Here is a 55,823-nt window from a genome sequence, read left to right on the forward strand (position 1 = left end):
GCAGCCATCACTGAAGTGACAGACTGTCGCAGAACATCGCCCATGGCACGCGGCATAAAATATCTCTTGAGGTTATTGCAGGGAACGGATCGGCGAAAACTCGCCCGACAACATGCGTTCACGGAGCGATTCGAGCAAGGCCTCGGCACCCTGTTCGCCCTGAAGGCGTATGGTTTCGCGCAAGGCATGGGCGATGGCAGCGCCGGCAATGATTTCCGGTTCGATACCGTCGGCTACACCGTCCGCCCAGGCTTCGTTCTGATATTCCAGAGCCGCCTGCATCTTCTCATGGACGATCATGTCGTCGATGTCGTTGAGGCTTGGTTCCATCATTTTCTTTAATCCTCGAGAACGCCCGGTGTACTTACTGCCCGGTTAACAAGTTTAACAGCCTTTTCCTAAAACGACACGGGTCGCTATGGAAAGAGGTTAATAAAGCGTCAATTTCCGAACCGCGCAGTTATTTCGCCAGCGAGTGTTGCACCTTCGTTACGGTACTGCTGTTCGGCGGTCATAGCCTGTGGCGTGCAATCCGTATAGACGGAAGCGAAAGATCTATAGCCACGGTTGAATGCAGCGGTCATTCGTTCCTTCCTTTTCGGCTCGTTCTTCGTCTCCGTGTCCAACAGTTTTTGCATGGCTTCGCGCCAATCTTGCGGCTCTGTTGGCGCACACAGGTGACGGAGATAGGTCACCGAGCCCAGAATTTCACCCAGCCGAAGTAGCTTATCGTCGTAGGGCGCCGGGGTCCCCGCATCTGCCGGCGGCGGATCCGGTACAGGCTCTGCCTTGGGCGACGCCGCCTCAGCCTGGATGGCGCACAGCGATAGCAACAGCGAGATGACGATGACAGGCCGGGGAATCATCGTGCCAGTTGACAGGCTGCGGAGGGTGCGAGCAAGTGGTCTGGCCGCTTCTCCCGCAATTAATGCGTTTGCGACAGCTTCTCGACGCATTCGAGAACGCTCTGTGGCACCGGCAGTGCCCTGATCTCGTCGAGCGTGAACCAGCCGACCTCAGCCGCATCGTCGGCGGCAGTGGCTACCGCATCCTCGTCGGCGCCTACCAGAAATACGGACAAAATGAAGTGGCTGTCCGCGCTGCCGTCCTTGCCAGGATGGCGAAGATCGTAGGTCGCAAAGGGCCGGGGATTGCTGACGGCAATACCGGTCTCCTCCTCGAACTCGCGCAAAGCCGTCTCGGCCGGTGTCTCGCCGGCCTCCGCCCGCCCGCCCGGAAAGGCATACATGTCCTTGGACGGAGGATTGCGGCGCAGCACGAGCAAAAACCGTCCGTCGCGCTCCAGGATCGCGGAGGATGCAGGCTGTGGGGTTGGGGTCATGGGGCACCCTGAACTGTTGACGCAATTGCTCTCAACATCGCATGCCGCAGATTATTCATCTAGCTTTGACGACACCTTCGCAGCAATGCCATATCCTAAGCCAAAAGATAATTGGCGGCATGGGTTGCGAATGATCACGTACGGGCTTTACGCATTGGCAGCGCTGGCGGAGATTGCCGGCTGCTTTGCCTTCTGGGGCTGGATGCGGCTGGGCACGCCGGTCTGGTGGCTGGCTCCCGGCATGCTGTCGCTGGCGATATTTGCCTGGCTTTTGACATTCGTGCCGAGCGAGGCGGCCGGTCGCACGTTTGCTGCCTACGGTGGCATATACATCGTTGCGTCGGTGCTGTGGCTCTGGCTGGTCGAGGGCCGGGCGCCTGACCGGTGGGATATTTCCGGTGCCGTGGTTTGCCTGGCGGGAACGTCGCTAATCCTGTTTGGCCCGCGCGGCTAGCGTGGCCTTGACCGGACCTGTGGTGAATGCAAGACAGATCTCATGTGCGGCCGATTTGCGTTGAAAGCGACGCCTGAAGAGGTGCGGGAATTGCTCGGGCTCCTTGAACTCGAGAGCTTTCCCGCGCGCTTCAATATTGCGCCGACACAGCCGATCCTCGTTGTCGTTTCCGGCGAACGCCAGGATGCCGGCAGCAACCTGCCGGATCGTCGAGCCCTGCTCGTGCGCTGGGGGCTGACGCCCTCCTGGGTCAAGGATCCCAAGGCTTTTCCCCTGCTGCTCAATGCCCGTGCCGAATCGGCAATCGAAAAGGCGTCGTTCCGTGCCGCCATGCGCCATCGCCGCGTGCTGATACCCGCCTCCGGCTTTTATGAGTGGCACAGGCCCGACAAGGAGAGTGGTGAGAAGTCGCAACCCTACTGGATACGCCCGCGCGATGGTGGCGTCGTGGTCTTTGCCGGATTGATGGAAACCTGGTCGTCTGCCGATGGCTCCGAAATCGATACCGGTGCCATCCTGACCACGGCCGCCAACCAAACGATTTCGCCGATCCATGACCGCATGCCTGTCGTCATCAAGCCTGAGGATTTCGCGCGATGGCTGGATTGCCGGACGCAGGAGGCGCGCGAGGTCGCAGAGCTGATGGTGCCGGCCGACGAAGACCTGTTCGAGGCCATCGCTGTCTCCGATCTCGTCAACAAGGTCTCCAACATGGGCCCGGAGTTGCAGATACCGATAGAAGTGCAGCCGCGCCTGAAGCCGGCGCGCAAACATGACCCGGGAGACGACCAGCTGCGCCTGTTCTGACGTACCTCTACTTCTGCTGTGGAAATCCCCCCATGCCAATTCTCTCTGCCGCTTTCTCCGGCGCTCTGCTCGGTGCCTCGCTGATCATCGCTATCGGGTCCCAGAACGCCTTCATCCTGCGCCAGGGGCTGTTGCGGTCGCATGTCTTCGTGCTTTGCCTGATCTGCGCGCTGTCCGACGCGGTGCTCATCGCCGCCGGCGTGGCAGGGTTAGGGACCGTAGTGGCCCAGTCGCCGCGGCTGATAGCCTTCGTTACCATCGGTGGCGCCGTGTTCCTGGGCACCTATGGCGTGCTGGCCTTTCGCCGTGCATGGCGGCCGCAGGCGATGCGCGCCGCCGGTGGCAACGGGTTGACGCTACCGGCAGCGATTGCGACCTGCCTGGCATTCACCTTTCTCAATCCGCACGTCTATCTGGATACGGTGCTGCTGCTGGGCAGCCTGTCGGCTGCCTATGAGGGAACGGCGAGGTTCGCCTATGGCGCAGGTGCTGCTGCGGCTTCGTTCGTCTGGTTCTTCGGGCTGGGCTATGGCGCGCGTTTGCTACAGCCGGTCTTTGCCAAACCCGCCGCCTGGCGGGTCCTCGATGCAATCATCGGTGTCGTGATGAGCCTGCTTGCCCTCAGCCTGCTCTATAAATTCTATGCCGGCGCTTAGGCGATCTTCTTGGAGGTGGCAGACTTGCCCTTCAGCATCAGATGGGCGGCAGTCACGGCCTTGAGGCCGATCGGGCGGTAGAGTGATGCGAGGTCTGTCTTGGCCGGTTGTGTCGTACTTGTGTTGACGGTGCTCATTAGGATCTCCTTCCCAGGTGGTTGTAATGCTTTCTCTTTCACGGCCAATCGTGACGAATCGGAGGCGGTGCCGATCAGCTTTTGTGAACGTGCAGCATAATCCGCGAGCCTGACGCGAGGCCTGATTCGCGAATGCCGGATCAATGAGGAGGGAGATGGCACGCCAATGCGGGCCGCCGGACAGGCTGAGCAGCCGTCAGTATCTTCAGGCGGCATCGCGAGAGAGGCGCCGATGCTGTCAGCTGGAGGTGTCAGATATGCCGGCCGATATCGTCGTTGGCGTCATCGACATCGGGGTCTGCGGGGCCGTTGATGGTGTAGGTGCCATATTTGCGCTGCCAGGAGCGGGCGCCAAGCGGTAGAGACAGGAGGTAGCCGGCCACGGTTACCACCATCACCTCCCAGGTGTAGCTCATCAGCAGTGCCACATAGACGACGACTCCGAGCATGATCGGAAGCACCAAGTCGCGGCGGATACGGCTGCCTTCGCTCTTGCCCGACCAGACGGGCAGGCGGCTCACCAGGAGGAAGCCGATGATGACGGTATAGGCTGAGGCAATGTAGCCGAATGTCTTGTCGGGCATGATGCCGAGGAAGCCGAGATAGACGGGTGCGAGCACCAGCATCGCACCCGCCGGTGCGGGAACGCCGACGAAGTATTCGGATTGCCACGGGGCCTTGTTTTCGCGTTCGGCCATGACATTGAAGCGCGCCAGCCGAAGCCCGGCAGCGATTGCATAGATGAGGGCCGCGATCCAGCCGAGAGAATGGGCCTGGTTCAGCACGTAGACATAAAGCACAAGAGCCGGCGCCACGCCGAAGTTGACGATATCGGCGAGCGAATCCATCTGCGCACCGAATTTGGACGTCGCCCGCATCATCCGCGCAACCCGGCCGTCGACTCCGTCGAGAAACGCTGCAACCAGAACCATCGCGACAGACAGTTCGAAGCGCTCCTCGAAGGCGAGCCGCACCCCGGTCAGGCCGGCGCAGATCGCCAGCACGGTAATGAGGTTGGGCACCATAAGCCGCAGCGGGATCTCCCGCAGGCGCGGGCCGCGTGCTTCTTCGTTTTCGCCGAGCGGTTCCAGCTGAGGAAATGGCGTCTTCATGTCGCGATCTCCCGGTGACGCTTAATCGCGTCGGCTGGTGGTCGGGCCTTTCAGCGACCCGAATTCGGCAATGACGGTTTCGCCGGCAATGGCCGTCTGACCAAGGGTCACACGTGGCGAAAATCCGGCCGGCAGGAACACGTCGAGGCGTGAGCCAAAACGAATGAGGCCGATGCGCTCGCCAGCCTCGATAGGCTCGTTTGGCTGGGCGAAGCAGAGGATACGACGCGCCACGAAGCCGGCAATCTGCACGACGCCGATCTGGCCGCGCACCGTATCGATGACCATGCCGTTGCGCTCGTTCTCGTCGCTGGCCTTGTCGAGTTCGGCGTTGAGGAAGTTGCCCTTGCGATAGGCGATGTTGCTGATGCGACCCCGCATCGGCGCGCGGTTCACATGGCAGTTGAAGACATTCATGAAGATCGAGATGCGCAGCATCGGCTCGACACCAAGGTTCAACTCGGCCGGCGGCGTGATCATCACAACGCTCGATACCTTGCCGTCAGCCGGCGAGATCACGAGGTCCTCATCCTGCGGCGTCAACCGCTCCGGATCGCGAAAGAAGTAGGCGCACCAGAGTGTCAGGATCAGGCCGATCCAGAATAGCGGCTTGAAAAACCACCCGAGGACCAGCGATGCCACGAAGAAAGCGGCAACGAAGACGTAGCCCTCCTTGTGAACAGGGACGATCGTATTGCGGATGGTGTTGTACAAGCTCATCGATGGCGGCCTTCCGTTGTTAGCCCTGACGCTGACTACAGGCAAAACGGGCGGCAAGCAATGCCGCCGCGACCGCCGCCCCCAGCTGATCGCGCTGGCGGCTGGCTGCTGATCAGGTCGCCGGAGAGAGACGCACGACGACGCCGAGGTCGTCGCTCTCGCGAACCTGCTTCAGATGCTCTTCCGCCTGGGTCGCTTCGCGCTGGCGGTTCCACATGGAGGCGTAGAGGCCATTCTGCTCCAGCAGGCCGGCATGGGTGCCGCGCTCGGCAATCTCGCCGCTCTTCAGGACGATGATCTCGTCGGCGCCGATGACGGTCGACAGCCGGTGGGCGATGACCAGCGTCGTGCGGTTCTTCGAGACGACGTCGAGCGCAGCCTGGATTTCTTGTTCGGTGGTCGTGTCGAGCGCCGAGGTCGCCTCGTCGAGGATCAGCACCGGCGGCGCCTTGAGAATGGTGCGGGCAATGGCCACGCGCTGCTTCTCGCCGCCGGAGAGCTTCAGGCCGCGTTCGCCGACCTTGGTCTCGAAGCCATCGGGCAGCTGGTCGATGAAATGGCCGATCTGCGCCACTTCGGCAGCAGCCAGAACAGCAGCGTCGTCGGCGTCCGGGCGGCCGTAGCGGATGTTGTAGGCAATCGTGTCGTTGAAAAGCACCGTGTCCTGCGGCACCATGCCGATTGCCTTGCGCAGGCTTTTTTGGGTGACGCTGCGCACATCCTGGCCGTCGATGGTGATTGTGCCGCTCTGGACGTCGTAGAAACGGTACAGCAGCCGCGACAGCGTCGACTTGCCGGCGCCGGAGGGCCCGACCACCGCCACGGTCTTGCCCGCCGGCACCTCGAAGGAGATGCCCTTGAGGATCGGTCGCGCCGCATCATAAGCAAAATGCACGTTGTTGAAGGCAATGGCGCCTTGGTGGATCGTCAGTTCGGTAGCCCCAGGCGCGTCGGTGACCTCGGCCTGAACCTCGAGCAGATCGAACATCTCCTCGATGTCGGTCAGACCCTGGCGAATTTCGCGGTAGACGAAACCGATGAAATTGAGCGGCACGGAGAGCTGCAGCAGCATCGAGTTGACGAAGACGAAATCGCCGACCGTCTGCGTGTGGTTGAGTACGGCGAAGGCCGAGAAGATCAGCATGACGGTGGTGCCAAGACCGAAGATCACGCCTTGGCCGAAATTGAGCCAGCCGAGCGACGTCCAGACGTCGGTCGCGGCCTTCTCGTAACGCGCCATCGACTTGTCGAAGCGCTTCGCCTCCATCTCCTCGTTGCCGAAATATTTGACAGTTTCGAAGTTCAGCAGCGAATCGATGGCCTTGGTGTTGGCGTCTGTGTCGCTGTCGTTCATCGTGCGGCGGATCGAGATGCGCCAGTCGCTGGCCCTCACCGTGAACCAGATGTAGATGGTGACGGTGACGGCTGTTATGGCGAGGTAGGAAAATCCGTAGCCCCACCAGAAGATCGCCGCCGTCAGCAGGAATTCGACAAAGGTCGGAACCGTGTTGAGGATCGTGAAGCGGACGATGGTCTCGATGCCCTTGGTGCCGCGCTCGATGACGCGCGAAAGGCCGCCGGTCTTGCGCTCCAGGTGAAACCGCAGCGACAGCTGGTGCATGTGCACGAAGGTGCGGAACGCCAGCTGGCGCACGGCATGCTGGCCGACGCTGGCAAACAGCGCGTCACGCAACTGGTTGAGGGCGAGCTGGATCAGCCGGGTGACATTATAGGCAATGACGAGGGCAACGGCGCCCATCATGAAGTTCGGTACGATGCCGTTCAGGTCCATCTTGCCGTTCAGCGCGTCTATCGACCACTTGAAGAAATAGGGGACGAGCAGGAGCACGAACTTGGAGATCAGCAGGAAGACCGAAGCCCAGACGACGCGCATCTTGAGATCGGTGCGGCCGGCTGGCCACATGTAGGGCCACAGATTGAGGATGGTGCGGAACGGATTGCTGGCATCCGCCGAAATCGTCTTCTTGCCGTCTGCCATGCAACTCTCCCGCATCACCGGGGATCTGGAGTGCCGGTCAGATCCGGTCGATCACGCGGTGTAAAAATGCCGCTGGTCTGCATGGCTTCACAAGCCATGCCGGCCGGGGCATCCGGCGCACGCATATACTATTCGATAGCCGTTCGAAAAGTTTTATGATCACTTTAACGCGAAGGAGCGGGCGAAAATTCTACCCGGCCCATTCCCGACGCAAAACCAAGGCGATCAGCCTAGAGATGCTTGCCCGACATACGCTGGCGATGCAGCTCTTCCGAATTCGGCAAGGCGTCTTTTGGCAGCCCGAACACCTGGCCAGGCAGGATGCGGTCGGGGTTGTGGATCTTGTCCTCGTTGGCAAGATAGATCGTGGTGTACCGCACACCCAGTCCATAGGTTCGCCTGGAGATCTGCCAGAGCGTATCGCCCTGGCGGATGATGACGGCATTCTTGTTGACGGCAAGCGGTGCCTGTTCGTAGGTTTTGACGCCGGAAGTATCTGTTCCGGCGGCCGGAGCAGGTGCTGCAGCGACCGATCCTGCTGCAGGTTTCAGCAGCGGCGAGATCAGCTGGTCGAGACGGGCGATTACCGCACCGACTGCCACGGGATCGCGCGGCAGCGGCTCCAGCAGGGCAAGTGCCTTGCCAGCGCCGTCGGATGCAATGGACGATGCCTGTTTCAGGGCCGCACTGGCATCGATGGCGGGGCGGAAATCGCGTAGCCCCTTCAGGGCGAACTCCGTGCCGGAGCGGGCTGCGGCGAGCTGTTCGTTGCCCGGCATCTGGCCACCCTGGAAAAGGCCCTTGAGCAGCGCAAAGGCGCGCCCGAGATCGCTGCGCAGCTTGCCGAGCTGCCCCTCGTCGAGCGCTCCGGCAGGGGCCGGGTTAACGGCGGCGGCGGCCGGCGACTGGGCGGCAACTGTCAGCTGGCTTCCTTCCGGACGGTTGAAATTGACTGCCGTGCGCACGATGACCTTGCCGTTGGCATCCAGGCCATCGACGCGGATCTTGTGATCGCCGACCGCCAATGGCATGGCGCCGTCGATGACGAAATGGCCGTCGCCGCCGGCCGTGCTCTCGCCGATCTGCTTTTCGTCGGCGTAGGCGCGAACCTTGAGGTTGGCGCGCGTGGCTCCGGCGACGAACAGATGGTCGTTCTCGACCTCGACAGCGCTGATGACCAGTCCTGCATGATCGGTGGTCGCCGATGGTGTGCCGGCATCGGCTGCCGTTGCGGCAGGATCGGCCTGCGCCGTTGCAGGTGAGGTGAGGGCATCAGGCGCTGCCGAAGGAGCCGGCGTCGCCGCCGACTTGGTGGCCGGTGCCGTGACACGCGGCTGCTTGGCTTCCGGAGCGGTCATGATGCGGCTTGCCTCGCCGGGCTTGGTGACCATCGCCAGCAGTTGCGAAGACCCATCCTTGGGAATGGATACGGTTGCAGTCTCCTCGGAGACGACGGATGTACCGTCCTTGCCAGTCGATTTCAGGGTGATCTCGTGGTCGCCGGCGGGAAGTGGACTGTCGAGCACGGCAGCGAAATCGCCTCCCGGCCCGACTTCGGTCGAGTTGATCACCTTGTCGCCGTCGATTATGTCGAGCTTGGTGCCTGGCGCGGCACGGCCGGCGATGACGGTCGAGCCATCGGGTTCGACGCGCAAAACGTCGAAGGCCGGCTTGATGGGCGCTGCTGGCGCCTGCGCCAGCGGTGTGGGATCGCCGAGCAGCACCGCGCGTGCGCGGTCGATTGCGGCAACGGCGTCGGCGATGTTTTCCGGAAGCGCCTTTATGACGGCCAAGGCCTTGTTTGCCCCCTGATGCGACTTGTCGATCAGAGTTGCGGTCGCCGGATCTGCATTGTCGGGTTTCGCGACATCGACGATTGCTTGCAGGCTATTGATTGTCTTGGTCTTTGCGGCATCGAACACATCCTCTGTCGGGCCCTTGCCATCGGCAAACAGCGCCTTCAGCTCGGCAAGCGAGGTGGTGGCCTTGTCCTTGAGGGCGCCGATCATGACGGCGATGTCAACGGGTGCCGGCGAAGGTGCCGTTGCCGGTGCGGCCGACTTGGCGGCTCCATCTGCAGCGGGCGGCGTCGCATCTGCCGTCTTCGCCGGAGTATCCGCCGGTTTCGCGGTGTTGTCGGCAATGATGTTGCCCACCTGCGAGCTTGCCTGGTTGATGGCATCACCGATCGGCTTCTTGTCGCTGCCGATGCGCGGCAGCACGAAGAAGACCATCAGGATGGTCGCAATTACCAGCACCAACAAGGCCAGCAATCCGGCGCGGTTCTTCATCATCAAGGTCTCCAGGCGGCATCGTCGTCGCAGTTATAAAAATTGCTAACGATTTCCGCTGCTTTTACAAGCTTGCTCAGCTATTTCCGGGGAATGAGGCACAGGTTTTCCGTTAAATTTCTTGACTGGGCATCTGCTGCATTGTTGTTTGCAGGCATGAATCAAGAATCTTTGCCAATTCAATCCATCTGCGTCTATTGCGGCTCCCGCCCCGGACGTGACCCTGCCCACATGGAAGCTGGCCGTGCGCTGGGCAAGGCGATTGCCGAAAGCGGCCTTCGCCTCGTCTATGGTGGCGGTACAAAAGGCATCATGGGTGCCGTTGCCTCCGGCGTGCTATCCAACGGCGGACAGGTGACCGGTATCATCCCGGAATTCCTCGTCGACATGGAAGCGACGCGCCATTCGCTTGGCCAGCTCGACGAGTTGATCATCACTCCCGACATGCACACCCGCAAGCACCGGATGTTCGAGCGGGCGGACGCCTTCGTGGCATTACCGGGCGGCATCGGGACACTTGAGGAAATCGTCGAGATCATGACCTGGGCGCAGCTCGGCCAGCACGAAAAGCCGATGGTCTTTGCCAATATCAACGGGTTCTGGGATCCGATGATGGAGCTGATCCGTCACATGACCGGCGAGGGCTTCGTCCACACCGCCCACAGGGTCCAGCCGATGGTCATCGATTCCGTCGCCGATATCGTCCCCGCGGTTCTCGCCCACGCTGCCGAGACGAAGGCCGGTCGGGCCGGCGACGAGAACGTGATTTCCAAGATGTAGACCGGTGGCGGGCTCAGCGCCCGCGGTTGTTTTTCAGCATCGACCACGTGTAGAGCACGAGCCCGGTCCAGATCAGCGGGAACGCAATCATGCGGGCCGTGCCGAGCGGCTCATGGAAAACGAACACGGCCAGCAGGAAAACCATGGTCGGCACGATGTACTGCAGGATGCCGATCGTCGATAGGCGTAGCAACTTTGCGCCGTTGGCATAGATCATCAAGGGCAGGGCGGTGACGAGGCCGCAGCCGGCCAGCAACATCGTATCGTTCATGCCAGTAGCATAGAGATGGCCCTGGCCGATGCTTTCGAGATAGATGATGTAGCCGAGTGCCGGCAGGCTGAGCAGCAGCACTTCCAGGAAAAATCCCTGGTTCGGCCCGACCGGCAGCGTCTTTCGGAAAAAGGCGTACAGCCCCCATGACAGCGTCAGCAGCAGCGCCACCCAGGGTGGGCGCCCGGCATCCACCGCGAGGATGACTACGGCGATAGCGGCGAGCAGGATCGCGACCAGCTGCGGCACCGAGATCTTCTCCTTCAGCAGCAGCGCCCCAAGCGCGATGCTGAACAGCGGATTGATGAAATAGCCGAGTGCCGCATCCAGCGAGTGGCCATTGCCGATCGCCCAGACATAGGTCCCCCAGTTGATCGTCACCAGCAATGCCGTCATCGAGGCCAGCGCGATGGTCCGAGGGCTCCTAAGCGCCCCCTTCAGGTCGCCCGTCCGCCCGAGGAACAGCAGCACGGCGCCCGCCACCGGCACCGACCAGACGATACGATGGGCGATGACCTCGGCTGCCGGGATATGGGCGAGCGCTTTCATGTAGAGCGGCAGTATTCCCCAGAACAGATAGGCCGCCAGCGCAAAGGCAAAACCGCGCGGACTGTCTTCGTTCTTCACCAGGGTGGCAGTTGCATCGGCAGCCATCGGATGTTTCCATATTTTGTTGTTATGGTCCGATTAACCGATGCGCCCGCACTTCACCAATTCATTTCCTTGACGGACCTATTCGTGGCGCTCACTCTGCGGCGATCTTGCCGGCCATATGGCGGTTCTTCATCAGCTTGTAGACGACCGAATCCGTCAGTGCTTCGAACGAGGCGTCGATGATGTTTTCGGATACGCCGACCGTCCACCAGCGCACCCCGTCGCTATCGTTCGATTCGATTAGCACCCGGGTGATCGCCTCGGTGCCGCCATTGAGAATACGCACCTTGAAGTCGGCGAGCACGAGGTCCTCGATCTCGGCCTGGTATTTGCCGAAATCGCGGCGCAGCGCCAGGTCGAGCGCGTTCACCGGCCCGTCTCCCTCCGCCACCGACATGATCGTCTTGCCGTCGATGATCAACCGCACCACGGCCTCGGAGACGGTCTTCACCCGCCCGTGCGAATCGAAGCGCCGCTCGACCATCACCCGAAAGCCGTCGATCGAGAAGAATTCGGGGATGGTGCCAAGTGTGCGGCGGGCCAGGAGCTCGAAGCTGGCGTCGGCACCCTCATAGGCATAGCCGAAGGATTCCCGTTCCTTGACGATCGAGATCAGTCGATCGAGTTTCGGGTCGTCCTTGGAGACGGCGATACCGCGCCGCTTCAGCGCATTGATGAAATTTGCTTTTCCGCCCTGATCCGAGACCATCACCTTGCGAAAATTGCCGACGCTTTCCGGCGGCACGTGCTCGTAGGTGCGCGGATCTTTCAACAGCGCCGAGGCATGGATACCCGCTTTGGTCGCAAAGGCCGAACCGCCGACATAGGGTGCCTGGTGGTTCGGCGACCGGTTCAGCAGTTCGTCGAAGGCATGCGACAGACCGGTCAGCCCAATCAGCCGTTCGCCGTCGATGGCGGTTTCGAAGCGGGTGTTGTAGGCGCTCTTCAGCGCCAGGGTCGGGATCAGCGTCACCAGATCGGCATTGCCGCAGCGCTCGCCGAGCCCGTTCAGCGTGCCCTGGATCTGCCGCACACCGGCCTCCACGGCTGCCAGCGAATTGGCCACCGCCTGGCCGGTGTCGTTATGGGCATGGATGCCGAGCGCCGTGCCGGGCACGCCCTCGGCAATAACAGCCTCGACGATGGCGCGGATTTCCGATGGCTGCGTGCCGCCATTGGTGTCGCAGAGAACCACCCAGCTGGCCCCTGCCGCGTAGGCAGCCCTGGCGCAGGCCAGCGCATAACCGGGATTGGCCTTATAGCCGTCGAAGAAGTGTTCGCAATCGACCAGCGCTTCCTTGCCGGCGCCGACAGCCGCCTTGACGCTCTCGGTGATACAGTCGAGATTTTCCGCGTTCGAGATCCCGAGTGCGACCTCGACATGGTAGTCCCAGCTCTTGGCGACGAAACAGATGGCATCGCCGCTCGCCTGCAGCAGGCCCGCAAGCCCCGGGTCGTTGGACGCCGAGACGCCGGCCCGCTTGGTCATGCCGAAGGCGACGAAGGACGCATTTTTTGTGCGCTTCTGGCCGAAAAAGGCCGTGTCGGTCGGATTGGCGCCGGGATAGCCGCCCTCGATATAGTCGAGCCCGAAATCGTCTAGCAGGCTCGCAATAGCGATCTTGTCCTCGACCGAGAAATCGACGCCGGGGGTCTGCTGGCCGTCGCGCAGCGTCGTGTCGAAAAGATAGATGCGCTCTTTCATGGGAATGGCCATTCGGTCGTATCGTGATCGGGATGTTGATGGGGGCGTCGATTGAGAATTTCCTCGGGCGAGGCGGTGCTGGAGATCGACGGCAGATGCGGCTGCGTATCGAACCAGGGCACCTTGCTGCTCGTCCAGTGCTGCCCGTTCGGCTCAACTTTGGCCGGATTATCCAGGCTGCCGATCGATATGTCGATCTGATCGCTGCCAACAGCCTTGAACGTCAGGGGAGTGCCGCATCGCGAGCAGAACCCGCGCTCCGCAGCCTCTGAACTTCTATAAGAAGCAGGCAGGCCTCTCGACCACTCGAGATCGTCGGTGGCGACGGTGAAAAACGGCCACGAGATCGATCCGACGGCCTTTTGGCACATCCGGCAGTGACAGATCGCCTGGTGGCTGATCGCCCCCAGTACCCTGAAGCGGATCGCGCCGCATTGGCAGCCGCCAGTTAGAATGTCTCGCATGCCTTCCTCCCTCGCGCCCGGTCAGCTGTCTATCTTACCCGCAAACCGGTCAGTCGCGCGGATCAGCTGGTCGAGAATGCCGGGTTCGGAATAGGCGTGTCCGGCCCCCTCGATCAGGTGAAACTCCGCCTTCGGCCAGGCCTTGTGCAGCTTCCATGCATATTTTGCCGGGCAGGGCATGTCATAGCGCCCGTGCACGATCACGCCGGGAATGTCCTTCAGGCGCACCGCGTCACGGATCAGCTGGCCTTCCTCGAGCCAGCCGGCGTTGACAAAGAAATGGTTCTCGATGCGCGCAAAGGCATAGGCGAATTCATCGCCCTCGAACGCTGTGCTGGTGGAAGGTTCCGGCAGCAGCGTGATCGTCTCCCCCTCCCAGATCGACCAGGCCTTGGCGGCGGCGAGGCGCACGTGGCTGTCCTCATGGGTCAGGCGGCGGTGATAGGCGAGCATCATCTCGTGGCGCTCGTCAGCCGGAATATGGGCGACGAAACGCTCCCACTTGTCGGGAAACATTTCGGAGACGCCGAACTGGTAGTACCAGTCGAGCTCGGCCTTTGTCAGCGTATAGATGCCGCGCACGACCAGCTCGCTGACGCGCTCCGGAAACTTCTCCGCATAGGCGAGTGCCAGCGTCGACCCCCAGGAGCCGCCGAACACCAGCCATTTCTCCGCCCCGGCCATCTGCCGCAGGCGCTCGATGTCGTCGACCAGGTGCCAGGTGGTATTGGCATTGAGATCGGCAGCCGGCGTCGACTTGCCGCAACCGCGCTGGTCGAACAGCGTCACGTCGTAAAGCGCCGGATCGAACAGGCGGCGATGGCTGGGCGAGATCGTGCCGCCGGGGCCGCCGTGCAGGAAGACGGCCGGCTTGGCGCCCGGCGTGCCGATCCGTTCCCAGTAGATGACATGGCCGTCGCCGACATCGAGATGGCCGGAGGCGTAGGGTTCGATCTCGGGGTAGAGGGTGCGCAGGGCTTCGGTCATAGGTTCAAACCTTTGGAGGGCCAGGTATCTGTGTCGTGGTCGGGGTGCTGGAAGGAGATGATCGCTTCCTGGCGGGCATAGAAATCGGGGTCGGCATGTACCGGCTGTGCGAAGATCGTTTCCACCCAGGGCAGGCGCGCGTCATGGTTCACCTGGATCTGCGGTGCCAGATCGTCACGCTCATCGAAGGCTCCGATGGCGATCTCCAGCCCGCCGGGATGACGATAGGTCAGCGGCGTGCCGCAATCGCTGCAAAATCCGCGTTCGATATTCACCGAAGACCGGAAATAGCTGGGCGCGCCCCGCGTCCATTCGGTACCATCCTCAGGTGCCGTCACCAGCGCCGAAAACAGGCCACCGAACTGCTTCTGGCACATGCGACAATGACAGATCGACGGTCGCCCGAGCGCGCCGCTAATCCTGAACCGCACCGCACCGCATTGGCAGCCGCCGCTTCTGGTGGTCTCAGTCATGCTTCGCCTCCGCTGGCCATGTGGCCGTATCGTGATCGGGATGCTGGTAGGAAACGATGTCCCCCAGGAACGGCAGGGCAGCGATGTCCTCCTCCGTCGGGTGCCCCGGTAGCTCCTGAAGATGGTCCACGAAGGCAATCTTGGCCTCGGTGCCATATTGCAGCTTGGGTGGCAGAACGGCAGGATTATCGAATGCGCCGGCGGCAAGAGCGATGCCATCGGGCGCTTCATAGGTCAACGGCGTGCCGCATTCGTCACAAAATCCGCGAGCAACGATATTGGACGACTGAAAGCGCTTCGGCGTCCCACGTGTCCACTCCAGTACGGCGCTCCGAGTGGAGACCAGCGGTGCGTAATAGCCACCGAAGGCCTTCTGGCACATTCGACAATGACAGATCGAAACGTCCTCGAGCGATCCCTCGACTCGGAAGCGCACCGCACCGCATTGGCAGCCGCCGGAAAGCGTGACGTTGGTCATGGCGTGCCTCCCGTTGAGAGAGCGGTGGGGCACAAGGCGTCTGAGGTGCGCATTTTTGGAGGGATGGGCGTATGCGGCACGTTGCCCCCCTCTGTCACTGCGTGACATCTCCCCCACAAGGGGGGCGATTGGCTGGCGGCACGGTCTTGCGCTCCAGCTATCCTGGGAGTTTTCAGCAGCTTCTCTTTCAGATCAAGAGAGCGGAATGAAAAGACAACGTCGTCGCCGCACCCAACCAATCTCCCCCCTTGTGGGGGAGATGTCACCGAAGGTGACAGAGGGGGGTATGCCGCGGCAGCTGCAGGTATCACCGCTTGATCTCCCAAGTGGTCACCCGCTCGCCTGTCGCGGCGTCCTTGCCGTCCTTCAGCTGCACACCCTTGGCAGAGAGCTCGTCGCGAACCTTGTCGGCATCGGCGAAATTCTTTGCCTTCAGCAGTTCGAGGCGCATCTGCACCAGCGCATTGATCGCCGCCGTCAGATTTGTTGAACTATGCTGGGAAGAAACCTTTGGGTTGTCAAAGATTAGACTGCTGCTGCGAGTTCGGAATTGGGCAAAAAAGGCGGTGATGTCGATGCCCAGCCATTCTAAGGAGGCTCGAAGGGCAGCCGGACTACTTTTTCTTAACGAGTGGAGTTCCGCAATCGCGCCAGAACTATCAAGGTCTCTCGCCCATGCGGCGATAAACCTCTGACTTGGCCTGCCAGCTGTCGAGTTGCCAACGGTCTTTCCCCACGTAAAGAGCATGTGCTCCGCTTCCTCCAGCCGCTTCACCGAAAAGTCGATCGGCTCGCGGTAATGCGTCATCAGCATCGCCAGCCGCAGAACTTCGCCCTGCCATGTCCGTCCGCCGAGCTTGTCTGTTTCCAGTAGCTCGGCGATGGTGACGAAGTTGCCGTCGGATTTCGACATCTTGCGGCCTTCGACCTGCAGGAAGCCGTTGTGCATCCAGACATTGGCCATCACGGACGTACCGTGGGCGCAGCGCGACTGAGCGATCTCGTTCTCATGGTGCGGAAAGATCAGGTCGAGGCCGCCGCCGTGGATGTCGAAGACGTCGCCGAGGTACCGGCGGCTCATCGCCGAGCATTCGATATGCCAGCCCGGCCGGCCACGGCCCCAGGGGCTGTCCCAGCCGGGTTCGTCGGCATCGGACAGTTTCCACAGCACGAAGTCGCCGGGGTTCTTCTTGTGAACATCGACTGCGACCCGGGCGCCGGCCTGCTGCTCGTCGAGATTTCGCTTCGACAGCTGGCCGTAATCCGCCATCGACTTCGTGTCGAACAGCACCTCGCCCGCCGCCGCATAGGCATGGCCTTTCTCCACCAGCGCCTCGATGATCGAAATCATCTGACCGATGTTGTCAGTGGCGCGCGGCTGCACGGTCGGCTCGAGGCAGCCGAGCGCCATCACATCCTTCTGGTACTGGTTGTCGGTCTTTTCCGTGACCAGCCGGATGGCAGCATTGAGCTCCATGCCTGGATAGTCGCGAAGGGCGCGGGCGTTGATCTTGTCGTCGACATCAGTGATGTTGCGCACATAGGTGACGTTCTCCGGCCCATAGACCTGCCGGAGCAGCCGGAACAGCACGTCGAAGACGATAGCCGGGCGGGCGTTGCCGATATGGGCGAAATCGTAGACCGTCGGGCCGCAGACATAGAGACGCACATTGCTGGCATCGATCGGCACAAACACGCTCTTTTCGCGCGTCAGGGTATTGTAAAATTTCAGCTCAGGCGTCCCGCCCATGTCCACTCTCCCAGATGCACGATCGAAAAAAATCGTCGCGGCCGGCGGACCGGGCGTTTCTCATCTTTGCGCAATGGGGAGACGAAAACGGCCAGGCCAGCGGTGCGCTAGCGAATAATTTTCCGGCAGATGCTGCAAATAGCTGTTTTCATGGCTGGCTTTATGGCGCGACACGGGATTTTGGTCAAGAGCAGCGGAGGCATCGCGGATGTAGTCTTGCGATTTATTGCCTCATGCCTGACGCTTCCACTCATGCATGGCCTCGATTACTTCGACAGTCGGATACTCCCTGATATCCTCCTCGGACGACCCGGCTGCGAGTTCGCGTTTCCAATACCATTCCTGAAAAGCCAGATATTCGCCGAGTATCTTGGAGGGGCTTACCCTTGCCGTTGAGGGTTGAGCGACGAGCCACGTTCGAGCATGCCTGACGGCTTTTGCGAAGTCGCCCTGGTGTGCTTGGATGTCCCAGCCTGCGATGTCGGACAGCGACTTTTGATAGTCGAAGCGCTCCTGTTCGAGGATCAAAATGACCTTTTCCGACAACAGGGAATTTCCGAACCGCTTGCAGGCATGATCCATTCCGAGTTCGAACGGCATATTCATGCGAGAGTATTGCCCGATAGAGGTAGCCTGGCAACGGCTCAGATCATGGATTCCGTACTTGGAACCCTTGATAAGTTCAACGATCTTTTCGAGGCGGCTTGCCGCGTTGTCACGGTTTTCTGGGGCCAATCGAGGAAAGAATCCGAGAAAAACCACGCAGAATGCAATGGCTTGGAGGATCGGCGCAAAGGCTTCGTCAAACGGACAATTGATAAAAACCGAGCGTTCGAACGGAGGTTGCGCCATTCTAACGTTTCGATTGAGCGTGGTTTTCGCCAAACGAGTTCCGCTCGCGAATTCGTCCGTCTTCGCCGTGAATGTAAAGTTCGGTTCCGTAGTTTCGAGCGATTGCGGTCGCGGCCTTGATAGCTTCATCTTGAGTGGCGTGGACACTTGTAGAACGCGCCGAGCCCGCCTTTCTGACGCTCCACTTTCCCGCTTGGGGCACAACATGCTGGGCTCTGCTTGTCATCGCACGATCCTCAATTCCGTGGTCGACCACGTCGGGCCAGTGAAAGCGATGTCGCTTTATACCCGGCAATGCAATGTTAGCATGCAACCCCGCTCGCGGCCACCTATTCCGGCAACCGGTAATCCACCAGCCTGTTCTCCCGCACCACGAACAGCTTGCCCGTCTCCGTTACATCGGGGCCGACCAGCCCCATGATGACCTCGGCTACATCGCGGGGATGCTGCACGGTCTCGGGGTCTTCTCCGGGCATCGCCAGTGCCCGCATGGCAGTGCGGGTGGCGCCCGGGTCGAGGCTGGTGATGCGCAGCGGTGTGCCTTGTGTTTCCCCGGCCCATGTGCGGGCCAGGGCTTCGACGGCCGCCTTGGAGGCGGAGTAGGGGCCCCAGAAGGGCCGGCATTTATGGGCTGCGGAAGACGACAGGATGACGGCGCGACCGGCGTCTGAGCGCACCAGCAGCGGTTCGACGGAGCGGATCAGCCGCCACGTCGCGGTGACGTTGATCGTCATGACCTTCTCGAAGACCTTCGCCTCGACATGGCCGATCGGCGAAATTGTCCCGAGCACACCGGCATTGGCAACGAGGATATCGAGCTTGCCCCAGCGCTCGAAGATCGAGCCGCCGAGCCGGTCGATGGCATCCATGTCGGCAAGGTCGAAGGGCACCAGCGTTGAACGTCCACCGACAGCCTTGATCGCGTCGTCCAGTTCTTCCAGTCCGCCGACGGTGCGGGCGCAGGCGATCACATGCGCGCCGGCCTTTGCCAGCTCCAGAGCGGTGAAATATCCGATGCCGCGCGAGGCGCCGGTGACCAGGGCAATCTTGTCCTGCAGGTTGACGCTCATGATACCGAGTTCCGTTCGCAATTTTATGGGGCGATAATATGCCCCATAACAGACTATCGGTCAGTCCATCAAGCGCGGCTCTCGGCCTCAGCCGTTGCCGGCAAGCACCGATAGCTTGCGGACATTGTTGATGCTTTCCCGATCGAGCAACCGGGTCGGATAGTCGCCGGTGAAATAGTGGTCGGTGAACTGGGGTGCAACGGGATCGCGCGGCTCACCGCCGACAGCCCGGTAGAGGCCATCGATGGACAGGAAGGCGAGGCTGTCGGCGCCAATGAAGGCACACATGGCTTCGAGGTTCTCATACTGGTTGGCCAGCAGCTTGTCGGCGTCAGGCGTATCGATGCCATAGAAATCCGGGAAATAGATCATTGGGCTGGCAACGCGAATGTGCACCTCGCTGGCGCCGGCCTCGCGGATCATCTGGACGATCTTCACAGATGTCGTGCCACGGACGATGGAATCGTCGACGAGCACGACGCGCTTGCCTTCGAGGATGGCACGGTTGGCGGAGTGCTTCAGCTTGACGCCGAAGGCGCGGATCGACTGGGTCGGCTCGATAAAGGTCCGGCCGACATAGTGGTTGCGGATGATCCCGAGCTCGAACGGTATGCCGCTCGCCTGCGCGTAGCCGATTGCCGCCGGCGTGCCGCCATCCGGCACGGGAACGACGAGGTCGGCCTCGACCGGCGCTTCGTTGGCCAGATTGATACCCATGTTGCGACGGGCGACGTAGACGTTGCGGCCGCCGACGACAGAGTCCGGGCGCGCGAAGTAGACATATTCGAACAGGCACAGCCGCTCGGGCTCGGGCTCGGGCTGATCGGCCTTGCGCGAATCGATGGTGATAGAGCCGTCGCTCTGGATCTCGCAGATGATGACTTCGCCGTTCTCGACGTCGCGGATATATTTCGCGCCGATGATGTCGAGCGCGCAGGTCTCCGAACAGAAGATCGGCTTGCCATCGAGTTCGCCCATCACCAGCGGCCGGATGCCGATCGGATCGCGGGCGGCAATGAGTTTGGTACGGGTCATCGCCAGCATCGAGTAGCCGCCTTCCATCTGGCGGATAGCATCGATGAAGCGGTCGGAAGAGGAAGCATGCTTGGAACGAGCGATCAAGTGCAGCACGACTTCGGTGTCGGACGTCGACTGGCAGATGGCGCCGTCGGCAATCAGCATGCGGCGCATTGTCAGACCGTTGGTGAAGTTGCCGTTATGGGCAATAGCGATGCCGCCGACTTCCAGTTCGGCAAACAGCGGCTGGACGTTGCGAAGGATCGTCTCACCCGTGGTCGAGTAGCGGACATGGCCGATGGCGCGGTCGCCGGGCAGGCGGGCTAGGGTTGCCGGATCCGTATAGTGGTCCCCGACCAGACCCATGCGGCGCTCCGAATGAAAGCGCTGACCATCGAAGACGACCATGCCGGCTGCTTCCTGGCCGCGGTGCTGCAGGGCGTGCAGGCCGAGCGCCGTCAGGGTCGCAGCGTCCGAGTGTCCGAGGATGCCGAACACGCCGCACTCTTCGTGCAGTGTGTCGCCGTCGATGTCGTTATCGATTTCAGGGGATGGTGACAGGGTCATGGCTGAAGGCCTTTGCTCTCACGGGGTTCGGGCAGCGCTGGGGCTGGGATCCAAAATAACTGAAAATCCGGCCGGGCGATATGCCTGGCCGGATAGGGTCGTCGGTGCCGATCAGATGGCGATGCCAGCCAAACGGGTCAAGCCTGGTGACGCAGCGTCAATTGTTCGTCGCCGGAGCGGCAGGTGTCGTCGTCGGTGCCGCTGGCGAAGCCGGTGCGTCGTCCGATGGGGCTGCATCGCTCGGTGCGGCCGCGTCATCGTTCAACTGCTGCTTTTCCGGCTGGATCTTGTCGATAACGTTGGTCCGGATCATCTGCGCGAATTTCTCCGGCAATGCAGCCTCCAGCTTGACCACCATCGAATCGAGGAAAGGCTTGGACTTGGCATTGTTGACCCAATCGGGGCGGTGCGGCTCGTCGACGAGCCAGTTCCAGAAGGCAACGGCGACGACCAGCAGCAGCACGCCACGGGCGGCGCCGAAAAGGAAACCGAGCGTGCGGTCGAGCGCGCCAATGCGGCTGTCGATGATGAAATCGGCGATCTTCATAGTGATGAACGAGATGATGATCAGCGCGATGAGGAAGACGACTGCGGCCGAGCCAACGATGGCGATACGATCGTCATCTGTGTAGTGCTTGGCGTATGGCACCAGCTTCGGGTAAAGATAGTAGGCCGCAACGGCCGAGCCGCCCCAGCTGACGATCGACAGAATTTCGCGGGAGAAGCCGCGTACCATGGCGAGAACGGCGGAAAACAGCACGACGCCGATAACAATACCGTCGAAAATCGTAATGGGCATCTATACTTTACTCCAAGACTTGCCATGGGCGCCATGGCTATCGTCTGCCTGAATGCGTCTTGCCTCGTCGCCAGAGCGAAAAGGTTCAGTCCTCGTCTTCCGTCGGCCGCAGTGCGCCCTTCGATCCGGCGACCCTGACCACCATGTCGGTCAGGCTGTCGATCTCGTTCCAGCGGCCGCCGCTGCCTTTCGGCAGTTCAGCCGAGCCGGATGGTAGGAGCGCTTGCGCAAAGCCCAGCTTCTCGGCTTCCTTCAGGCGTTGTGCCGTATGGCCCACGGGCCGCACGGCGCCAGAAAGACTGACTTCGCCGAAATAGACGCAATCGGCGGGAAGGGCAATACCGGCAAGGGATGAAACCAGTGCAGAGGCCACCGCAAGGTCGGCCGCCGGCTCCGAAATCCGGTAGCCGCCGGCGATGTTCAGGTAGACATCGTGGCTGCCAAGCCGCACGCCGCAGTGGGCCTCGAGCACCGCAAGGATCATCGATAGCCGCGACGAATCCCAGCCGACGACCGCGCGCCGTGCTGTTCCGAGCGACGTCGGCGCCACCAGCGCCTGTACCTCGACGAGGATCGGCCGCGTTCCCTCCATGCCGGCAAAGACGGCAGCACCTGGCGATTTGGAGTTGCGCTCACCCAGAAAAAGCTCTGACGGATTGGCGACTTCACGAAGCCCGATATCCGACATCTCGAAAACGCCGATCTCGTCCGTCGGGCCGAAGCGGTTCTTGACGGTGCGCAGGATACGGTAGTGATGGCCACGGTCGCCCTCGAAGTAGAGCACCGCATCGACCATGTGCTCGACGACCCGCGGCCCGGCGATCTGGCCATCCTTGGTGACATGGCCGACCAGCACCATGGCGGAACCTGTCTGCTTGGCAAAGCGGATCATCGCCTGCACGCCGGTGCGCACTTGGGTGACGGTGCCGGGCGCCGATTCGGCAAGCTCGCTCCACAGGGTCTGGATGGAATCGATGATGACCAGATCCGGTCGCTTGCCATCGGCGAGCGTCGCCAGGATATCCTCGACATTCGTCTCGGCCGCCAGCATCACGTCTGTATCGGCTGCCTTCAGCCGCTGTGCCCGCAGCCGGATCTGGGCAACCGCCTCTTCGCCCGAGACGTAGACGATCTTGTGGCCTCGTCTGGCAAGCGCGGCTGCCGCCTGCATCAGCAGCGTCGACTTGCCGATGCCCGGATCTCCGCCGACCAGCACTGCCGAGCCACGCACAAAGCCGCCGCCCGTCGCCCGGTCGAGTTCGGAAATGCCGGTATAAATCCGCGGTGCTTCCTCGATTTCGCCGGACAGTGCCACCAGCGTCACCGCTCTGCCCTTCTTCGGCACGCGGCCCGGACCCGAACCGATGCCGCCCATCGGGTCTTCCTCGACGATGGTGTTCCACGCACCACAGGATTCGCATTTTCCGGCCCAGCGATTGTGGATGGTGCCGCAGTTCTGGCAGATGAATTGAGTTCTGGCCTTGGCCATCAGGGAATGCTTTCGGTAAAATCTTCTGGTGCGGTGTCCTCGTGTGCATGGATCACGCGCACCACCCGGAGCGCAATATCACTGACAACGAAGTAAAACACTCTCTGTCGATAGGAAAAGCTGCGGAGGCCGGGTCTGAGATGGTCGCGGCCAACACCGGTCAGGCCAAGCCTCGCAAATGACTGCGCCTTCCGCTCAATGTCGAGAATGAATTTGTTTGCTGCGGGAGAGTTGCTCTCCGCGATATAGAGATACTGGCCCATGAGATCGGCCCGGGCGGTTCCGGACCAGATAAGCCGGCGTCGCTTAATGGTCAGTCTCCGGCTTGGACTGCTGGGACGCGGCCATTTGCTGGATATCTTTCAGAAGTTCTTCAGCCGTGTCGTACTCGTAAACGCGGCCATTTTCGATGTCATCGATGCCCTCCTGGATCAGTCCCCGCAATCTCGCAACTTTCTCGTCACGTTTGCGCAGGAGCGCGAGCGCTTCGCGCAATACAGCGTCTGCATCCTGATAGGCGCCCGTCTCTACCTGCTCGTCAACGAAGGCCTGCTCTCTCGAGCCCAGTCGAATGGTCGCCATAGCCATCTCCCAATGTTCTGCTTTTATACCGCAGCCTCCCTTGGAATGCTACTCCTCGACCAGGTACCGCCGCTTGTGGCGGAGGCCCATGCTGGTGAGCATTTCGTAGCCGATCGTGCCGGCGGCACGGGCGGCATCGTCGACAAGGATATTGCTGCCGAACAGTTCCACATAGTCGCCGGCCCGAACGAGACCGTCCGGCAGGTCGGTGATGTCGAAGATCGTCAGGTCCATGGTGATGCGGCCGGCGACGGGCACGCGATAGCCGGCGATGAAGCCGTGGCCGGCGGCGATCCCTGTCTGGCGCAACGGCACGCCGCCGCTCGACTGGCTGCGCATGTACCCGTCCGCATAGCCGGCGCATACCACCACCAATGTGCTGTCGCGGGTCAGTTGCATGGCGCGGCCATAGCTGACGGCTTCGCCGGCCTTCACTTGACGCACCTGCAGGACCCGGGCTTCTGCAGTGGCGACCGGGCGCATGGGGTTGGCCACACCCGGCACAGCCTCGCCGCCATAGAGCGCGATACCGGGGCGGGTCAGGTCGAAATGATATTCCGGGCCGAGAAAAATGCCGGCCGAGGCGGACAGGCTCGATTCGATGCCTTCGAAGGCGCGGCTGACTTGCCGGAATGAATCGAGCTGCTGCCGGTTCATCGGCGAGGCCGGATCGTCGCCGCAGGCAAGGTGGCTGACCACCAGTACTGGCGAAAAGCTGGCGGGACGGGACACGTCGTCGGCGAGCGCCATTGCCTCCGGGACTGTAAGGCCCAGCCGGTTGAAGCCGGTATCGACCTGCAATGCGCAAGGATATTCGCCATAGTCGGCCACAACGGCCATCCAGAAAGCTAGTTGCTCCTCGGACGATATGATTGGAACCAGATCGTTTTCAAAAAACAGCCGCTGCATGCCCGGCCAGATACCCGCAAGCACGAAAATGCGGGCATCGGGCGCATAGAGCCGCAGCGTCACGCCTTCCTCGACGGTGGCGACGAAAAAGTCGCGGGCTCCGGCGATGTAAAGGGTTTCGCCGACCTCCTCGATACCGAGGCCATAGGCATCTGCCTTGACGACAGCGGCGGTACGGGCGCGGCCGGATCGCCGGGCCATGTCCTGCCAGTTGGTGACCAATGCCCCCAGATCGACCGTCAGCCGCAGGCCGGCGGCGTCAAAGGCATCGAGTTCGTCGTCGAAGTCTTCGGAAAGGTCGGTCATGAAACCTCAATAGAATTGGCCGGAGAGTAGTGTCTCCGGCCATGATAGAGCCGATTCAGGTTGAAATGAAGACAGCCCCGGCTGCCAATCCCTGATAGCCTGGGATCAATGCTCTTCATACGGCGTGAACGACGAATCCGCGAGATCTGCGAAGCGCGTGAACTCGGCCTGGAAGGCGAGCTTTACGGTGCCGGTCGGTCCATGGCGCTGCTTCGAGATGATAACGTCGGCGGTACCCTTGACCTTCTCGAACAGCTGTTCCCATTCGTTGTACTTGGGGTCGGCCGGATCGCGAGGCTCCTGGTTCTTGACGTAGTATTCCTCGCGGTAGACGAACAGCACGACGTCGGCGTCCTGCTCGATCGAGCCCGATTCGCGCAAGTCCGAAAGCTGCGGCCGCTTGTCGTCGCGATTTTCCACCTGACGCGACAGCTGCGACAGGGCAATGATCGGCACATTCAGTTCCTTGCCCAGCGCCTTCAGGCCGGTGGTGATCTGGGTGACTTCTTGCACACGGTTCTCACCCGATTTGCCCGAGCCGGTCATCAGCTGGATATAGTCGATGACGAGCACGTCGAGGCCCCGCTGGCGCTTCAGGCGGCGGGCGCGGGCGGCGAGCTGGGCAATCGAGATACCACCGGTCTGGTCGATGAAAAGAGGCACCTTCTGCATCATCATCGAGCAGGCGACGAGCTTTTCGAAATCGGCATCGTTGATATCGCCGCGTCGGATTTTTGACGAGGACACTTCCGTCTGCTCCGAGATGATGCGGGTCGCCAGCTGTTCGGACGACATTTCCAGCGAATAGAAGCCTACGACGCCGCCGTTCTTCGCCTTGGTCGAGCCGTCTGCCTGCACTTCGCCCTCGTAAGCGGCGGCGATGTTATAGGCGATGTTGGTGGCGAGCGACGTCTTGCCCATGCCGGGGCGTCCGGCCAGCACGATCAAGTCCGAGCGCTGCAGTCCGCCCATCTTGCTGTCGAGCGAATGGATACCGGTAGAGATGCCCGAAAGCCCGCCATCGCGCTCCTTGGCGACGGCAGCCATGTCGATTGCCATGGCGACGGCATCGTTGAAGGCCTGGAAGCCGCCGTCGTAGCGACCGTTTTCAGCGAGTTCGAACAGCCGGCGCTCGGTGTCCTCGATCTGGCTTTGCGGCGGCATGTCCAGCGGTGCGTCATAGGCGATGTTGACCACGTCCTCGCCGATTGTGATCAGCGCCCGACGCAGGGCGAGGTCGTAGATGGCTCGACCGTAGTCTTCGGCATTGATGATCGACACGGCCTCGGCAGCAAGGCGCGCCAGATACTGCGCCACCGTCATGTCGCCGACTTTCTCGTCGGCCTTCAGGAAGGTCTTGATGGTCACCGGGTTGGCGATCTTGCCCATGCGGATGATGTCGCCGGCAACCTCGAAAATCCTTCGATGAAGCGGCTCATAGAGATGCACGGGCTTCAGGAAGTCCGAAACGCGGTAATAGGCGTCGTTGTTGACGAGAATTGCGCCCAGCAGCGCCTGCTCCGCCTCGATGTTGTTCGGGGCTTCACGGTAATGCTGTTCGGCGGGAGCAAGTGCTGCGCTCTTGCGACCTGCGTCGTTCATCACATCCATCTCGATCTCCTACCTTCACTTCGCGGTGGTGTTCGACCCTGCGGCCCTGGGCGTCAAGGCCGTTCGGCCGATAATGCACCCGGCATGGGTGATTCGTCCGCCCTATGCCCGTTGTCCACAGGGCCACAAAAAAGCGTGCAATCTTTGCATTTGCCGCTTGCTCCGCATGGAGGGCCCGACTCACCCGTGCCGGAAGGCAAATTAGACTGTTTGAGTGTTGCCTGTCTCTGAACGCGAGACAGCCGTCGCTTGAAAAGATGATAGAAGCCGGTAATCTGACAGCCTTCAGAGCAAGAAAAGCGTGAAACATGCCCGACAAAGCGACGAGCCGTGAATTCTTCGATGAGCTTTCGGCTTTCAACAGAAAGTTGCGGGCGGGCTTCGATGCTCTTGTTCGCAAGCGCGGCATGACGCTTGCCCGTGCCCGCGTGTTTTTTGCGCTGGCCAAGAAGGACGGCATCAACCAGCGTGAATTGGCCGAGCTTCTGGAGCTCGAAACGCCGACGCTGGTGCGCATTCTCGACGCGATGGAAGGCCAGAAGTTTATCGAGCGTCGCGCCGTCGAGACCGACCGCCGCGCCAAGCAGATTCATACCACCGAGGCCGGAAAGGTCATCGCAATCGAGATCGACGCGCTGGCAGCGCGGGTCCGCGCCGATATCCTCGAGGGCATATCCGACGCAGATCGGGCGACCGCGCTCAAGGTGATCCGCACTATGGCGGCAAATCTGCCGAACATCGGCAAAGACGAGGTAGCTTGAGCGCCGTTGACGCCACCGACGGAGAGGCTGCAGGGGGCGCTGCCGGCACCCCGGCACCGGCGCCTGCAATGGCTGATCCACCGGCGATGCCGGGATGGAAGGCACTCGGCTACATGCTGTCCTCGGTGATGTTCTTTCTGACGCAGGGGCTGGGGATGAACCTCGCGCTTGCCAACCTTACCCAGATCCAGGGCACCATTGCCGCGACGACAACGGAATCCGCCTGGCTGTCGGCTGCCTACATGGCGCCGAATGTCAGCCTGGCGATCTTTCTGGTCAAGATCCGCATGCAGTACGGCGTGCGCAATTTCGCCGAGATCAGCATCATCGGCTTCGTCGTCGCCTCGCTGCTCAATCTGTTCGTCTCGGATCTCCAATCGGCAGTCATCGTTCGTTTTCTCAGCGGCATTGCTGCAGCGCCATTGTCGACGCTGGGCTTCCTCTACATGCTCGAGGCCTTCCCACCGGCCAAGAAACTGACCGTCGGGCTCAGCCTGGCGATGATGAATACGACGCTGGCAGCACCGATCACGCGGCTGGTGTCGCCCACACTCCTCGATTTCGGTGAGTGGCGGGGTCTCTACACGCTGGAAATGGGCCTGGCCCTTTTGGTGATGCCGATCATCTATCTCCTGCCGCTGACTGCCCCGCCGCGGGTCAAGATCATCAACTTCGGCGATATCGTCGTCTATCTCCTGGTCGCCATCGGTTTTGGCTGTCTCGCCGTCGTTCTGTCCGTCGGCCGGCTTTACTGGTGGCTGGAGGTGCCATGGCTCGGCGTTGTCCTCGCAGTCAGCATCGCGACGCTGACGGTGGCGGTGGTGATCGATCTCGACCGAACGACGCCGCTCATCGATATCCGCTGGCTTCTGACGTGGCCGAACGTGCGCCTGACCATCGTGCTGCTCGTCTTCCGCATGATCGCTGCCGAGCAGAACTCGATCCTGCTGATCTACTACCAGAATATCGGCCTGCTCTACGATCAGCTGCAGATGCTCTACACCATCATCCTGGTGTTTTCGCTCGTCGGCGGGCTGACCTGCGCAGCCCTGATGAATGTCGGCTACACTTGGCAGATCCAGATGATCGCGCTGCCGATGATGATCGCAGCCGCCTTCATGGACAGCCAGGTGACAAGCCTGACGCGCCCCGAGCAGATGTATCTGAGCCAGGCGCTGATGTCGGCCGGAATCACGCTGTTCCTGCCGCCGGCACTGTCGCCCGGTTTCCGCGCCGCGCTTTCCAAGGGACCGTTTTACCTGGTGACCTTCTTTGTGATTTTCCTGTTTACTCAGAGCATTGGCTCGTTGATGGGGACGGCCTTCTATGGCACCCTCATCACCATCCGCGAAAAATTCCACTCCAGCGTCCTGGTCGAGCACGTCCTGCTCACCGATCCGATCGTCGCCCAGCGGGCAGCGCAGCTTTCGGCCTCCTATGGCAAGGTGATTACCGATTCGCGCCTGTTGAACGGCGAGGGGCTGACGCTGCTTGGCGCACAGGTCACGCGCGAGGCCTACAGCCTTGCCTTCGGCGATGCCTTCTTCGTGGCCGGGGTGATCGCAGCCTTGGCATTTGTCGTATTGATTGCAAATCGGCTGATGGCCGTCATCCGCACCAAACCGGCCGATGCGCCGGCCACCGCATCCGCGACCTGAGGAACGCTGCACCATGTCCAGGCTTGTCCGATCTCCCATCGAAGTGGTTGCCGTCCTCGCCGGCATCGGCGGTATAATGCTGGTGCTCTATGCCTGGCATCTGCCACCCTTCAGGACATCTGTGGAGACGACAGACGACGCTTACGTCAAGGGCTACGTCACGGTCATCAGCCCGCAAGTCAGCGGCTACGTCACGGACGTTCGCGTCAAGGACTACGAGAGCGTCAAGCAGGGCGAGGTACTGGCCAAGATCGACGACCGCATATACCAGCAGAAACTCGCCCAGGCGCGTGCCAACCGCGACGGCCAGAAGGCGGGTCTTGCCAATTCCCGCCAGCAGGAGCTGGTGGCCCGCGCCGAGATTGCCTCGAGCCAGGCGGCTGTCGATAGCGTGCAGGCCGGGCTGACGCGGGCTCAACTGGCCTGGGAACGCATTGAGACGCTCGTCCAGAAAGGCGTATCGACCACCAGCGATGCCGAGACTGCGCAAGCGACGCTCGAGCAGGCAAAGGCTGCCGTCAACCAGGCGCTGGCAGCCGTCGAGGTCTCGCGGCAGAACCTGACGACGATCATCGTCAACCGCGCCTCGCTCGAAGCAGGCGTTGCCGGCGCCGAGGCGGCGATGCAGCAGGCGTCCATCGACCTGCAGAATGCCACCATCATTGCCCCGAGGTCGGGCAGGCTCGGTGAAATTGGCGTCCGGTTGGGCCAATATGTCACGGCCGGCACGCAATTGCTGGCGCTCGTGCCCGAAGACACCTGGGTCATCGCCAATTTCAAGGAAACGCAGCTCGACGGCATGCAGGTCGGCCAGCCCGTAGCGATCTCCGTCGACGCCTTCGGTCACCGCCGGCTGAATGGCCACATCCAGAGTTTCTCGCCGGCTGCCGGTTCCGAGTTCGCAGTGATCAAGCCCGACAACGCCACCGGCAATTTCACCAAGGTAGCCCAGCGCGTCGGCGTCCGCGTGACGATAGACCCCGGCCAGCCGGAAGCCGCCAATCTAGCCCCCGGCCTCTCCGTCGTCGTCTCCATAGACAAGGCTTCGAAGCCGGAGGCGAAGTAGGCCTGAGGCCACAAAACGCAAAAAGCCCGGATCGCGAGATCCGGGCTCAAACGCCGCCGTGAAGCGAAAGTTGTGACTATTCGTCGTCGCGGTTGCCGTCGGCATCCGGATCGAAGAAGTCTTCCGGACGCAGGGCGTCTTCGTCGATGCCGTAGATGGCGTCGGCCGAAGTCAGGGTTTCACCCTGCTTCTGGCGTTCGGCTTCTTCGGCGGAACGGGCAACATTCAGCTCGATTGCGATTTCGACTTCGCCGTGCAGGGCCAGCGTAACGCTGTGCAGGCCGATGGTCTTGATCGGGGTGTTCAGCTCAACCTGGCTGCGGCCGATGTTGAAGCCTTCTGCAGCGAGGATGTCGACGACGTCGCGAGCAGCGACCGAGCCGTACAGCTGGCCGGTTTCGCCAGCCGAGCGGACGACGTTGAAGGACTTGCCTTCGAGAACGTCGGCAACCTTCTGGGCTTCGCTCTTGCGCTCCAGGTTACGGGCTTCGAGCGTAGCGCGTTCAGCTTCGAAACGGGTCTTGTTGGCGGCGTTGGCGCGAAGAGCCTTGCCGAGTGGCAGCAGGTAATTACGGGCAAAGCCGTCGCGGACTTTTACGGTCTCGCCCATCTGGCCGAGCTTGGGAACGCGTTCGAGAAGAATGACTTGCATCGTGGTATCCTTTCAATGTCAGGTTTTTGGATCGGGTTTGTTCGAGGCATTCGCATCCTTGTTCGGGGTCAGTGCGATCGCCTTGCGGGTATCGGACAGGCCGAGAACGAGGATGAAGAAGATTGGCAGCACCATGGTAGCGGCCAGGTAGCAGAGGACCAGGACCGGCAGTTGCCAGTCCTTGCCGCGTGTCTTGAAGTGGAGCGTCGAGAAACCGGCGAGCACGAAGCCGGCGCCGAAGGCTCCGAACACGGTTGCGCCGACCATGGCAGGAATTCCGCCGGCAAAGCAGGCAACAAGGCCGGCTAGAAAGATGAAGATCGCATTGCGGTTCATCCTGAGCGCCGAAGGCACATCCTCCCGCGGCCGGAAATTGCGGCCTGAGGCGGTGACGATCCGGGTTGCAATGTAGTAGGCGGCAAACAGCATGATGACCCAGATTGCCGCCTGCAGGGCCGGCAGCATCAGGACGATCAGCGATTTTGTCTGGGCGGTGGCATCCGGGTCCGGCTGGAAAGACGGCTCCTGTGCCGAAAGCGCCGTCATCAGCGCATCGACCATCTTGTCGGTGAGCTCAGGTCCGTAGCCGATCATCACGCCGACGGCGATGACGCCGATCGTTACCAGTCCGCAGAGCTGCACCAGCATGTCGGAGAGGGGATACCAGGCCATCAGGTGGTCCGGTCCGCCGATTTCGTCGGCCGGGCGGGCAAGGTTCGCCAGATGGCTGATCCAGCCGGCCGGAACCAGCGTCACCAGCGCCATGACGAAGGCAAACGATGGCGATATGGCGACCGCGCCGAGCACGAAGGCGGTAAGGATCGAGACGATGGCGGCAATATTGCCCCAGCCGAGGCCGGCAATCAGAATTGGGAGGGCAGACGCAGCGTATAGGACAGCACTGAATGACGGCTGCGCATTCGCGGCCAGCACAAGCAGGGTCGCGGTAATGCCGGCGAGCACGCCGATCAAAAGCAGTCTGGGATTCAAGGTCTTCAAGTCGCTGTCCTGCTTGTTTAAGCAGTTAGAGGTTCGCCCTGATGACAAGTCTCAGAAGCGCAGCCCCAACATGGGTTTCAAACGGTTTCGATCCACGCCCACCGTGGAAGGAAGAAGGGAAGGCATCGCTGCCTTCCCTCTGATCGGAGATGTCGGACGCGATTAAGCGACGACGTAAGGCAGCAGGCCGAGGAAACGGGCGCGCTTGATGGCCTGGGCCAGTTCGCGCTGCTTCTTCTGGGAAACGGCCGTGATACGCGAAGGAACGATCTTGCCGCGCTCGGAAATGTAGCGCTGCAGAAGGCGAACGTCCTTGTAGTCGATCCGCGGTGCGTTGGCGCCGGAGAACGGGCAGGTCTTGCGACGACGATGAAACGGACGACGGACCTGCGAAGAGGAGGAAGCTTCAGACATATTCAGATCTCCTTAAACGCGGTCTTCGCGCGGACGGCGCGGACGGTCTTCGCGATCACCACGATCCGGGCGAGGACCACGGTCGCCGAAACCACCACGATCCGGACGGTCGCCATCACGACGCGGACGGTCGTCACGGTCGCGCTTCTGCATCATGGCAGATGGGCCTTCCTCGTGCTTTTCGACGGCAATCGTCATGTAGCGCAGGACGTCTTCCGAGATGCGCATCTGGCGTTCCATTTCCTGCACGGCGGCAGGAGGAGCGTCGATGTCCATCAGGGCGTAGTGAGCCTTGCGGTTCTTGTTGATGCGATAAGTCAGGGACTTGAGGCCCCAGTTCTCGATACGCCCGACTTTGCCACCGTTAGCTTCGATGACACCCTTGTACTGTTCTACGAGGGCATCAACCTGCTGCGCGGAAACGTCCTGTCGGGCAAGGAATACATGTTCGTAAAGAGCCATGATGAGCTTTGCCTTTCTTGCGTTTGTGAAACCCGGTATCGGCGGCTAAGCCTCAACGACTGCTCCTGTAAGGGGTGACCCCAGCAAGAAAGCGTTAATCCGAGACGGTCGAGAGCGGAGACACGGGAGGCTGGAACGCTTCCGTTCCGAACGATTTCCAAGGAAACCGGCCCTCCGTTCAGCCACCAGCCAGATGACCGGGTTTGCGAACACGGCGGCTTATACGGGATTCTCGGCGAAAGGCAAGGGAGGGCGGCAAAGGAATATGGTGAAGTGGCTGCGTCTCCTTCTCCCCGCCGGGGAGAAGGTGGCCCCGAAGGGGTCGGATGAGGGGGGCTCCTCACGCGGTACACGGTATGCCGCGCGTCCCCCTCATCTGCCCTGGCGGGCATCTTCTCCCCGGCGGGGAGAAGAGAAATCCTCAGATCGGCATCGGGTATTGGCGATGAACCTTGGCTATCTCGGCCAACACCTCGGGCGACAGCGTCAGGTCTGCGGCGCTGATATTAATCTTCAGTTGCTCCATCGTGGTCGCCCCGATGATCGCTGCTGCCATGAACGGGCGGGTAAGGCAGAATGCGATGGCCATCGCCGACGGGTCGAGGCCGTGCTTGCGGGCGATTTCGAGATAGGCCTTGACGGCCGGCTCCTGCAGCGGCTGCAGGCGGCCGCCGAGATCGCCGTTGATGGCCGCGCGGGAGCCCTCTGGCTTGGCCCCGCCGACATATTTGCCGGTGAGGAGCCCGGCGGCCAGCGGCGAGTAGGCCAGCAGCCCGACATCCTCGTGATGCGACAGTTCGGCAAGGTCGAGATCGAAATGGCGGTAGAGGAGGCTGTACTCGTTCTGGATGCTGGCGACGCGCGGCAGGCCCTTCTGTTCGGCCAGCGTCAGATATTTCTGCGTACCCCAGCTCGTCTCGTTGGAAAGACCGATTGCGCGGATCTTGCCTTCCTTGACGCATTCGCCGAGCGTCTGGAGGATGTCCTCGATGTTGGCGATGACAGCGGCGCGGTCCTGGGTGAAGGGATTGTAGTTCCAGCTCTGGCGGAAGTGGAAATGGCCGCGGTTCGGCCAGTGGATCTGGTAGAGGTCTATATAGTCGGTTTTCAGGCGCTTCAGGCTGGCCTCGAGCGCAAGGCGGATATTGGCGGCGTCGGCGCCCTGGCCTCCGCGCAGATAGGAACGTCCGTTGCCGGCAACCTTGGTGGCGAGTACGATATCCGTGCGCTTGCCGGTTTTTTCGAACCAGGTGCCGATATGCTCTTCGGTGCGGCCCTGCGTCTCGGCCGACAGGGGCGTAACGGGGTACATTTCGGCGGTATCGAAGAAGTTGATGCCCTTCTCGACGGCGAAATCCATCTGCTCGCGGGCCTCGGCTTCGCTGTTCTGCGTGCCCCAGGTCATGGTGCCAAGGCAGATTTGCGAAATCGAAATGCCTGTGCGGCCTAAATTCTGATATTTCATGGGAAAACCTTGGATCTGGCGGGAATGCATGTCCGGGAGGACGGCGGGAATTTAGGTCTAATTCTCGCAAGTGCAAGAAAAATTCGTGGGCCTTAGCATCCGCAAAAGCCCGGTGCCATCAGGCCTGCGCTCTTGACTCCGGGGACAAGAATGCCGATTGGGAAGCCAAACAAGGACGCCAAACAATGACTGTTGCTTTCACATTCCCGGGTCAGGGAAGCCAGGCCGTCGGCATGGGCAAGGATCTGGCCGAGCAGTTTCCCGAAGCCCGCGCGGTCTTTGCCGAGGTCGATGATGCCCTCGGCGAGGCACTTTCCGAGACGATATTCAACGGCCCCGAAGACAAGCTGACGCTGACGGCCAATGCCCAACCGGCGTTGATGGCCGTATCGGTGGCCGCTTTTCGGGTTCTGCAAGCCCGCGGACTCGATCTCAAGGGTAAGGTCGGCTATGTCGCCGGCCATTCGCTCGGCGAATACTCGGCGCTCTGTGCTGCCGGCACCTTCACGCTCGCCGACACCGCCCGTCTTCTGCGCATCCGCGGCAACGCCATGCAGGCAGCTGTTCCCGTCGGCACCGGCGCGATGGCTGCTATCATCGGGCTCGAGCAGGCGGACGTTGTTGCCGTCTGCGAGGAAGCATCGGCGCTCGGCGCCTGCCAGATCGCCAATGACAATGGTGGCGGCCAGATCGTGATCTCGGGCGAGAAGGCAGCCATCGAGAAGGCGGCGGCACTGGCGACCGAAAAGGGCGCCAAGCGGGCGATCCTGCTGCCGGTCTCCGCACCCTTCCATTCCAGCCTGATGGCACCGGCCGCAGACGCGATGCGCGAAGCGCTCGCCAACGTCAAGATGTCCGATCCTATCGTGCCTGTCATCGCCAATGTCCGTGCTGCTCCCGTCACCGATGCCGGCGAGATTGCCGCGCTCTTGGTCGAGCAGGTCACAGGCCAGGTTCGCTGGCGCGAGACGGTTCAGTGGTTTGCCGCCAACGATGTGACGACGCTCTATGAAGTCGGTGCCGGCAAGGTGCTGACCGGGCTTGCCAAGCGCATCGACAAGTCTGTGACCGGCATCGCCGTCAATTCGCCCGCTGATATCGAAGCAGCGCTTGCCGGCCTCGTCGGCTGACCGAGTGCGCTACCAAGCACGCAACATCCAGGAATGAGGAAACTCACATGTTTGACCTGACCGGCCGCAAGGCCCTGATTACCGGCGCCACCGGCGGCATCGGCGAGGAAATCGCCCGCACGCTGCACGCCCAGGGCGCCATCGTCGGCCTGCACGGGACTCGTGTCGAAAAGCTCGAGGCACTGGCAGCCGAACTCGGCGATCGCGTCAAGATCTTCCCGGCCAACCTTTCCGACCGCGACGAAGTCAAGGCGCTCGCCGCCAAGGCAGAGGCAGAACTCGAAGGCGTCGATATTCTCGTCAACAATGCCGGCATTACAAAGGACGGCCTGTTCGTGCGCATGAGCGACGAAGACTGGGATAATGTCATCGAGATCAACCTGACCTCGACATTTCGACTGACTCGCGAACTCACGCATCCGATGATGCGCCGCCGCTACGGCCGCATCATCAACATCACGTCGATCGTCGGTACGACCGGCAATCCGGGCCAGGCGAACTACTGCGCCTCGAAGGCCGGCATGATCGGCATGACAAAATCGCTGGCCCAGGAAATCGCCACGCGCAACGTCACCGTCAACTGCGTTTCGCCGGGCTTCATCGCCAGCGCAATGACCGATAAGTTGAACGACAAGCAGAAGGACGGCATCATGGGCGCCATCCCGATGAAGCGCATGGGCACCGGTGCCGAGATCGCTGCGGCCGTCGCCTATCTCGCATCCAGCGAAGCAGCCTACGTGACGGGGCAGACGCTGCACGTCAACGGCGGCATGGCCATGATCTGAAATGGAAATTGCGGTTGGGGAGAGAATTTGTCCCCAACAGCTTGTTGGGCGGGCCCGTAGGGTTGATTTTCAGGCTTTGCGACAGAGATAAAGCATGTTAATCGGGCCATGACTGTGAACAGTCGTCCCGAATACGCAGATTCTACATGCCGTTATTGCGCGGTTTTGTGGTATCTCAAGCCGGGTTGAACGGGTTTGCCAACGGTGCTCCGATTGAGTGCTGCAGGTTGAAAACAGGGTAGGGGTGCCAGACGGCATTCTGATCAGGAAATAAGGTCGAGGAAACCGACATGAGCGATATCGCAGAACGCGTTAAGAAAATTGTTGTTGATCATCTTGGCGTCGACGCCGACAAGGTTGTTGAAGGCGCCAGCTTCATCGACGACCTGGGTGCGGACTCGCTCGACACTGTCGAACTGGTCATGGCATTCGAAGAAGAATTCGGCGTTGAAATCCCGGACGACGCCGCCGACTCCATTCTGACGGTTGGCGACGCTGTAAAGTTCATCGAAAAGGCCCAGGCTTAACAGCTTGGCAATATCAAAGGGCGGGCTCATGGAGTCCGCCCTTTTTCGTCCGGTCATGCCGGACTTTCCATATGATATGCATGACATGCGCGAAGACAGGGGCTGAGGGCGATGAGACGTGTCGTTATCACGGGTACCGGCATGGTATCTCCTTTGGGGTGTGGCACGGAGGTGTCCTGGACACGCTTGCTCGCCGGCCACAACGGCGCCCGCCTGATCACCGAATTCGAAGTTTCCGATTTGCCTGCCAAGATCGCCTGCCGGGTTCCCGTCGGCGACGGTAGCGACGGCACGTTCAATGCCGACGACTGGATGGAGCCGAAGGAACAGCGCAAGGTCGATCCCTTCATCATCTACGGCATGGCCGCCGCCGATATGGCGCTGAACGATGCCGGCTGGCATCCGAAGACCGACGAGGACCAGATTGCTACCGGTGTGATGATCGGCTCCGGTATCGGGGGTCTGGAAGGCATCGTCGAGGCCGGCTACACGTTGCGTGACAAGGGTCCCCGGCGCATCTCTCCGTTTTTCATTCCCGGCCGTCTGATCAATCTTGTGTCCGGCCAGGTCTCTATTCGCCACAAGCTGCGCGGCCCGAACCACGCCGTCGTCACGGCCTGTTCCACCGGGGCCCATGCCATCGGCGACGCCGCCCGCTTCATCGCCTTTGGCGATGCTGACGTGATGGTTGCCGGCGGTGCCGAGGCTCCCGTTTGCCGCATTGCCATGGCTGGATTTGCCGCCTGCAAGGCGTTGTCGACCCAGCACAACGACGATCCACAGAAGGCTTCGCGCCCTTACGACAACGACCGCGACGGCTTTGTCATGGGCGAGGGAGCTGGCATCGTCGTGCTCGAGGAACTCGAACACGCCAAGGCGCGCGGCGCCAAGATATATGCGGAAGTGGTCGGCTATGGCCTGTCCGGCGACGCCTACCACATCACCGCACCGTCAGAAAACGGCGAGGGCGCTTTCCGCTGCATGACATCTGCCTTGAAGCGTGCGGGCGTCACGGCAGCCGATGTGGACTACATCAATGCCCATGGCACATCGACCATGGCCGATACGATCGAGCTTGGCGCCGTCGAGCGACTGGTCGGCGCCTCCGCTTCGAAGATCTCGATGTCGTCCACCAAGTCGGCGACCGGACATCTCCTCGGAGCGGCCGGAGCAATCGAGGCGATTTTCTCGGCATTGGCGATCCGCGACAATATCGTGCCGCCGACGCTGAACCTCGACAATCCGGAGCGGCCAACCGCGATCGATCTGGTACCGCACACCGCGCGCAAGCGCGATGTCAACATTGCGCTGTCGAACTCCTTCGGATTTGGCGGAACCAACGCGTCGCTCGTTCTGCGCCGCTATGAGGCTTAGAGGCAGGTAACGGCTGATTTTTCGCGCACCACGTGTGTGCGGAAGATCCTGAACCTGTTTTTGCCGCATTGCTTGGTCAAGAGCGGACAAAGACAAGAAGAAGGGACTGCCGGTGAACGACACGAACCAGAACGGGGATACGCCGGCGGGGCAGAAGGGACCGATCATTCCTAAATCGCCAAACGAGGCATTGCGTCCCGAACGCGTGCCGGAGCCACCGAAGCGGTCCCGCAAGGCCCGCAGCCAGATGGTCATCTTCCTGAACTTCCTGATGACGCTTGTCGTCTTCGTCATCGCGCTGGGCGTCATCGGCTTCTACTATGTCGTCTCGACCTACCAGTCGCCCGGACCGCTGACCACCAATGCCAACTTCATCGTCCGTAACGGAGCGGGTCCATCCGAAATCGCTTCTCGGCTGGAGGCCAGCAACATCATTTCTGATGCTCGGATATTCAAATATCTCGCGGCCCGTCAACTCCGCGACGGCGATACACTGAAGGCCGGCGAATACGAGATCAAGGCCGGCGCGTCCATGAAGGACATCATGGAGTTGATGGAGTCCGGCAAGTCCATTCTCTATTCCGTCACGCTGCCGGAGGGCCTGACAACTCGCCAGATCTTCAACAAGCTTCAGGCCGATCCCATACTCGAGGGCGAACTGCCGTCTGCCCTGCCGCCGGAGGGAAGTCTCGAGCCGAACACCTACAAGTTTTCTCGCGGCGCGAAGCGTGCCGAGATTGTCGACCAGATGGCTGCGGCCCAGAAGAAACTGGTCGACCAGATCTGGGAAAAGCGTGACGCCAACCTGCCATTCGCCAGCAAGCAGGAACTCGTCATACTGGCATCGATCGTCGAAAAGGAAACCGGCCTTGCCGACGAGCGTGCACATGTAGCGTCGGTATTCATCAACCGCCTCGCCAAGAACATGCGCCTTCAGTCTGATCCAACCGTGATCTACGGTCTGTTCGGCGGGGACGGCAAGCCGACAGACCGGCCGATCTACCAATCGGACCTGAAGAAGGAAACGCCGTACAACACCTACATCATCAAGGGTTTGCCGCCGACGCCGATTGCCAATCCCGGACGCGATGCACTCGAAGCCACGGCCAACCCCTGGAAGTCGCAGGATCTCTACTTTGTAGCCGACGGCAGTGGCGGGCATGTCTTTTCCGCGACGCTGGAAGAGCATAACGCCAACGTCAAGCGCTGGCGCAAGATCCTGGCCGACAAGGGCGTCAACAGCACCGATATCGTTGTCGACGGCCAGCCTGAAGAAAATGGTGCCGTGACGCCGGCAAAGAAGAAGTAACCCGAAGCAAAGCACGGAGACGCTGATGGCACTGCAGTCCATGACAGGATTTGCCCGGCGTGAAGGCACCAGCGGTCGCTACCGCTGGGCCTGGGAACTGCGCTCGGTCAACGGCAAGGGGCTCGACTTGCGCCTGCGCCTGCCGCCCGGCCTAGAGCGTCTGGAACTCGACATCCGGCGCCTTGTTCCGCTGCAGTTTTCCCGTGGCAACATTCAGGCAAGCCTGTCGATCTCGGCCGACGAAAACCGCTTCGAAGCGGTCGTCAACCAGGCAGCACTCGCCACCGTACTTGCCATGCGCGATCAGCTGGCCGGCATCATCGATCCCGCGCCGCTGAAGCTCGATACGCTGATGGCGATCCGCGGCATCATAGAGTTTCGCGAGACCCCCGAAGGTGACGATGCAGTCGCCAGCCGCGACGCCGACATCATGGCTGGGCTCGAGGGTGCGCTCTACGACCTCAGGACCATGCGGGAGGAGGAAGGACAGGCGCTGGCCCACGTCCTGCTCGACCAGGTCGCCACCATCGAGACGCTGACGGATACCATAGAGCGCGATCCGTCGCGGTCGCCGGCTGAAATCGCCACGAGGCTTGCAGCCCAGGTCGCTTTGTTGATGGACGCAGCCTCCGGGCTGGATCGCGACAGGCTTCACGCAGAGGCGGCGCTCATCGCCACCAGGGCGGATTTGCGCGAGGAGATAGACCGGCTGATGGCCCATGTCGCCGCCTCTCGCGAATTGATGAGGAAAGGTGGCCCGATAGGGCGCAAGCTCGATTTTCTTGCACAGGAATTTAACCGCGAATCGAATACCGTCTGTTCGAAATCGAATGCCGCAGCCGTTACCAACGCCGGCATCGAATTGAAGGTGGTCATCGACCAGTTTCGCGAACAAGTTCAGAATTTGGAGTGAATGATGAATACGGCGATCTCGCCATCGTTGCCAATCGCCCGACGCGGTCTGATGCTGGTCATCTCCTCGCCATCGGGCGCCGGCAAATCGACCATTGCCCGCACGCTGCTGGCCGACGACAAGCAACTCAGCCTCTCCGTCAGCGTCACCACGCGCCAGCGTCGCCCGAGTGAAATCGCCGATGTCCACTACCACTTCGTCTCGCAGCGCGAGTTCGAGCGGATGCGCGATGCCGATGCACTTCTGGAATGGGCAGAGGTTCATGGCAATTTCTACGGCACGCCGCGCGAGCCTGTCGAGACGGCGATGGCCGAGGGCCGCGACATGCTGTTCGATATCGACTGGCAGGGCGCCCAACAGTTGCAGGACAAGATGGCGGCAGACGTGGTCTCGGTCTTCATCCTGCCGCCGACCATGACGGAACTTCAGTCCCGACTGCATCGCCGTGCCGAAGACTCGGAGGCGGTGATTGCGACGCGGCTGCAGAATTCCCGCGCCGAAATCGAGCACTGGCGGGAGTACGATTATGTTCTGGTCAACGAGGATCTGAACACAGCCTTCGATTCGGTGCAGTCGATCGTCAAGGCCGAGCGTCTGCGCCGCGACCGTCGCCATGGTATGTTCGATTTCATTCGGGGCTTGCTGGAAGAAGTGCCGAAACTCTAGAGGCAGTTCGCCAGCCGGCAGAACTCTTCCACGGACAATGTTTCGGCCCGCCTTGTCGGGTCGATGTCGGCGCGCGCCAGCAGCACTTCCCCACCGAGCGATTTGACACTCTGGCGCAGCATCTTGCGGCGCTGGCCAAAAGCCGCCTCGGTGACACGCTCGAGCTTAGCGACGGAGCAGGGGATCGGGTTTTCGCGAGGTGTCAGGTGGATCACCGACGAGGTGACCTTGGGCGGCGGCGTGAAAGCCTGCGGCGAGATATCGAAAGCCGCGTAGGCCTCCGTGCGCCAGCCACAGATCACGCCCAGTCGTCCGTAATGATTGTCGCCCTCGGCAGCGACGATGCGCTGGCCGACTTCCTTCTGGAACATCAGTGTCAGCGATTGCCAGAACGGCGGCCAAACGGCTGGCAGCAGCCAGTTCAGCAGCAACTGTGTGCCAACATTGTAGGGGAGGTTGGCGATGACCCGCACGGGGCCATCTGTCGCCAGCGCGGCAAAGTCGATCTTCAGCGCATCGCCTTCGATCACCTCCAACCGGCCGGGATAATGGGCAGCAATCTCCGCTAGCGCCGGCAGGCAGCGCGGGTCGCGCTCGATGGCTATGACCTTCTTGGCACCGAGCGCTAAGATTGCCCGCGTCAGTCCCCCGGGACCGGGCCCGACCTCGATGACGGTAACGCCCTCAAGGTTGCCGGCCGTCCGCGCCACGCGCTGCGTCAGGTTGAGGTCGAGAATGAAATTCTGTCCCAGCGCCTTGCGTGCATCGAGCCCAAACCGCTCGATGACATCGCGAAGGGGAGGCAGCCCGTCGAGAGCGGCCATCAGGCAGATATCCTGTCGACACGGGCAAGGTCGGCAGCAAGCTTCAGGGCTGCCACGAGACTGTCCGCCTTGGCAATGCCCTTGCCGGCAATGCCGAAGGCGGTGCCGTGGTCCGGCGATGTGCGGACGAAGGGAAGGCCGAGCGTCACGTTGACGGAGTCGTCGAACCCGAGCGCTTTGGCCGGGATCAGCGCCTGGTCATGATACATGCAGATAGCCACATCGTAGCGATGGCGTGCGTCGTCGTGGAACATGGTGTCGGCCGGAAGCGGGCCGAAGGCGTCGATACCCTCGGCGCGCAATACCTCGATGGCGGGGTGGATGATGTCCTTGTCCTCGCTACCGAGCGTCCCGTCCTCGCCGGCATGAGGATTGAGCCCGGCTACAGCAAGCCGGGGGCGGGCAATGCCGAAACGGGCCTTGAGATCGGCGTGCGTAATCCGGCAGGTCTCGATGATGAGGTCTGCTGTCAGCGCTGTCGGCACGTCCTTCAGGGGAATGTGGATCGTTACCGGTATGGCTCGTAATTTCGGGCCGGCCAGCATCATCACAGGCATGAAGCGCTTGCCGCTGTGGCGGCCTGCAAGGTCCGCCAGAAATTCCGTATGGCCGGGAAAGCCGAAGCCGGCCTCGTATAGCACGGACTTGGCAATCGGGTTCGTCACGACAGCTGCAGCCTCTCCTGCCATTGTCAGCTGTACGGCAGTCTCGATCGCAGCGATGGTGCCGCGCGCGGTCGAAACATGCGGCACGCCAGCAGCCACGTCGACACCCGAAGCCACCGGCAGAACCGGCAGCGCGGTGGCGAAGATCGAGCAGGCCTGCGCAGCATCGCATTCCCGAAGGGGAATCTCCCGTCCCAGCAACCGGGCGCGTACGCCGAGGGCAGCCGGATCGCCGATGAAAAGGAACGGCGCAAGCCCCAGCTCCGTGCGGCGCATCCACGCGTCAAGCGTTATGTCGAGGCCTATGCCGGCAGGGTCGCCCTGGGTAAGCGCCAGTGGCCGGGTGTTGAACGCTGTCATCCGAAGAGATCAGCGGTAGATGATCTGCGCCTTGGAGCGCAGTTCATCCACGTATTTCTTCTCGTTGCCGGTGGCCTCGCCCTGGGCGTTCTTGCCAAGATCTTCCTGGCGGAAGACGGCAGCGGCGGCGACATCGTCGCTGACCTGACGCTTGGAGCAAATGGCCAGATACTCGACGCCACGGTCCGTGACGATGGAAGACGTTGTGTTGCCGGTCGCGCCCTCGACCAGCGGCTTCCACTGGGTTGGCAGTTCCGGCGCAAGAACGCGGCCGAGGTCGCGCACCGAGACGTCATGCATCGTGGCGGCAAACACCTTGGCCTGCTCGCATCCCGGGAATTTGGCGCGCGAGGCATCTGCTTCGGCCTTGCGCTTGGCTTCCAGCGTTCCCTTCTTGGCGGCGGGGACCACGAAGATCACCTGCTTGAGGAAATATTCCGTGGTCGACGTGTTGTTCTTGTTCTGCGTCATGCGGGTGATGAGCTCGTCGGGCGACAGCTTGCCGCTGGCGCCGAAGCGCGCATTCAGAACGCGTGGCCAGCTCATCTGGATGGCGATATAAGCTTTGAAGTGTGCGGGCGTGACGCCGGTCTTTGTGAGGACCTCGTTCAGCTGCTCCGTCTTCATCTTGTTGCTTGCGGCAAAGCGGGCATAGGAAGCATCGACATCCGTTGTCGACACCGACATGCGAACGCGCTGGATTTCCTGGCGCTTCAGCAGTTCCGTGACCAGCTGCTCCTTGGCGAGCTTGGGCAAGTCGCCCGTCTGGTGCTGCAGGCGCATGAAGTTGATACGCTTGGCGATGTCGCCGCTGGTGATGACTTCATTGTTGACGAGGACCTTGACCTCGCTGGTGCCCGATGCGACGGCCGGAGGAGCGCCCCGCTGTTGTGGCGCAGCCTGGCCCGAGATCGGCAGTGATGTGGCAATGGCCAAGGCGACAGCGCCGGTTAAAATGGCGCGTACCGGGTTCTGTCCAGCAAACATCGACTATCCCTCTCAAAGGTCCCAGCGGTTGGCCGCTCCTGTCCCGGACGTATCCGGACGGGCCAACGTTTCCTGCCGACCATCTACAGCAAGGCTATGGAATTGCACAATCCTTGCGGCGAAACAATGACACGGATTTTGCACGGAATGGGATCTTTGGGCAGCGATATAACGGTGACCGGATGGAAATCCGGTCACCGTGCGCTTGATGCTAGAAGGTGGTGTCCGACGCGCTGCCGACATTGATGTCGCCAAGGGTACGGAAGGTGATCTTGGCACCGATGGACCAGTCGCTGGCGGTCTGGTCTACGCTGTCGCTTTTCGACAGGTAGGAGATGCTGAAGATTGTGCATTCGTCGCTGTAGGAAAGTCCGACGCCACGACGCGTCACATCGTTGTTGTTCAGGTCGTAGCTGACCGTCCCGAAGATCGCCCAGTAGTCCTTGAAGTTGATCTGGGCGCGTGTCTGGATTTCGTCGTTGTCGGAGGTGAAGCCGTATTCGGGCTGCGCCTTGATATGCGTGTAGGTAACCGAGGTCTGGAAGTCGGCATTCGCATATCCGAGCGTCGAGTCACCACGCTTGAACGACATATCCTTGTGATCGAGGCGGTAGGAGCCCGTCAGCGACAAGCCCTGCGGTGTCGATAGAGACGCCATGGCGACATAGTCGGAAACACTGTCTTCGAGGCCAGACTCGGCACCGGCGTTTACAAGGTCCGCCGTATCGAAAGAGTTCTGTCCAGCCAGCTGGTAGGACTGGCCGACAATGCTCGTCAGCTTGTAGCCGCTGTCGAAGCTGCCGGTGTAGCGGATACCGACATTGGCGCGCGTGCCGCCTTCGATACGGTCGAAGCCCGAGAACTTGTCGCGATTGAAGAGGTTGCTGGCGTCGAAGACGAAGCTCTGCGCATCTTCGTTCGGCAGCCTGCCTGCCAGCGTCTCGTTCGGACGAACGTAAAGCTGTGCAATCGGCTCGAACACGTGTGTGCTGTTCGCCGTTGAGACCATGATCGGGTATTTCGCTTCGATCCCGGCCGTCAGCATGCCCTGTGCGGCCGTGCTGCTGTCGTCGTAGTTGCCGGAATAGCTGTAGTTGGTGCCGATCGAATTCGGCGAGTCCATGCCGAGGCCGTAGGCATCGCCACGTGCTGCCATCAACGGGGTGAGGAGGAGACCACCCTGCGTCGCGAAAGTCCGCTGCCACTGCAATTCGGTCGTCAGGCGGCTGGTGTCGCCCTTCAGTCCTTCAAACCGATCCTTGGTCGTCAGGTCGCTGAGGTCGCGCGCAGCCACTTCCTGGCGCGAGATGTTGGTGAAGTTCATCGTCGCCGAAAGTTCGCCGCCGTAAACGGGCTTGGGATCGACATAGTGGTAGTCGATCACCGGGGCAGCGATCGCCTGCTGCTTCTCGCTGTCGCTGTTTTCGGTGGCGTCCTGCACGTCGTAATAGAAGCCGCGCATATCGAAATAATTGCGCTTGCCGAGACCCGTCAAATAGACCTCGTTGGTGTGGGTGCTCTGGTTGAGACCCTCGATGCCGTAGGTACGGGCAAAGTTGTTGTCCGTCTGCGCCATCACATCCCAGCCGAACGTCCAGCGTGGATTGATCTGGAAATCGCCCTTGGAGGCGATCAACGCACGGGTCTTTGATTCCGCGTCGCTTGTGCCTGCAGTGAAGGCATCGGGCTTGTTCTGGTCGATACCGGCAGCCCGGATCGTATAGGTGCCGTTTTCAAGCCGCTGGCGGAATTCGCCTTCGAGCAGGAATCCCTGCGTGGTGTAACCCGTCGCGCTGACGGTTGCGTCCATGCTTGGCGAGATGACGTAGTAATAGGGAACCTTGGCGCCAAAACCAAGGTTTTGCGAGACGCTGAAGGTCGGGAACAGAAAGCCGGACTTGCGCTTGACCGTGTTGTCCGGAACTTCGATCCACGGAATGTAGGCAATCGGCAGGCCGAACAGTTCGAACCGGGCGTGCTCCAGGCGAACCGTATGCGTCACGCCGTTCTGGACGACGCGCTGCGCCTTCACCTGCCACAGCGGTGCCTTGCCGAGCTTGGTGCAGGCGAGGCAGGCCGTGTAGATGCCCTTGGTCAGGATCATCTGCGTACCGCCAACCCGCTCGGCCTTTTCGGAGGCAAGGCGGGTGTTGTCCGGCATTTCGATGCGCAGCGAATCGACGAAGCCATCCGAGAAACTGTCGGTGACGTCCATCTTGTCGCCATACATGCGATTGCCGTCGGGCGTGATGAGCTCGACATTGCCGAGCGCCATCATCCGGCCGGTCTTCTGATTGTAGACGACCTGCTGGGCGACCATCTTGTAGCCGCCATAGTTGATCTGCACCGCGCCGTTAGCGGTGACGACCTGTGTGTCCTTGTTATAGATCAGCTCGTTCGAGGACAGCACCAGCTTCGAATCAGCCGGTACATTGACCTTCGCGGTTTTCATTGGCGAGCCGTCCTGGCCGAATACGGCAGGCGACGTCGCGACGTAGGCACTCAGTGCTGCCAATACGACAGCCGAGAGCTTTCTGATCTGTTTGCGGTTAGTGACCGCCACTAGCCATCCTCCTGATGAAGCAGGATCGTTGCGCCCAAAGCCAAGGCGACGACCACGGGTATCCATGTCGCCACGAAGGGAGGCACAACGCCACTACTTCCGAATGCCTTTACAAGCACGTTGACGACATAAAGCACGAAGCCTGCGAGTATTCCACCCAGAATCACGGAACGTGACTGGTTGAAACGGCTGAATTTTAGAGACACGGTTGCGGCAATGAGAGTCATTGCCACCATGAGGAAGGGTTGTGAAAGCAGGGAGTTAAACTGCGTCTCCAACGCCTTGGTAGATATACCAAAGCTTCGTGCGATCTCAATTCGATTAGAAAGATCATAAAAAGCAATGGTTTCAGGCTGTGCCAGCCGTTGGGACACGAAATCCTGTTTCAAATTCGTACGGACGCGCACCGTAGCCTTGTGCGCAGGGATCTCCCCCGGAGCACGCTCCACAACGCCGGTAAGAAGCCAGTAACCATCTTCCAACTTAGCAGAGTTTGCGTCCTGCCGAAGCACCACGTCGCCCTGTGGATTGAAGTGGATGAAAACCGCGTTCATCAGCGTCATGCCGTTGTCGACAACGGTTTTCGCGCCAATGATGACATCATCGTCGCGGGCGATCTGGCGCAGCCACGGCACGGAGAGCCGGTTGTGATAGGACGGGTCGCCGCGCAGGTCCGCCTCGAGCGCATCCGCCTGCCGCTGGCCGGCTGCCGCGATCGGGTTAAGCACCAGCATTGTCAGCAGCCCGACGATAAACGCGCCGAAAATGAACGGCGCCATGAATTGCCAGACGGAAATGCCGGCGGCGCGGGCAATCACCAGTTCGTAGCGACGATTGAGCGCGATCAGCGTCGTCATGCCGACGAACAGCACGAGAAACGGCATCGTTTGCTGCAGGATGAGCGGCAGGCGGACGGCGGTCATCAGCAGCCCGATGGCGACGGTATAGCCGGGAAGGCCGGAGAGCCTGCCGGCATTTTCGCTGAAATCGGCGAGGAAGACGATGGCCGTCACGCCGACGAAGAACCAGCCGGTGGTGATGGCATAGCGGAGGAAGAAATAGCGGTTCAGGGTGCCGAAAATCATGCGTTGCCTCCGCTCGATTTCCCACCGGATGCCGGCATTTTCGCCTGCGCCCGCAGCCACCATCCGCTGATGCGATTGCGCAAGGTCGTTGGCATGGTCCGCTTCTTCGTGCGTGACAGCAGGAAGATGCAGATCAGGATCGAACCGATGTTGATTGCATAGAGAACGCCGATGAAATAGGGCGCGGCTTCGATCTGGTTGGCGGCATAGAAATCCGCCCAGCGCAGGCCGAATGAGATGGTAAGCGCCGACACCATCGGATGCAGGCGTGCCTCACGATGGGACCGGGCGTCGCCGGCAATGACGAGGGAGATCAGCGCGAAGATCGCCGGCAGCATCCAGTCCGTCAGGCGACGGTGAAGCTCGGCACGGTAGCCTGTCGGTTTCGCCTTGTAGTCGGCATCGTTCGGATCGGGATGCAGAAGGAATGGCAGGCTTCTGTCGCCGGAGCGAAGATTGGCCTGGCCACGGCTCTGGCTAAGATCCGAGAGGTCGAATGAATAGCTGTCGAACTTGATGACCGAGACGTTGCCGTCGACGGTTTTGCGGTGCACTTCGCCGTCATGCATCAGCAGCGACTTGCCGCTCGGATCGACGGCGCCTTCCTTGGCGTAATAGATAAGGTCGAAGGCCGGATCGCGGGAATCGGCGACGAACAGGCCCTTGAGGATACGCCCCGACATCCGCTGGGAGATCTCGACATAGAGGCCGTCTTCGATTCGGCGGAAGTTCTTTTCCTCGATGACCGTGGACAGAAGGTCGGCATAGGCGGCAGCGACCATGTCGCGCGCCGCGACACGCGCCTTTGGCTCAACCATATTGTCGACGGCAAAGGAGAAAATACTGACGGCGACGGCCAGAAGCATGATCGGGCGGATGATCACCATCCGGTTGGCACCCGCAGCCTCCATCACCGTCAATTCCGAATCGGTGTTCATGGCAGTTAGCGTCTGCGTGATGCCGATCACCAGGGCGAAAGGCAGCACGACGGGAATGATCGTTGGCAGGATGAGGGTGGCAAGCGTCGCAAACGACCCCATCGACTGGCCGCTGTCCGTCACCAGATTGATGCGCTGCAACACCTGAGTCGTCCAGATGATGGCAAGCACCGGCAGCAGCGCCACCAGAAACATCAAACCGACACGCCGGGTAATATAGGATTCAAGTAGTTTCATGCCGGCCCTTGATGCGACGCGTCTCCGAAAGCCCTCAGGCCTCGCAGTTCCAATTCCTCTACGCTGTTTGTTATTTTTTTGCGACAAGCGGCACGCGAAAATTTCGTTAATTTCTCGAAATATTTCCATGGTGTGTCGTTTGTGATCGGAGGTGGACGACAGCCGCTTTGCAGACCCGGCAACCACCCCCTTCGCGCTCCAGATTTCCCATGGATATAAAGTGTATGGGTGTGGGGCTTGCTACGACGGGTACGCGCAGTTTGCTGCGAACTAATGCAGGCTTTGTGGCCCTTAAGCTTGTATTCAATGGGGAAACCCTAAATGATCCCACATCAAAGACCCGGCATCGGGCACATCGTGGAGCTGACATGTCTGTGAAATTCGAAATCTCCTTTGCACCCTCGGCACGGCCGACGACGGGACTGGCTGTCCTCCTCCAAGGTATCGGCAGCGAGCGACCGGCCGGCGCGGAGCACGTCGATCCTGCTAACACCGTTGCCAAGGCAACCCGCATCGCCGGCTATTCTGCAAAGTCTCTGAAGACCCTCGATATCGTCGCGCCGGAAGGGTCCTCCGTCGAGAGGATCCTGGTGATAGGGACGGGCAAGCCGGCCGATACCACGCCGCATGACTGGTTGAAGCTCGGCGGCGTCGCTGCAGCGCGCATGAAGAAGGTCGAGACCGTGACGGTTTTCGTCGACAGCCCGGGTGCCGACGTCACCCCGCAGAATGCTGCCGATTTCGCGCTGGGCATGCTGATGCGCGCCTACAGCTTCGATACCTACAAGACCCGCAAGGGCGAAGACGACGAGAAGACCAGCAAGGCAATCAAGGTGACCATCGTCACTGCCAAGGCTGCGCAAGCCGATGTCCTGTTCGGCGATTCGGAAGCGATTGCGGCCGGCGTCAACCTCGCCCGAGACCTGGTCAACGAGCCGCCAAACGTCCTCGGTCCCGTCGAATTCGCCGCCAAGGCCAAGGAGTTGGAAAAGCTCGGCGTGACCGTCGAGATTCTCACCGAGCGCGACATGCGGACGCTTGGCATGGGCGCGCTGCTGGGCGTAGCCCAGGGGTCCGTCCGCCCGCCGCGTCTGGCAATCATGCAGTGGAACGGCGGCAAGCCCGGCGAGGCACCGATCGCCTTCATCGGCAAGGGCGTCGTCTTCGATACCGGCGGCATTTCCATCAAGCCATCGGCCGGGATGGAGGACATGAAGGGCGACATGGGCGGCGCCGCTGCCGTTATCGGCCTGATGCACACGCTGGCGGCACGCGGCGCCAAGGCCAATGTCGTCGGCGTCCTCGGCCTCGTTGAGAACATGCCCGACGGCAACGCCCAGCGCCCCGGCGACATCGTCACGTCCATGTCCGGCCAGACGATCGAGATCATCAATACAGATGCCGAAGGCCGTCTCGTTCTCGGCGATGCCATCTGGTACACAAACGACCGGTTCAAGCCGCAATTCATGGTCAATCTGGCGACGCTCACCGGCGCCATCGTCGTTGCCCTCGGCAGCCAGCATGCAGGCTTGTTTTCCAACGACAACACGCTTGCCGAACGCCTGACGGCCGCCGGTCTTGCCACCAATGAGCGCCTTTGGCGGATGCCGCTCGGCAAGGACTACGACAAGCTGATCGACAGCAAGTTCGCCGACATGAAAAACAGCGGCGGCCGCCAGGCCGGATCGATCACCGCCGCACAATTCATCAAGCGCTTCGTGAAGGACACTCCATGGGCCCATCTCGACATTGCAGCAACGGCCCTCGGCTCGCCGCTCGACGAGATCAACCAGTCCTGGGGTTCAGGCTTTGGCGTCCGCCTGCTCGACGAACTCGTGCGCCGGCACTACGAGCAGTGATCGGTAAAAACGAGATCGCCCGATGACCGAGGTGCTGTTCTATCATCTGACGGAATCAAAGCTCGAGGACGCCCTGCCGCCATTGCTCGACAAAAGCGTCGAGCGTGGCTGGCGGGTGGCGGTGCAAGGTCGCGACCCGGCTCGGCGCGACCTGCTCGACAGCCATTTGTGGACATTCCGCGAGGACAGTTTCCTTCCTCATGGCACCGATGCCGGCGAGGCGCCAGAACACCAGCCGGTGCTGCTGACGCTGTCGCCGGAAAATGTCAACGATGCCAAGGTCCGCTTCTTCGTCGACGGTGCCGAAGCTGAAGAGATCGACGTCTACGACCGCGTCGTCTTCATGTTTGACGGCTACGATCAGTCACAACTGGAAGGTGCCCGGGCCCAGTGGAAAAAGCTGAAAGCCGAGGGCCACAAGCTCACCTACTGGCAGCAGACCCAGGAAGGTCGCTGGGAAAAGAAGGCCTGACCTGAAGATTTAGGTAGTCGAGGCGAGGGGTCACCCGTTCCCGACTACCTTGTCGATGAAAGCTTTCTTCGCGTCCGTATAGGCGGCGCGGTCCCCGGAAAATTTGGCTGCAAGAGAAATCTTAAGATCTTCATACTCAGACGCCAGGGCGGCATTCGTGCGGAGTTTGTCGCGAAACAGCAGGTTTCGCCTCCAATGAAAACCTTGATGTTCTACAATATGCACGAGATGGGTGCGCGTCTGCTGCTTGATACCACGTCCGAAAATATGGTCATCCGGAACGATATCTGCGCCGGCATAATCGTAGCCAATGGATTGCATCGGCTTGATACAGTCACTACCGTCTTCGAAACGACGGATGCCGACGATGATATCGATAACGGGCTTCGCCCTGATGCCCGGTATCGAAGTGCTTCCGAAGTGCTGGATATCGATCGCAAGTGCACCCAGTACAAGCCGGATGCATTCGGCTTCCTCGGCGTAGGCCTTAGGCCATCGGTCGTCGGGCTCCGCGAGCACGACGAGCTTATGTTTGACGCCAAGACCGTAGGCTGATTCTTCATTCCGCTGCATTTTCGACCCCGGAATTAATGCGAACACTACCTCTTATTCAAGCGCCTTCGCACGCATCTGGAACCCGCAGATCAATCGTGGAACGCTTCCACGAACTTGCGCTTGCCGAGCATGAAGGCGTCGGCGACGTGGCGGAGGGGGGCGAGATCGACGTCCGATGTGCCGGCCTTGACGATTTCGGCGAAGCGGCGGTACAGCGACGGGTATTCCGCCTCCGGTTCGGCGAGCTTCAGTTCTTCGTCGACGAAAAGCTTGGCGCCGCCATCGGCCAGCCGCATCGTGCCGGCCTCCGTCTCGACGATGATATCCCAGCTCTGCTTGCCAGTCTGGCGCCAGTCGAATTCAGCGTGCACGGGCACTCCGGTGGCATCCTTGAAGTGCAGGTCGGCAGCGATGGGTGCATCGCGGTTTTCCGGGAACTCCAGGGTTGCGCCGGTGAGGAAGATGGCGCGAGGCAGGATGTGGGTGACGATCGACAGGGCGTTGATGCCGGGATCGAACACGCCGAGGCCGCCGGCCTGCCAGATCCAGTCCTGGTTCGGATGCCAGTGGCGCACGTCTTCCTTCCAGATGACATGCATGCTCTTGATCGTCGTCGCGGCAAGAAAGTCCTTTGCGGCCTCGACGCCCGGTGCGTAGCGCGAATGCCAGCTTGCAAACAACGACACGCCCTTGGCCTTCGCCAGCGCTTCGAGGTCGTGGACTTCGCTCAGTGTCGCGCCCGGTGGCTTCTCGAGAAACACGTGCTTGCCCGCCGTCAGCGCCTTGTAGGCGGCCTCATAGCGGTATTGCGGCGGCATGCACAGCGACACGGCGTTCATCGCAGGAACAGTGGCAATCATCTCGTCGATGGTCGTGAAACTCTGGATGCCGTCGACAGTGCCGTTGCGGCTGGCTGTGGCGATCAGGTTGTAGTCCGCATTGGCCGCGATCGACGGCAGATGCTGGTCGCGGACGATCTTGCCGACGCCGACGATGCCGAGCTGGATGGGGGCGGAGGGATTGGAAGACATGGGCTTGCTCGCGTTCCGGTGTTTCACTCAAAAGTATGATTATTTTTGAGGTGTTTGTATCAGAATGCGGGCCGCGAGCAAGGCCGGGCTTGGTGCGAGTGGCGGCTTAACGGCTCATTTTCAGATCGGCCATGGCAATGACGTTGCCCGGTGCCGCGTCACGCCCGTAGCGAAGCGTGACCACCTTGTAGCCCTCCTTCTCAAGTCTGTTGAGCAGGCCCGGCAGCATGATCGCAGTACGTTGGTGGATATCGTGCATCAGGATGATGCCGCGACCGCGCCGATGCAGCTCCTCCATGGTACGCTCGAGGACGATAGCCGGCTTGACGGTGAAATAATCCTTGCTGTCGATATCGACATCCATGACGATCATGTCGCGCTGGGCAATCGCCGAGCGCAGGCTTTTCGTGTCGGCGAGATAGGGGAAGCGGAAGAAGTTGACATCGGTACCGATGGCCTTCGAGACGGCATTCTCGCCTTTGACGACCTCGGCTATGGCCATGTCGAAGCTCATCCTGGCGAGATCCGGATGGCGGTAGGTATGGCTGCCGATGGCATTGCCGTCGTCGAGAACCTTGCGGGCAATCGCTGGATGGGCGGCGGCCATTTCTCCGACCATCATGAAGGCACCCTTGACGCCGAACTGGTCGAGTGTCGCAAGGATTTTCTCGGTCTTTCCCGGCATCGGGCCATCGTCGAAGGTGAGGATTACTTCCTTGTCGGCAAGCTTGAGGTCGTGCAGGGACGAGACCGTCAGTGTCCGACCGGCAAGATGGTGCCAGTAGCCTCCCCAGGCGGTCGGCTCCATGGCAATGGGATCGTGGGCCTTGAGCGGTGCAGTGACAGTAGCGCCCGGCGCGTAGGAGGTTTTCAGCGACATCTCTGTCGTCGGTTTTGTCGCGCAGCCGGCGAGCATCAGGCTGGCCAGAAGGCCGGCGACAACGGGACGTGAGAACATGGGAATCGCTCAATCAAGGGAGGAATATTGAGACGATATTTTCTGATTATGGTTAACGAGGTGTTGACGAAGGCGGTTCGCCCGCAGATGCCGTCGTGGTCCCGGCGCGCATGTTGGCGACTGTTGCCGATCGGCATCAACGTTGGGTTGATCGCGCGACCGTGAGCCGAGCAATCCGTCCTTTAGACAGGGGACGGAGGCGGGAAAGCAAACAGGCTAAATGAAGGTTGCGCCTGCTTGCCTGGAGGAAATGCGACGCTGGCGGTCACCCCGCCATCGCTGCCTCGTATTCGTCCGAGAGCAACATCCACTGCTCTTCGCTCTTGGCGATCTTGGCCATCAGGTCGGCGCGTTCCTTGACCTTGGCTGCGGCCTTGTCAGGAAACTTGTCGTAGATCTCCTGGTCTTCCAGTTCGCGGTCGAGAGCCTGAATCTGCTTCTGCAGTTTCTGCGTCAAAGCCTCGACATCGTTGATCTTTTTCTTCAGCGGTGCGTTGGCGGCGCGCTTGTCGGCGTTGGCCTTGCGCTGCTCGGCCTTGTTGGCCTTGTCTTCCGGGCTCTTCTTGCCGCCCTTGCCGCCGCGCGATGCAGCAACGATGGTGTTGCGGTAATCCTCGAGGTCGCCGTCATAGTTCATGACGGTGCCGTCCTTGACGAGCCACAGCCTGTCGGCGGTGGCTTCGATCAGATGGCGGTCATGCGAGATCAGGATGACGGCGCCGGAATATTCGTTCAGCGCCTGGATCAGCGCGTTGCGGCTGTCGATATCGAGATGGTTGGTCGGTTCGTCGAGGATCAGCAGGTTCGGCGCGTCGAAGGCGGCAAGCCCCATCAGCAGGCGTGCCTTTTCGCCACCCGACAGATCCTTCGCTGCGGTTTCCATCTTGGCGGTCGCAAGCCCCATCTGGGCAACGCGCGCCCGCACCTTGCCTTCGGTGGCGCCTGGCATGCGGCGACGCACGTGCTCGACGGCCGTCTGCTCGGGAATGAGGTCGTCCAGCTGATGCTGGGCAAAGAAGCCGATCTTCAGGCCGGATGCGGTCTTGACCGAACCCGGTGAGCCAGGAAGACGGCCGGAGATGAATTTGGCAAATGTTGACTTGCCGTTGCCGTTCGAGCCGAGCAGCGCGATGCGGTCGTCGGTGTCGATGCGCAGGGTCAGGTGCTGCAGGATCGGCTTGCCCGGCGCATAGCCTACGGAGCCGCTCTCGATGGCGATGATCGGGGAGGCGGCTTCCTTCTCGGGATCGGGGAACTTGAAGCCCTGGACATTGTCCTCGATGACCGACGAGACGGTGCCCATGCGCTCCAGCGCCTTGACGCGGCTCTGCGCCTGGCGGGCCTTGGAGGCCTTGGCTTTGAAGCGGTCGATGAAGGACTGCAGATGCTTGCGCGCCGCATCGTTCTTGACCTTGGCCTTCGTCTGCAACTCGTTGGCTTCAGCGCGCTGGCGCTCGAACTGGTCGTAGGAGCCGCGATAGAAGGTCAGCTTCTGCTGGTCGAGATGGACGATGGCGTTGACTGCGGTGTTGAGCAGGTCGCGGTCATGGCTGATGATGATCACGGTGTGCGGATAGCGGCTGATATAGTCTTCCAGCCACAGCGTGCCTTCAAGGTCGAGATAGTTGGTCGGCTCGTCCAGCAGCAGCAGGTCTGGCTCGGAAAACAGCACGGCGGCAAGCGCCACGCGCATCCGCCAGCCGCCGGAAAAGCTCGAGGCCGGACGCAGCTGCGCCTCGGCATCGAAGCCGAGACCTGCAAGGATGCTCGCTGCCCGCGATTCCGCCGAATGGGCGCCGATGTCGGCCAGCCGCATGTGGATTTCGCCGATGCGATTAGGATCGGTCGCGGTCTCGGCTTCGGCCAGCAGCGCCTCGCGCTCCTTGTCCGCCTTCAGCACGATTTCCAGCAGGGGCTCTTCCGTACCCGGCGCTTCCTGCGCGACCTGGCCGATGCGGGCATTCTTCGGAATGGAGACGTTGCCCGTCTCGCTTTCCATGTCACCGGTAATGATCTTGAAGAGCGTCGACTTGCCTGCACCGTTCTTGCCGACGAAGCCGGCCTTTATGCCGGCCGGCAGCGCGATGCTTGCCTGGTCGATGAGAAGGCGCCCTGCGATGCGGGCGGAAATGTTGTTGAGCGTGATCATGGGGCGGTTTTGACCGAACTTGCCCTTGAAGGCAAGAGTGTGCGCTGCAATACGGTTCGCGCGACGGCAAACAGTCCGCCGAAGGTTTAAGGGCGCGCGTCGTGGCTGAACAGCTGTATCGGATGGCGGCGGTTGGCTTGCGCGCTGGCAAGTGCCGCCTCGGCGTGGGCCATGAGTTGGGCTGCCGATGGAGCGTCGGTGCTGAGCGCAATGCCGGCAGAGATACTGAGCCGGCCCGGATCGCTTTTGTCAGAGGTTGCATAGACCAGCGTTTCCTCGACTGATGTCCGAAGCCTTGCAGCGATTGCCCGAGCGCCCTCGGTATTCACGTCTGTCACCAGGAAGCAGAAGTCGTCGCCTGTCATGCGAACGACGAGATCGTTCTTCTTGATGCTCTTGCGGAAAAGCCCGCCCAGCTTCTTCAGCAGGTGATTGGCGGCCTGCGGTCCGAACTTGCCGTTGAATGCCCCGAAATCGTCGATGTCTACCATGATCAGCGCAATCCCCTGGGCGCTGTCTTCGTCGTACAACTCTATCAGCCGGTTGATGAGGGCAATCTGGTTGGGCAGCCCGGTGATGCGGTCGGTGGCAACGGCGGTGCGGATTGCCGCGTTGCCCTTTTCCAGCGTGGCGATCCTGTCCATCTGGTCAGTCAACTTTTCCGTCAGCCCGGTCTC

Annotated in this window: 58 protein-coding genes (2 of these 58 only partly in view); 16 read left to right on the plus strand and 42 right to left on the minus strand. The window is 61.2% G+C overall.

Annotated features, from left to right (window positions below):
- From EQW76_RS15400 to EQW76_RS15415, 4 genes are all read right to left on the minus strand, one after another.
- On the minus strand, positions 1-56 hold the 5' end (the start) of the coding sequence (locus EQW76_RS15400; protein WP_142829747.1) for a hypothetical protein. 694 nt of this gene lie to the left of the window's left edge; the window shows 56 of its 750 coding nt (coding positions 1-56); the start codon lies at positions 54-56; its stop codon lies off the left edge, out of view.
- 16 nt (positions 57-72) lie between these two features.
- Positions 73-330, minus strand: a complete 258-nt coding sequence (locus EQW76_RS15405) for a hypothetical protein (protein ID WP_142829924.1) — start codon at positions 328-330, stop codon at positions 73-75.
- Positions 331-440: 110 nt separating this feature from the next.
- Complete coding sequence (locus EQW76_RS15410; RefSeq protein WP_142829922.1) at positions 441-866, minus strand: TIGR02301 family protein; 426 nt, start codon at positions 864-866, stop codon at positions 441-443.
- Positions 867-925: 59 nt separating this feature from the next.
- Positions 926-1,342, minus strand: a complete 417-nt coding sequence (locus tag EQW76_RS15415; RefSeq protein ID WP_142829745.1) for an NUDIX domain-containing protein — start codon at positions 1,340-1,342, stop codon at positions 926-928.
- A gap of 133 nt (positions 1,343-1,475) precedes the next feature.
- On the opposite strand from EQW76_RS15415, the gene EQW76_RS15420 reads away from it, so the two are divergent.
- The 3 genes from EQW76_RS15420 to EQW76_RS15430 are packed head-to-tail and all read left to right on the plus strand — an operon-like array spanning position 1,476 to position 3,259.
- Complete coding sequence (locus tag EQW76_RS15420; RefSeq protein ID WP_142829920.1) at positions 1,476-1,796, plus strand: YnfA family protein; 321 nt, start codon at positions 1,476-1,478, stop codon at positions 1,794-1,796.
- A gap of 42 nt (positions 1,797-1,838) precedes the next feature.
- Positions 1,839-2,603, plus strand: a complete 765-nt coding sequence (locus EQW76_RS15425; protein ID WP_142829743.1) for an SOS response-associated peptidase — start codon at positions 1,839-1,841, stop codon at positions 2,601-2,603.
- 38 nt (positions 2,604-2,641) lie between these two features.
- Complete coding sequence (locus EQW76_RS15430) at positions 2,642-3,259, plus strand: LysE/ArgO family amino acid transporter (protein ID WP_202617158.1); 618 nt, start codon at positions 2,642-2,644, stop codon at positions 3,257-3,259.
- Here the strand turns inward: EQW76_RS15430 and EQW76_RS29390 are convergent.
- From EQW76_RS29390 to EQW76_RS15450, 5 genes are all read right to left on the minus strand, one after another.
- On the minus strand, positions 3,256-3,396 hold the full coding sequence (locus EQW76_RS29390; RefSeq protein ID WP_162854772.1) for a hypothetical protein: 141 nt from the start codon (positions 3,394-3,396) through the stop codon (positions 3,256-3,258). The genes EQW76_RS15430 and EQW76_RS29390 overlap by 4 nt on opposite strands.
- Positions 3,397-3,647: 251 nt before the next feature.
- Positions 3,648-4,508: a CDP-diacylglycerol--serine O-phosphatidyltransferase gene (pssA, locus tag EQW76_RS15435; protein ID WP_142829739.1), complete on the minus strand. Its 861-nt coding sequence runs from the start codon at positions 4,506-4,508 to the stop codon at positions 3,648-3,650.
- Between the two features lie 21 nt (positions 4,509-4,529).
- Positions 4,530-5,228: a phosphatidylserine decarboxylase gene (locus tag EQW76_RS15440; RefSeq protein ID WP_142829737.1), complete on the minus strand. Its 699-nt coding sequence runs from the start codon at positions 5,226-5,228 to the stop codon at positions 4,530-4,532.
- A gap of 112 nt (positions 5,229-5,340) precedes the next feature.
- Positions 5,341-7,227 (minus strand): ABC transporter ATP-binding protein/permease, encoded by a 1,887-nt coding sequence (locus EQW76_RS15445; RefSeq protein ID WP_142829735.1) that lies wholly within the window; start codon positions 7,225-7,227, stop codon positions 5,341-5,343.
- A 230-nt stretch (positions 7,228-7,457) separates the two neighbouring features.
- On the minus strand, positions 7,458-9,521 hold the full coding sequence (locus EQW76_RS15450; RefSeq protein WP_143122965.1) for a LysM peptidoglycan-binding domain-containing protein: 2,064 nt from the start codon (positions 9,519-9,521) through the stop codon (positions 7,458-7,460).
- 153 nt (positions 9,522-9,674) lie between these two features.
- On the opposite strand from EQW76_RS15450, the gene EQW76_RS15455 reads away from it, so the two are divergent.
- Entirely contained in the window at positions 9,675-10,298 is a 624-nt protein-coding gene (locus EQW76_RS15455; RefSeq protein ID WP_142829731.1) for a TIGR00730 family Rossman fold protein, read from the plus strand.
- Between the two features lie 13 nt (positions 10,299-10,311).
- Here EQW76_RS15455 and rarD read toward each other — a convergent pair whose 3' ends face one another.
- From rarD to EQW76_RS15540, 17 genes are all read right to left on the minus strand, one after another.
- Complete coding sequence (gene rarD, locus EQW76_RS15460; protein ID WP_142829729.1) at positions 10,312-11,223, minus strand: EamA family transporter RarD; 912 nt, start codon at positions 11,221-11,223, stop codon at positions 10,312-10,314.
- A 91-nt stretch (positions 11,224-11,314) separates the two neighbouring features.
- Positions 11,315-12,928: a citramalate synthase gene (gene cimA, locus EQW76_RS15465; protein ID WP_142829918.1), complete on the minus strand. Its 1,614-nt coding sequence runs from the start codon at positions 12,926-12,928 to the stop codon at positions 11,315-11,317.
- Positions 12,925-13,392, minus strand: a complete 468-nt coding sequence (locus EQW76_RS15470) for a GFA family protein (protein WP_142829727.1) — start codon at positions 13,390-13,392, stop codon at positions 12,925-12,927. Before EQW76_RS15470 ends, cimA begins: the two co-directional genes overlap by 4 nt.
- Before the next feature lie 21 nt (positions 13,393-13,413).
- A complete protein-coding gene (gene pip / locus EQW76_RS15475; protein WP_142829726.1) occupies positions 13,414-14,379 on the minus strand; it encodes a prolyl aminopeptidase in 966 nt (321 codons plus the stop codon).
- On the minus strand, positions 14,376-14,852 hold the full coding sequence (locus EQW76_RS15480; protein ID WP_142829724.1) for a GFA family protein: 477 nt from the start codon (positions 14,850-14,852) through the stop codon (positions 14,376-14,378). The genes pip and EQW76_RS15480 overlap by 4 nt, the downstream gene beginning before the upstream one ends.
- Positions 14,845-15,330 (minus strand): GFA family protein, encoded by a 486-nt coding sequence (locus EQW76_RS15485; protein WP_142829722.1) that lies wholly within the window; start codon positions 15,328-15,330, stop codon positions 14,845-14,847. Before EQW76_RS15485 ends, EQW76_RS15480 begins: the two co-directional genes overlap by 8 nt.
- A gap of 307 nt (positions 15,331-15,637) precedes the next feature.
- A complete protein-coding gene (cysS, locus tag EQW76_RS15490) occupies positions 15,638-17,080 on the minus strand; it encodes a cysteine--tRNA ligase (protein ID WP_142829720.1) in 1,443 nt (480 codons plus the stop codon).
- Between the two features lie 231 nt (positions 17,081-17,311).
- Entirely contained in the window at positions 17,312-17,965 is a 654-nt protein-coding gene (locus tag EQW76_RS29255; protein ID WP_142829718.1) for a hypothetical protein, read from the minus strand.
- Positions 17,934-18,158, minus strand: coding sequence for a DUF2188 domain-containing protein (locus tag EQW76_RS15500; protein WP_142829716.1), 225 nt, complete (start codon positions 18,156-18,158; stop codon positions 17,934-17,936). Before EQW76_RS15500 ends, EQW76_RS29255 begins: the two co-directional genes overlap by 32 nt.
- A gap of 103 nt (positions 18,159-18,261) precedes the next feature.
- Positions 18,262-19,002, minus strand: a complete 741-nt coding sequence (locus EQW76_RS15505) for an SDR family NAD(P)-dependent oxidoreductase (protein WP_142829715.1) — start codon at positions 19,000-19,002, stop codon at positions 18,262-18,264.
- An 87-nt stretch (positions 19,003-19,089) separates the two neighbouring features.
- Entirely contained in the window at positions 19,090-20,586 is a 1,497-nt protein-coding gene (purF, locus tag EQW76_RS15510) for an amidophosphoribosyltransferase (RefSeq protein WP_142829713.1), read from the minus strand.
- 157 nt (positions 20,587-20,743) lie between these two features.
- Entirely contained in the window at positions 20,744-21,385 is a 642-nt protein-coding gene (locus EQW76_RS15515) for a CvpA family protein (protein WP_142829711.1), read from the minus strand.
- Between the two features lie 85 nt (positions 21,386-21,470).
- Positions 21,471-22,874, minus strand: a complete 1,404-nt coding sequence (radA, locus tag EQW76_RS15520) for a DNA repair protein RadA (RefSeq protein WP_142829709.1) — start codon at positions 22,872-22,874, stop codon at positions 21,471-21,473.
- Positions 22,874-23,233: a type II toxin-antitoxin system RelE/ParE family toxin gene (locus tag EQW76_RS15525; RefSeq protein WP_307877638.1), complete on the minus strand. Its 360-nt coding sequence runs from the start codon at positions 23,231-23,233 to the stop codon at positions 22,874-22,876. The genes radA and EQW76_RS15525 overlap by 1 nt, the downstream gene beginning before the upstream one ends.
- A complete protein-coding gene (locus EQW76_RS15530) occupies positions 23,181-23,456 on the minus strand; it encodes a type II toxin-antitoxin system ParD family antitoxin (protein WP_224128269.1) in 276 nt (91 codons plus the stop codon). The genes EQW76_RS15525 and EQW76_RS15530 overlap by 53 nt, the downstream gene beginning before the upstream one ends.
- Positions 23,457-23,504: 48 nt before the next feature.
- Entirely contained in the window at positions 23,505-24,671 is a 1,167-nt protein-coding gene (gene alr / locus EQW76_RS15535; protein WP_142829704.1) for an alanine racemase, read from the minus strand.
- Between the two features lie 105 nt (positions 24,672-24,776).
- Positions 24,777-26,273: a replicative DNA helicase gene (locus tag EQW76_RS15540; RefSeq protein WP_111220789.1), complete on the minus strand. Its 1,497-nt coding sequence runs from the start codon at positions 26,271-26,273 to the stop codon at positions 24,777-24,779.
- Between the two features lie 317 nt (positions 26,274-26,590).
- Between EQW76_RS15540 and EQW76_RS15545 the strand changes: the two genes are divergently transcribed.
- The 3 genes from EQW76_RS15545 to EQW76_RS15555 all read left to right on the plus strand — a co-directional run bounded on the left by EQW76_RS15545 (position 26,591) and on the right by EQW76_RS15555 (position 29,767).
- Entirely contained in the window at positions 26,591-27,043 is a 453-nt protein-coding gene (locus tag EQW76_RS15545) for a MarR family transcriptional regulator (protein ID WP_111220444.1), read from the plus strand.
- 86 nt (positions 27,044-27,129) lie between these two features.
- A complete protein-coding gene (locus tag EQW76_RS15550) occupies positions 27,130-28,701 on the plus strand; it encodes an MFS transporter (protein ID WP_244615360.1) in 1,572 nt (523 codons plus the stop codon).
- 13 nt (positions 28,702-28,714) lie between these two features.
- Positions 28,715-29,767 (plus strand): HlyD family secretion protein, encoded by a 1,053-nt coding sequence (locus EQW76_RS15555; protein WP_142829702.1) that lies wholly within the window; start codon positions 28,715-28,717, stop codon positions 29,765-29,767.
- A 76-nt stretch (positions 29,768-29,843) separates the two neighbouring features.
- Here the strand turns inward: EQW76_RS15555 and rplI are convergent, their stop codons facing one another.
- The 5 genes from rplI to EQW76_RS15580 all read right to left on the minus strand — a co-directional run bounded on the left by rplI (position 29,844) and on the right by EQW76_RS15580 (position 33,759).
- Positions 29,844-30,419 carry a 50S ribosomal protein L9 gene (gene rplI, locus EQW76_RS15560; protein WP_142829700.1) on the minus strand — a complete coding sequence of 192 codons (576 nt, stop codon included), beginning with the start codon at positions 30,417-30,419 and terminating at the stop codon, positions 29,844-29,846.
- A gap of 18 nt (positions 30,420-30,437) precedes the next feature.
- Positions 30,438-31,418 (minus strand): DUF2232 domain-containing protein, encoded by a 981-nt coding sequence (locus EQW76_RS15565; protein ID WP_142829698.1) that lies wholly within the window; start codon positions 31,416-31,418, stop codon positions 30,438-30,440.
- Positions 31,419-31,580: 162 nt separating this feature from the next.
- The gene (gene rpsR / locus EQW76_RS15570; protein WP_111220447.1) at positions 31,581-31,832 is read right to left on the minus strand and encodes a 30S ribosomal protein S18; all 252 of its coding nucleotides are present in this window, start codon (positions 31,830-31,832) and stop codon (positions 31,581-31,583) included.
- A gap of 12 nt (positions 31,833-31,844) precedes the next feature.
- Complete coding sequence (rpsF, locus tag EQW76_RS15575; protein ID WP_111158624.1) at positions 31,845-32,294, minus strand: 30S ribosomal protein S6; 450 nt, start codon at positions 32,292-32,294, stop codon at positions 31,845-31,847.
- Between the two features lie 421 nt (positions 32,295-32,715).
- Entirely contained in the window at positions 32,716-33,759 is a 1,044-nt protein-coding gene (locus EQW76_RS15580; RefSeq protein ID WP_142829696.1) for an aldo/keto reductase, read from the minus strand.
- Positions 33,760-33,944: 185 nt separating this feature from the next.
- On the opposite strand from EQW76_RS15580, the gene fabD reads away from it, so the two are divergent.
- The 7 genes from fabD (at position 33,945) to gmk (ending at position 40,463) form a co-directional block, all read left to right on the plus strand.
- Complete coding sequence (gene fabD / locus EQW76_RS15585) at positions 33,945-34,889, plus strand: ACP S-malonyltransferase (RefSeq protein ID WP_142829694.1); 945 nt, start codon at positions 33,945-33,947, stop codon at positions 34,887-34,889.
- Positions 34,890-34,936: 47 nt separating this feature from the next.
- Positions 34,937-35,674, plus strand: coding sequence for a 3-oxoacyl-[acyl-carrier-protein] reductase (gene fabG / locus EQW76_RS15590; protein WP_142829692.1), 738 nt, complete (start codon positions 34,937-34,939; stop codon positions 35,672-35,674).
- Positions 35,675-35,964: 290 nt separating this feature from the next.
- Positions 35,965-36,201 carry an acyl carrier protein gene (locus EQW76_RS15595; RefSeq protein WP_027675866.1) on the plus strand — a complete coding sequence of 79 codons (237 nt, stop codon included), beginning with the start codon at positions 35,965-35,967 and terminating at the stop codon, positions 36,199-36,201.
- A gap of 111 nt (positions 36,202-36,312) precedes the next feature.
- Positions 36,313-37,575: a beta-ketoacyl-ACP synthase II gene (gene fabF / locus EQW76_RS15600; protein WP_142829690.1), complete on the plus strand. Its 1,263-nt coding sequence runs from the start codon at positions 36,313-36,315 to the stop codon at positions 37,573-37,575.
- Between the two features lie 112 nt (positions 37,576-37,687).
- Positions 37,688-38,884, plus strand: a complete 1,197-nt coding sequence (mltG, locus tag EQW76_RS15605) for an endolytic transglycosylase MltG (protein ID WP_142829688.1) — start codon at positions 37,688-37,690, stop codon at positions 38,882-38,884.
- A 25-nt stretch (positions 38,885-38,909) separates the two neighbouring features.
- Positions 38,910-39,797 (plus strand): YicC/YloC family endoribonuclease, encoded by an 888-nt coding sequence (locus EQW76_RS15610; protein WP_142829686.1) that lies wholly within the window; start codon positions 38,910-38,912, stop codon positions 39,795-39,797.
- Between the two features lie 3 nt (positions 39,798-39,800).
- On the plus strand, positions 39,801-40,463 hold the full coding sequence (gene gmk, locus EQW76_RS15615; protein WP_142829684.1) for a guanylate kinase: 663 nt from the start codon (positions 39,801-39,803) through the stop codon (positions 40,461-40,463).
- Here gmk and rsmA read toward each other — a convergent pair.
- The 6 genes from rsmA to EQW76_RS15645 all read right to left on the minus strand — a co-directional run bounded on the left by rsmA (position 40,460) and on the right by EQW76_RS15645 (position 48,122).
- On the minus strand, positions 40,460-41,287 hold the full coding sequence (gene rsmA / locus EQW76_RS15620) for a 16S rRNA (adenine(1518)-N(6)/adenine(1519)-N(6))-dimethyltransferase RsmA (RefSeq protein ID WP_142829682.1): 828 nt from the start codon (positions 41,285-41,287) through the stop codon (positions 40,460-40,462). The genes gmk and rsmA overlap by 4 nt on opposite strands.
- Entirely contained in the window at positions 41,287-42,312 is a 1,026-nt protein-coding gene (gene pdxA, locus EQW76_RS15625; RefSeq protein WP_142829680.1) for a 4-hydroxythreonine-4-phosphate dehydrogenase PdxA, read from the minus strand. Before pdxA ends, rsmA begins: the two co-directional genes overlap by 1 nt.
- A 9-nt stretch (positions 42,313-42,321) precedes the next feature.
- Positions 42,322-43,299, minus strand: a complete 978-nt coding sequence (locus tag EQW76_RS15630) for a peptidylprolyl isomerase (RefSeq protein ID WP_142829678.1) — start codon at positions 43,297-43,299, stop codon at positions 42,322-42,324.
- Positions 43,300-43,510: 211 nt separating this feature from the next.
- Complete coding sequence (locus tag EQW76_RS15635; protein ID WP_202617155.1) at positions 43,511-45,862, minus strand: LPS-assembly protein LptD; 2,352 nt, start codon at positions 45,860-45,862, stop codon at positions 43,511-43,513.
- On the minus strand, positions 45,862-46,947 hold the full coding sequence (gene lptG / locus EQW76_RS15640) for an LPS export ABC transporter permease LptG (protein WP_143122967.1): 1,086 nt from the start codon (positions 46,945-46,947) through the stop codon (positions 45,862-45,864). The genes EQW76_RS15635 and lptG overlap by 1 nt, the downstream gene beginning before the upstream one ends.
- Positions 46,944-48,122 carry an LptF/LptG family permease gene (locus EQW76_RS15645; RefSeq protein ID WP_142829672.1) on the minus strand — a complete coding sequence of 393 codons (1,179 nt, stop codon included), beginning with the start codon at positions 48,120-48,122 and terminating at the stop codon, positions 46,944-46,946. Before EQW76_RS15645 ends, lptG begins: the two co-directional genes overlap by 4 nt.
- Before the next feature lie 368 nt (positions 48,123-48,490).
- Between EQW76_RS15645 and EQW76_RS15650 the strand changes: the two genes are divergently transcribed.
- Entirely contained in the window at positions 48,491-49,981 is a 1,491-nt protein-coding gene (locus tag EQW76_RS15650; RefSeq protein ID WP_142829670.1) for a leucyl aminopeptidase, read from the plus strand.
- 22 nt (positions 49,982-50,003) lie between these two features.
- Complete coding sequence (locus EQW76_RS15655; protein WP_142829669.1) at positions 50,004-50,453, plus strand: DNA polymerase III subunit chi; 450 nt, start codon at positions 50,004-50,006, stop codon at positions 50,451-50,453.
- A 30-nt stretch (positions 50,454-50,483) separates the two neighbouring features.
- Here the strand turns inward: EQW76_RS15655 and EQW76_RS15660 are convergent, their stop codons facing one another.
- The 5 genes from EQW76_RS15660 to EQW76_RS15680 form a co-directional block, all read right to left on the minus strand.
- On the minus strand, positions 50,484-51,026 hold the full coding sequence (locus EQW76_RS15660) for a GrpB family protein (protein ID WP_142829667.1): 543 nt from the start codon (positions 51,024-51,026) through the stop codon (positions 50,484-50,486).
- A 71-nt stretch (positions 51,027-51,097) separates the two neighbouring features.
- Positions 51,098-52,039: a Gfo/Idh/MocA family oxidoreductase gene (locus EQW76_RS15665; protein ID WP_142829665.1), complete on the minus strand. Its 942-nt coding sequence runs from the start codon at positions 52,037-52,039 to the stop codon at positions 51,098-51,100.
- A gap of 106 nt (positions 52,040-52,145) precedes the next feature.
- A complete protein-coding gene (locus EQW76_RS15670) occupies positions 52,146-52,997 on the minus strand; it encodes a polysaccharide deacetylase family protein (protein ID WP_142829663.1) in 852 nt (283 codons plus the stop codon).
- A 265-nt stretch (positions 52,998-53,262) separates the two neighbouring features.
- The gene (locus EQW76_RS15675) at positions 53,263-55,146 is read right to left on the minus strand and encodes an ABC-F family ATP-binding cassette domain-containing protein (RefSeq protein WP_142829661.1); all 1,884 of its coding nucleotides are present in this window, start codon (positions 55,144-55,146) and stop codon (positions 53,263-53,265) included.
- A gap of 86 nt (positions 55,147-55,232) precedes the next feature.
- Positions 55,233-55,823, minus strand: partial view of a GGDEF domain-containing protein gene (locus tag EQW76_RS15680; RefSeq protein WP_224128267.1) — the 3' portion only. The gene runs 465 nt beyond the window's last position; 591 of the gene's 1,056 nt are visible here — the last part of the coding sequence; the start codon falls outside the window, past its right edge — the gene reads right to left on this strand; its stop codon occupies positions 55,233-55,235.

It is taken from the genome of Rhizobium sp. rho-13.1, assembly GCF_007000305.1.
Classification (GTDB): domain Bacteria; phylum Pseudomonadota; class Alphaproteobacteria; order Rhizobiales; family Rhizobiaceae; genus Rhizobium; species Rhizobium rhododendri.

Excerpts from the sequence above, each read along its gene's own strand:
- pip (WP_142829726.1), bottom strand. The coding sequence starts at position 14,379 with ATGACCGAAGCCCTGCGCACCCTCTACCCCGAGATCGAACCCTACGCC.
- fabD (WP_142829694.1), top strand. The coding sequence starts at position 33,945 with ATGACTGTTGCTTTCACATTCCCGGGTCAGGGAAGCCAGGCCGTCGGC.
- EQW76_RS15500 (WP_142829716.1), bottom strand. The coding sequence starts at position 18,158 with ATGACAAGCAGAGCCCAGCATGTTGTGCCCCAAGCGGGAAAGTGGAGC.
- EQW76_RS15505 (WP_142829715.1), bottom strand. The coding sequence starts at position 19,002 with ATGAGCGTCAACCTGCAGGACAAGATTGCCCTGGTCACCGGCGCCTCG.
- EQW76_RS15555 (WP_142829702.1), top strand. The coding sequence starts at position 28,715 with ATGTCCAGGCTTGTCCGATCTCCCATCGAAGTGGTTGCCGTCCTCGCC.
- radA (WP_142829709.1), bottom strand. The coding sequence starts at position 22,874 with ATGGCCAAGGCCAGAACTCAATTCATCTGCCAGAACTGCGGCACCATC.
- EQW76_RS15455 (WP_142829731.1), top strand. The coding sequence starts at position 9,675 with ATGAATCAAGAATCTTTGCCAATTCAATCCATCTGCGTCTATTGCGGC.
- EQW76_RS15450 (WP_143122965.1), bottom strand. The coding sequence starts at position 9,521 with ATGATGAAGAACCGCGCCGGATTGCTGGCCTTGTTGGTGCTGGTAATT.
- cysS (WP_142829720.1), bottom strand. The coding sequence starts at position 17,080 with ATGGGCGGGACGCCTGAGCTGAAATTTTACAATACCCTGACGCGCGAA.
- EQW76_RS15665 (WP_142829665.1), bottom strand. The coding sequence starts at position 52,039 with ATGTCTTCCAATCCCTCCGCCCCCATCCAGCTCGGCATCGTCGGCGTC.
- EQW76_RS15550 (WP_244615360.1), top strand. The coding sequence starts at position 27,130 with ATGCCGGGATGGAAGGCACTCGGCTACATGCTGTCCTCGGTGATGTTC.
- fabG (WP_142829692.1), top strand. The coding sequence starts at position 34,937 with ATGTTTGACCTGACCGGCCGCAAGGCCCTGATTACCGGCGCCACCGGC.
- EQW76_RS15675 (WP_142829661.1), bottom strand. The coding sequence starts at position 55,146 with ATGATCACGCTCAACAACATTTCCGCCCGCATCGCAGGGCGCCTTCTC.
- EQW76_RS15410 (WP_142829922.1), bottom strand. The coding sequence starts at position 866 with ATGATTCCCCGGCCTGTCATCGTCATCTCGCTGTTGCTATCGCTGTGC.
- EQW76_RS29390 (WP_162854772.1), bottom strand. The coding sequence starts at position 3,396 with ATGAGCACCGTCAACACAAGTACGACACAACCGGCCAAGACAGACCTC.
- EQW76_RS15660 (WP_142829667.1), bottom strand. The coding sequence starts at position 51,026 with ATGCAGCGGAATGAAGAATCAGCCTACGGTCTTGGCGTCAAACATAAG.
- EQW76_RS15530 (WP_224128269.1), bottom strand. The coding sequence starts at position 23,456 with ATGGCGACCATTCGACTGGGCTCGAGAGAGCAGGCCTTCGTTGACGAG.
- pdxA (WP_142829680.1), bottom strand. The coding sequence starts at position 42,312 with ATGACAGCGTTCAACACCCGGCCACTGGCGCTTACCCAGGGCGACCCT.
- EQW76_RS15445 (WP_142829735.1), bottom strand. The coding sequence starts at position 7,227 with ATGGCAGACGGCAAGAAGACGATTTCGGCGGATGCCAGCAATCCGTTC.
- EQW76_RS15425 (WP_142829743.1), top strand. The coding sequence starts at position 1,839 with ATGTGCGGCCGATTTGCGTTGAAAGCGACGCCTGAAGAGGTGCGGGAA.
- lptG (WP_143122967.1), bottom strand. The coding sequence starts at position 46,947 with ATGATTTTCGGCACCCTGAACCGCTATTTCTTCCTCCGCTATGCCATC.
- alr (WP_142829704.1), bottom strand. The coding sequence starts at position 24,671 with ATGACCGACCTTTCCGAAGACTTCGACGACGAACTCGATGCCTTTGAC.
- EQW76_RS15440 (WP_142829737.1), bottom strand. The coding sequence starts at position 5,228 with ATGAGCTTGTACAACACCATCCGCAATACGATCGTCCCTGTTCACAAG.
- EQW76_RS15515 (WP_142829711.1), bottom strand. The coding sequence starts at position 21,385 with ATGCCCATTACGATTTTCGACGGTATTGTTATCGGCGTCGTGCTGTTT.
- pssA (WP_142829739.1), bottom strand. The coding sequence starts at position 4,508 with ATGAAGACGCCATTTCCTCAGCTGGAACCGCTCGGCGAAAACGAAGAA.
- rpsR (WP_111220447.1), bottom strand. The coding sequence starts at position 31,832 with ATGTCTGAAGCTTCCTCCTCTTCGCAGGTCCGTCGTCCGTTTCATCGT.
- rsmA (WP_142829682.1), bottom strand. The coding sequence starts at position 41,287 with ATGGCCGCTCTCGACGGGCTGCCTCCCCTTCGCGATGTCATCGAGCGG.
- fabF (WP_142829690.1), top strand. The coding sequence starts at position 36,313 with ATGAGACGTGTCGTTATCACGGGTACCGGCATGGTATCTCCTTTGGGG.
- EQW76_RS15630 (WP_142829678.1), bottom strand. The coding sequence starts at position 43,299 with ATGTTTGCTGGACAGAACCCGGTACGCGCCATTTTAACCGGCGCTGTC.
- EQW76_RS15470 (WP_142829727.1), bottom strand. The coding sequence starts at position 13,392 with ATGCGAGACATTCTAACTGGCGGCTGCCAATGCGGCGCGATCCGCTTC.
- EQW76_RS15580 (WP_142829696.1), bottom strand. The coding sequence starts at position 33,759 with ATGAAATATCAGAATTTAGGCCGCACAGGCATTTCGATTTCGCAAATC.
- rpsF (WP_111158624.1), bottom strand. The coding sequence starts at position 32,294 with ATGGCTCTTTACGAACATGTATTCCTTGCCCGACAGGACGTTTCCGCG.
- purF (WP_142829713.1), bottom strand. The coding sequence starts at position 20,586 with ATGACCCTGTCACCATCCCCTGAAATCGATAACGACATCGACGGCGAC.
- cimA (WP_142829918.1), bottom strand. The coding sequence starts at position 12,928 with ATGAAAGAGCGCATCTATCTTTTCGACACGACGCTGCGCGACGGCCAG.
- EQW76_RS15650 (WP_142829670.1), top strand. The coding sequence starts at position 48,491 with ATGTCTGTGAAATTCGAAATCTCCTTTGCACCCTCGGCACGGCCGACG.
- rplI (WP_142829700.1), bottom strand. The coding sequence starts at position 30,419 with ATGCAAGTCATTCTTCTCGAACGCGTTCCCAAGCTCGGCCAGATGGGC.
- EQW76_RS15480 (WP_142829724.1), bottom strand. The coding sequence starts at position 14,852 with ATGACTGAGACCACCAGAAGCGGCGGCTGCCAATGCGGTGCGGTGCGG.
- rarD (WP_142829729.1), bottom strand. The coding sequence starts at position 11,223 with ATGGCTGCCGATGCAACTGCCACCCTGGTGAAGAACGAAGACAGTCCG.
- EQW76_RS15540 (WP_111220789.1), bottom strand. The coding sequence starts at position 26,273 with ATGAACGACGCAGGTCGCAAGAGCGCAGCACTTGCTCCCGCCGAACAG.
- EQW76_RS15670 (WP_142829663.1), bottom strand. The coding sequence starts at position 52,997 with ATGTTCTCACGTCCCGTTGTCGCCGGCCTTCTGGCCAGCCTGATGCTC.
- EQW76_RS15610 (WP_142829686.1), top strand. The coding sequence starts at position 38,910 with ATGGCACTGCAGTCCATGACAGGATTTGCCCGGCGTGAAGGCACCAGC.
- EQW76_RS15655 (WP_142829669.1), top strand. The coding sequence starts at position 50,004 with ATGACCGAGGTGCTGTTCTATCATCTGACGGAATCAAAGCTCGAGGAC.
- EQW76_RS15405 (WP_142829924.1), bottom strand. The coding sequence starts at position 330 with ATGGAACCAAGCCTCAACGACATCGACGACATGATCGTCCATGAGAAG.
- EQW76_RS15545 (WP_111220444.1), top strand. The coding sequence starts at position 26,591 with ATGCCCGACAAAGCGACGAGCCGTGAATTCTTCGATGAGCTTTCGGCT.
- EQW76_RS15595 (WP_027675866.1), top strand. The coding sequence starts at position 35,965 with ATGAGCGATATCGCAGAACGCGTTAAGAAAATTGTTGTTGATCATCTT.
- EQW76_RS15415 (WP_142829745.1), bottom strand. The coding sequence starts at position 1,342 with ATGACCCCAACCCCACAGCCTGCATCCTCCGCGATCCTGGAGCGCGAC.
- gmk (WP_142829684.1), top strand. The coding sequence starts at position 39,801 with ATGAATACGGCGATCTCGCCATCGTTGCCAATCGCCCGACGCGGTCTG.
- EQW76_RS15645 (WP_142829672.1), bottom strand. The coding sequence starts at position 48,122 with ATGAAACTACTTGAATCCTATATTACCCGGCGTGTCGGTTTGATGTTT.
- EQW76_RS15485 (WP_142829722.1), bottom strand. The coding sequence starts at position 15,330 with ATGACCAACGTCACGCTTTCCGGCGGCTGCCAATGCGGTGCGGTGCGC.